The 55,451-nt window shown below is 58.2% G+C and carries 51 protein-coding genes and 2 tRNA genes; 10 read left to right on the top strand and 43 right to left on the bottom strand.

What is annotated here, in order from left to right; genetic code table 11:
* Positions 1 to 702: 702 nt before the first annotated feature.
* Positions 703 to 1,572 (top strand): DUF362 domain-containing protein, encoded by an 870-nt coding sequence (locus tag IIY41_RS07165; protein ID WP_154521361.1) that lies wholly within the window; start codon positions 703 to 705, stop codon positions 1,570 to 1,572.
* Between the two features lie 46 nt (positions 1,573 to 1,618).
* Positions 1,619 to 1,948: a carboxymuconolactone decarboxylase family protein gene (locus tag IIY41_RS07170; protein WP_154521358.1), complete on the top strand. Its 330-nt coding sequence runs from the start codon at positions 1,619 to 1,621 to the stop codon at positions 1,946 to 1,948.
* A gap of 77 nt (positions 1,949 to 2,025) precedes the next feature.
* Here the strand turns inward: IIY41_RS07170 and IIY41_RS07175 are convergent, their stop codons facing one another.
* Positions 2,026 to 2,607: a CDP-alcohol phosphatidyltransferase family protein gene (locus IIY41_RS07175; protein ID WP_009325573.1), complete on the bottom strand. Its 582-nt coding sequence runs from the start codon at positions 2,605 to 2,607 to the stop codon at positions 2,026 to 2,028.
* Between the two features lie 158 nt (positions 2,608 to 2,765).
* On the opposite strand from IIY41_RS07175, the gene IIY41_RS07180 reads away from it, so the two are divergent.
* Complete coding sequence (locus IIY41_RS07180) at positions 2,766 to 3,527, top strand: DUF975 family protein (protein ID WP_287400190.1); 762 nt, start codon at positions 2,766 to 2,768, stop codon at positions 3,525 to 3,527.
* A 105-nt stretch (positions 3,528 to 3,632) separates the two neighbouring features.
* Here the strand turns inward: IIY41_RS07180 and IIY41_RS07185 are convergent, their stop codons facing one another.
* The 5 genes from IIY41_RS07185 to IIY41_RS07205 form a co-directional block, all read right to left on the bottom strand.
* On the bottom strand, positions 3,633 to 4,439 hold the full coding sequence (locus IIY41_RS07185; protein WP_009325571.1) for an alpha/beta hydrolase: 807 nt from the start codon (positions 4,437 to 4,439) through the stop codon (positions 3,633 to 3,635).
* Positions 4,440 to 4,660: 221 nt separating this feature from the next.
* Positions 4,661 to 7,027, bottom strand: a complete 2,367-nt coding sequence (locus tag IIY41_RS07190) for a glycoside hydrolase family 9 protein (RefSeq protein WP_287400191.1) — start codon at positions 7,025 to 7,027, stop codon at positions 4,661 to 4,663.
* A gap of 260 nt (positions 7,028 to 7,287) precedes the next feature.
* Complete coding sequence (locus tag IIY41_RS07195) at positions 7,288 to 7,938, bottom strand: HAD family hydrolase (protein WP_040910263.1); 651 nt, start codon at positions 7,936 to 7,938, stop codon at positions 7,288 to 7,290.
* A gap of 13 nt (positions 7,939 to 7,951) precedes the next feature.
* Positions 7,952 to 8,953: a 3-dehydro-L-gulonate 2-dehydrogenase gene (gene yiaK / locus IIY41_RS07200; RefSeq protein WP_009325567.1), complete on the bottom strand. Its 1,002-nt coding sequence runs from the start codon at positions 8,951 to 8,953 to the stop codon at positions 7,952 to 7,954.
* Between the two features lie 165 nt (positions 8,954 to 9,118).
* A complete protein-coding gene (locus IIY41_RS07205; protein WP_058722661.1) occupies positions 9,119 to 10,006 on the bottom strand; it encodes a DegV family protein in 888 nt (295 codons plus the stop codon).
* A 200-nt stretch (positions 10,007 to 10,206) separates the two neighbouring features.
* Here IIY41_RS07205 and IIY41_RS07210 point away from each other — a divergent pair.
* Positions 10,207 to 10,280 (top strand) — tRNA-Gly (locus IIY41_RS07210).
* 168 nt (positions 10,281 to 10,448) lie between these two features.
* Positions 10,449 to 11,147 carry a nicotinamide riboside transporter PnuC gene (gene pnuC, locus IIY41_RS07215; protein ID WP_243134012.1) on the top strand — a complete coding sequence of 233 codons (699 nt, stop codon included), beginning with the start codon at positions 10,449 to 10,451 and terminating at the stop codon, positions 11,145 to 11,147.
* A 92-nt stretch (positions 11,148 to 11,239) separates the two neighbouring features.
* Here the strand turns inward: pnuC and IIY41_RS07220 are convergent, their stop codons facing one another.
* Positions 11,240 to 11,908: a metallophosphoesterase family protein gene (locus IIY41_RS07220; protein ID WP_009325564.1), complete on the bottom strand. Its 669-nt coding sequence runs from the start codon at positions 11,906 to 11,908 to the stop codon at positions 11,240 to 11,242.
* Positions 11,905 to 13,815, bottom strand: a complete 1,911-nt coding sequence (locus IIY41_RS07225; protein WP_058722663.1) for a BMP family ABC transporter substrate-binding protein — start codon at positions 13,813 to 13,815, stop codon at positions 11,905 to 11,907. The genes IIY41_RS07220 and IIY41_RS07225 overlap by 4 nt, the downstream gene beginning before the upstream one ends.
* Positions 13,816 to 13,982: 167 nt before the next feature.
* On the opposite strand from IIY41_RS07225, the gene IIY41_RS07230 reads away from it, so the two are divergent.
* Complete coding sequence (locus IIY41_RS07230; RefSeq protein WP_195839736.1) at positions 13,983 to 14,675, top strand: PHP domain-containing protein; 693 nt, start codon at positions 13,983 to 13,985, stop codon at positions 14,673 to 14,675.
* Between the two features lie 74 nt (positions 14,676 to 14,749).
* Here IIY41_RS07230 and IIY41_RS07235 read toward each other — a convergent pair whose 3' ends face one another.
* The 13 genes from IIY41_RS07235 to IIY41_RS07295 all read right to left on the bottom strand — a co-directional run bounded on the left by IIY41_RS07235 (position 14,750) and on the right by IIY41_RS07295 (position 27,839).
* On the bottom strand, positions 14,750 to 17,080 hold the full coding sequence (locus IIY41_RS07235) for an ATP-dependent Clp protease ATP-binding subunit (protein ID WP_287400192.1): 2,331 nt from the start codon (positions 17,078 to 17,080) through the stop codon (positions 14,750 to 14,752).
* 31 nt (positions 17,081 to 17,111) lie between these two features.
* Entirely contained in the window at positions 17,112 to 17,795 is a 684-nt protein-coding gene (locus IIY41_RS07240; RefSeq protein WP_050005898.1) for a CvpA family protein, read from the bottom strand.
* 61 nt (positions 17,796 to 17,856) lie between these two features.
* Entirely contained in the window at positions 17,857 to 19,173 is a 1,317-nt protein-coding gene (locus tag IIY41_RS07245; protein WP_058722666.1) for a DUF5711 family protein, read from the bottom strand.
* A 27-nt stretch (positions 19,174 to 19,200) separates the two neighbouring features.
* On the bottom strand, positions 19,201 to 19,989 hold the full coding sequence (gene truA / locus IIY41_RS07250; RefSeq protein ID WP_154521343.1) for a tRNA pseudouridine(38-40) synthase TruA: 789 nt from the start codon (positions 19,987 to 19,989) through the stop codon (positions 19,201 to 19,203).
* Between the two features lie 36 nt (positions 19,990 to 20,025).
* Complete coding sequence (locus tag IIY41_RS07255; protein ID WP_050005901.1) at positions 20,026 to 20,844, bottom strand: energy-coupling factor transporter transmembrane component T family protein; 819 nt, start codon at positions 20,842 to 20,844, stop codon at positions 20,026 to 20,028.
* Entirely contained in the window at positions 20,845 to 21,714 is an 870-nt protein-coding gene (locus IIY41_RS07260; protein ID WP_123158350.1) for an energy-coupling factor transporter ATPase, read from the bottom strand.
* Entirely contained in the window at positions 21,699 to 22,595 is an 897-nt protein-coding gene (locus IIY41_RS07265; protein ID WP_009325555.1) for an energy-coupling factor transporter ATPase, read from the bottom strand. The genes IIY41_RS07260 and IIY41_RS07265 overlap by 16 nt, the downstream gene beginning before the upstream one ends.
* A gap of 110 nt (positions 22,596 to 22,705) precedes the next feature.
* The gene (locus tag IIY41_RS07270; RefSeq protein WP_287400194.1) at positions 22,706 to 23,584 is read right to left on the bottom strand and encodes a class I SAM-dependent methyltransferase; all 879 of its coding nucleotides are present in this window, start codon (positions 23,582 to 23,584) and stop codon (positions 22,706 to 22,708) included.
* A 74-nt stretch (positions 23,585 to 23,658) separates the two neighbouring features.
* Positions 23,659 to 25,008 carry a phosphoglucosamine mutase gene (gene glmM, locus IIY41_RS07275; protein WP_009325553.1) on the bottom strand — a complete coding sequence of 450 codons (1,350 nt, stop codon included), beginning with the start codon at positions 25,006 to 25,008 and terminating at the stop codon, positions 23,659 to 23,661.
* Positions 25,009 to 25,120: 112 nt separating this feature from the next.
* Positions 25,121 to 26,185: a Holliday junction branch migration DNA helicase RuvB gene (gene ruvB, locus IIY41_RS07280; RefSeq protein ID WP_009325552.1), complete on the bottom strand. Its 1,065-nt coding sequence runs from the start codon at positions 26,183 to 26,185 to the stop codon at positions 25,121 to 25,123.
* A gap of 3 nt (positions 26,186 to 26,188) precedes the next feature.
* The gene (gene ruvA / locus IIY41_RS07285; protein WP_009325551.1) at positions 26,189 to 26,797 is read right to left on the bottom strand and encodes a Holliday junction branch migration protein RuvA; all 609 of its coding nucleotides are present in this window, start codon (positions 26,795 to 26,797) and stop codon (positions 26,189 to 26,191) included.
* A 69-nt stretch (positions 26,798 to 26,866) separates the two neighbouring features.
* Complete coding sequence (gene ruvC, locus IIY41_RS07290; protein WP_009325550.1) at positions 26,867 to 27,388, bottom strand: crossover junction endodeoxyribonuclease RuvC; 522 nt, start codon at positions 27,386 to 27,388, stop codon at positions 26,867 to 26,869.
* A gap of 375 nt (positions 27,389 to 27,763) precedes the next feature.
* Positions 27,764 to 27,839, bottom strand: a tRNA-Val gene (locus tag IIY41_RS07295).
* Positions 27,840 to 28,029: 190 nt separating this feature from the next.
* Between IIY41_RS07295 and typA the strand changes: the two genes are divergently transcribed.
* Positions 28,030 to 29,862, top strand: a complete 1,833-nt coding sequence (gene typA, locus IIY41_RS07300) for a translational GTPase TypA (RefSeq protein WP_009325549.1) — start codon at positions 28,030 to 28,032, stop codon at positions 29,860 to 29,862.
* A 97-nt stretch (positions 29,863 to 29,959) separates the two neighbouring features.
* Here the strand turns inward: typA and IIY41_RS07305 are convergent, their stop codons facing one another.
* The 4 genes from IIY41_RS07305 to IIY41_RS07320 form a co-directional block, all read right to left on the bottom strand.
* Entirely contained in the window at positions 29,960 to 30,439 is a 480-nt protein-coding gene (locus tag IIY41_RS07305; protein ID WP_256290949.1) for a hypothetical protein, read from the bottom strand.
* Positions 30,440 to 30,600: 161 nt separating this feature from the next.
* Positions 30,601 to 31,293 carry an accessory gene regulator B family protein gene (locus IIY41_RS07310; RefSeq protein ID WP_287400199.1) on the bottom strand — a complete coding sequence of 231 codons (693 nt, stop codon included), beginning with the start codon at positions 31,291 to 31,293 and terminating at the stop codon, positions 30,601 to 30,603.
* A complete protein-coding gene (locus IIY41_RS07315; RefSeq protein ID WP_082432011.1) occupies positions 31,290 to 32,648 on the bottom strand; it encodes a sensor histidine kinase in 1,359 nt (452 codons plus the stop codon). The genes IIY41_RS07310 and IIY41_RS07315 overlap by 4 nt, the downstream gene beginning before the upstream one ends.
* Positions 32,645 to 33,349, bottom strand: a complete 705-nt coding sequence (locus tag IIY41_RS07320; RefSeq protein ID WP_009325545.1) for a LytR/AlgR family response regulator transcription factor — start codon at positions 33,347 to 33,349, stop codon at positions 32,645 to 32,647. Before IIY41_RS07320 ends, IIY41_RS07315 begins: the two co-directional genes overlap by 4 nt.
* Positions 33,350 to 33,499: 150 nt before the next feature.
* On the opposite strand from IIY41_RS07320, the gene IIY41_RS07325 reads away from it, so the two are divergent.
* On the top strand, positions 33,500 to 33,631 hold the full coding sequence (locus IIY41_RS07325; protein ID WP_009325544.1) for a cyclic lactone autoinducer peptide: 132 nt from the start codon (positions 33,500 to 33,502) through the stop codon (positions 33,629 to 33,631).
* A 187-nt stretch (positions 33,632 to 33,818) separates the two neighbouring features.
* On the opposite strand, the gene IIY41_RS07330 is transcribed toward IIY41_RS07325, so the two are convergent.
* Positions 33,819 to 34,358 (bottom strand): hypothetical protein, encoded by a 540-nt coding sequence (locus tag IIY41_RS07330; RefSeq protein ID WP_009325543.1) that lies wholly within the window; start codon positions 34,356 to 34,358, stop codon positions 33,819 to 33,821.
* 246 nt (positions 34,359 to 34,604) lie between these two features.
* Between IIY41_RS07330 and IIY41_RS07335 the strand changes: the two genes are divergently transcribed.
* Complete coding sequence (locus IIY41_RS07335; RefSeq protein ID WP_009325542.1) at positions 34,605 to 35,393, top strand: putative ABC transporter permease; 789 nt, start codon at positions 34,605 to 34,607, stop codon at positions 35,391 to 35,393.
* Positions 35,394 to 35,696: 303 nt separating this feature from the next.
* On the opposite strand, the gene IIY41_RS07340 is transcribed toward IIY41_RS07335, so the two are convergent.
* From IIY41_RS07340 to IIY41_RS07420, 17 genes are all read right to left on the bottom strand, one after another.
* Positions 35,697 to 37,130 (bottom strand): sensor histidine kinase, encoded by a 1,434-nt coding sequence (locus tag IIY41_RS07340; RefSeq protein WP_287400204.1) that lies wholly within the window; start codon positions 37,128 to 37,130, stop codon positions 35,697 to 35,699.
* Positions 37,109 to 37,780, bottom strand: a complete 672-nt coding sequence (locus IIY41_RS07345; protein WP_055081162.1) for a response regulator transcription factor — start codon at positions 37,778 to 37,780, stop codon at positions 37,109 to 37,111. Before IIY41_RS07345 ends, IIY41_RS07340 begins: the two co-directional genes overlap by 22 nt.
* 23 nt (positions 37,781 to 37,803) lie before the next feature.
* The gene (locus IIY41_RS07350) at positions 37,804 to 38,667 is read right to left on the bottom strand and encodes a TraX family protein (protein WP_287400207.1); all 864 of its coding nucleotides are present in this window, start codon (positions 38,665 to 38,667) and stop codon (positions 37,804 to 37,806) included.
* 77 nt (positions 38,668 to 38,744) lie between these two features.
* Positions 38,745 to 42,257, bottom strand: a complete 3,513-nt coding sequence (locus IIY41_RS07355; protein ID WP_287400209.1) for a UvrD-helicase domain-containing protein — start codon at positions 42,255 to 42,257, stop codon at positions 38,745 to 38,747.
* Positions 42,254 to 45,553, bottom strand: coding sequence for a PD-(D/E)XK nuclease family protein (locus IIY41_RS07360; RefSeq protein ID WP_287400212.1), 3,300 nt, complete (start codon positions 45,551 to 45,553; stop codon positions 42,254 to 42,256). Before IIY41_RS07360 ends, IIY41_RS07355 begins: the two co-directional genes overlap by 4 nt.
* A gap of 264 nt (positions 45,554 to 45,817) precedes the next feature.
* Positions 45,818 to 46,357 carry a rubrerythrin gene (gene rbr / locus IIY41_RS07365; protein ID WP_009324580.1) on the bottom strand — a complete coding sequence of 180 codons (540 nt, stop codon included), beginning with the start codon at positions 46,355 to 46,357 and terminating at the stop codon, positions 45,818 to 45,820.
* A 76-nt stretch (positions 46,358 to 46,433) separates the two neighbouring features.
* Positions 46,434 to 46,826, bottom strand: a complete 393-nt coding sequence (locus tag IIY41_RS07370) for a Fur family transcriptional regulator (protein WP_009324581.1) — start codon at positions 46,824 to 46,826, stop codon at positions 46,434 to 46,436.
* Positions 46,827 to 46,944: 118 nt separating this feature from the next.
* On the bottom strand, positions 46,945 to 47,823 hold the full coding sequence (locus IIY41_RS07375) for a GNAT family N-acetyltransferase (RefSeq protein WP_009324582.1): 879 nt from the start codon (positions 47,821 to 47,823) through the stop codon (positions 46,945 to 46,947).
* Between the two features lie 93 nt (positions 47,824 to 47,916).
* Positions 47,917 to 48,411, bottom strand: coding sequence for an HrpE/YscL family type III secretion apparatus protein (locus IIY41_RS07380; RefSeq protein ID WP_009324583.1), 495 nt, complete (start codon positions 48,409 to 48,411; stop codon positions 47,917 to 47,919).
* A 5-nt stretch (positions 48,412 to 48,416) separates the two neighbouring features.
* On the bottom strand, positions 48,417 to 48,911 hold the full coding sequence (gene coaD / locus IIY41_RS07385) for a pantetheine-phosphate adenylyltransferase (protein WP_009324584.1): 495 nt from the start codon (positions 48,909 to 48,911) through the stop codon (positions 48,417 to 48,419).
* A gap of 35 nt (positions 48,912 to 48,946) precedes the next feature.
* Positions 48,947 to 49,495 (bottom strand): 16S rRNA (guanine(966)-N(2))-methyltransferase RsmD, encoded by a 549-nt coding sequence (gene rsmD / locus IIY41_RS07390; RefSeq protein WP_009324585.1) that lies wholly within the window; start codon positions 49,493 to 49,495, stop codon positions 48,947 to 48,949.
* 194 nt (positions 49,496 to 49,689) lie between these two features.
* Positions 49,690 to 51,540, bottom strand: a complete 1,851-nt coding sequence (uvrC, locus tag IIY41_RS07395) for an excinuclease ABC subunit UvrC (RefSeq protein WP_058722850.1) — start codon at positions 51,538 to 51,540, stop codon at positions 49,690 to 49,692.
* 299 nt (positions 51,541 to 51,839) lie between these two features.
* Positions 51,840 to 52,103 carry an HPr family phosphocarrier protein gene (locus tag IIY41_RS07400; RefSeq protein ID WP_009324587.1) on the bottom strand — a complete coding sequence of 88 codons (264 nt, stop codon included), beginning with the start codon at positions 52,101 to 52,103 and terminating at the stop codon, positions 51,840 to 51,842.
* A 223-nt stretch (positions 52,104 to 52,326) separates the two neighbouring features.
* Complete coding sequence (trmD, locus tag IIY41_RS07405; RefSeq protein WP_117473004.1) at positions 52,327 to 53,058, bottom strand: tRNA (guanosine(37)-N1)-methyltransferase TrmD; 732 nt, start codon at positions 53,056 to 53,058, stop codon at positions 52,327 to 52,329.
* Positions 53,042 to 53,575 (bottom strand): ribosome maturation factor RimM, encoded by a 534-nt coding sequence (rimM, locus tag IIY41_RS07410; protein ID WP_009324589.1) that lies wholly within the window; start codon positions 53,573 to 53,575, stop codon positions 53,042 to 53,044. The genes trmD and rimM overlap by 17 nt, the downstream gene beginning before the upstream one ends.
* Positions 53,576 to 53,602: 27 nt before the next feature.
* A complete protein-coding gene (locus tag IIY41_RS07415) occupies positions 53,603 to 54,253 on the bottom strand; it encodes a pentapeptide repeat-containing protein (protein ID WP_050004900.1) in 651 nt (216 codons plus the stop codon).
* A 117-nt stretch (positions 54,254 to 54,370) separates the two neighbouring features.
* Entirely contained in the window at positions 54,371 to 54,508 is a 138-nt protein-coding gene (locus IIY41_RS07420; RefSeq protein WP_009324591.1) for a hypothetical protein, read from the bottom strand.
* Between the two features lie 247 nt (positions 54,509 to 54,755).
* On the opposite strand from IIY41_RS07420, the gene IIY41_RS07425 reads away from it, so the two are divergent.
* Positions 54,756 to 55,385, top strand: a complete 630-nt coding sequence (locus tag IIY41_RS07425) for a cytidylate kinase-like family protein (RefSeq protein ID WP_009324592.1) — start codon at positions 54,756 to 54,758, stop codon at positions 55,383 to 55,385.
* Positions 55,386 to 55,451 lie beyond the last annotated feature (66 nt).

Consider the following 55,451-nt stretch of genomic DNA (forward strand, 5'->3'; position numbering starts at 1 on the left):
CGTTTTCTTCTTGCGGTAGCTGTATTCGATGTCCGTAAATGTTTCCTGCTTCATTTCCTTGTTCCTCCATCGTTTTGATGGTGTTATTTTACCATCTCTCGCGCATGCGCGGTAGCCCGGATTAAATCAGAGATTCCTTAACAACAATATCCCAAAAATATTTCAAAACAACTATTGACTTCGAGTCTGCTCCAAGGTGTATGCTCTTTTCAGCGGTTCAAATGGAGGTCTGCGATTGAAAGGAGAAATCTTCATGGATGCAAACCGAATGAAGCGGGAACTCGGCGGCGGCGCGGTTTTTCCCATCGGAGCTGAAAACACTGCCTACGCGCAATATTTTACGGGTGAATGCTATCTGAATATGCTTACAACCTCCGGCGTCGGCATCGGCGTTGTGACTTTTGCCCCCGGTACGATCAACGCCTGGCACATCCACCACAAGGGCGGACAGATCCTGCTTGTAACGGGGGACGCGGCTGGTATCAGGAGGACGGAAAACCGGCACGGGCACTGGCCGCCGGAGACGTTGTCAATATTCCCCCGGAGGTCAAGCATTGGCATGGCGCCGCCGTGGACTGCTGGTTCCAGCATCTGGCCGTGGAGGTCCCCGCAGAAGGCGCATCCAATGAGTGGCGGAATTCCTGCCTACAGAAGATTATGCCTCATTATAACGCATTTTTCATGGAAAGGAGCGGAAGCTATATGGCGAAAGCAAGGGTATATTTTACACGGGAGATCACACCACAGGCGATGGACCGTCTCTATGACGCGCTCGGCATCCGGCTGAGCGGAAAGACCGCAGTGAAAATCTCTACCGGAGAGCCGGGCGGACATAACTTTTTGCAGCCCGCGTTGATCGGTCCGCTGACAGAACGTCTGCACGGCACCATCGTTGAGTGCAATACCGCTTACGAAGGCCGGAGGAACACCACACAGGAGCATTGGAAGGCCATTCAGGAGAACGGTTTTTTGGATATCGCACCCTGTGACATCATGGATGAAACCGGCGAGCTGGCACTGCCTGTCACAAACGGTATGCATCTGCAGGAAAATTTTGTCGGAGCGCACCTGCGGAATTACGACTCTATGCTGGTTCTTTCTCACTTTAAGGGCCACATGATGGGAGGCTTCGGCGGCGCATTGAAAAATATTTCCATCGGCATCGCCTCTGCTCACGGCAAAGCACATATTCACGGTGTGGGTGTTCCAGAGGAGCTATGGACGGCCGATCACAACTCTTTTCTGGAGTGCATGGCCGACGCGGCCAAATCCGTTGTAGAATATCTGGGGCGGCGGAACATGGCTTTTATCAATGTTGCCAACCGCCTTTCCGTGGACTGTGACTGCGACGCGCACCCACACGAACCGGAAATGGCCGACATAGGCGTCTTTGCCTCTCTGGACCCCGTAGCGTTGGACCAGGCCTGTGTGGACGCGGTATATGCCTCCCCTGACCCCGGAAAAGCCGCGCTCATCGAACGCATGGAATCCCGCAACGGTATCCACACGGTTGAAACAGCTTGTGCGCTGGGCATAGGCGTCCGGGAATACGAATTGATTTATCTGGATTGAGCTCATGGACCATTTTCGGATTTCGAAAAAACAAAAGGAGAAAAGTATGATTGAAAAAATAACGGCAGGACGGGACGCCATGGGCGTTTTTGCACCAAAATTCGCAGAACTGAACGACGATGTGCTGTTCGGGCAGGTCTGGGCGCGAGAGGAACAGCTTTCCGCCCGCGACCGCAGCATCGTCACAGTGACGGCTCTGATGGCCAGCGGAATTCTCGACAGTTCTCTGCAGCATCATATTCAGAACGCAAAAAAACACGGCGTAACGGCTGTGGAAATGGCCGAGCTTCTCACCCACGCTGCTTTTTACGCAGGCTGGCCCAAGGCCTGGGCCGCACTGCGCATGGCGAAGGAAATCTACGGCACGGCAGACTGAACAGCACGTCCGTGTGCAAAAGCCAGGCATTCCTTATAAGGAATGCCTGGCTTTTTGAATATCCGCCGTCGGAATATTTACTTTTCTCCCGCGTCCGCCTTCGCCTCCCGGTTCATCTTCACGAAAACCGGAATATACATCGCAAGCGTAAAAGCCATGACCGCGCCGCAGACGGCAATGAGTATATCCGCCACTGTCGGTGGGATGCTCACCCATAGAATGAGCGTGACCGTCACCAGATAGAATACAAAGGTACACACCTTGCCGAACCATTTTGCGCCGTCCAATTTTTTGCCGCGCCGCAGCATCACCAGCCCCGCCACAGCCATAAAGCCTTCCTTAAGTACATACAGCACTACAAGCGCAGCGACCCAGCGATACCGTGTCATCAGGCAGAGCACCACAGCGCCCTCCGTCAGCTTGTCCGCCACAGGGTCCAGCAAAATGCCCAACTCCGTAATCTGGTTGAAACGCCGCGCGATTTTACCATCGAACAAGTCTGTGAAGCCGGATATCCCCAGTACCACAGCCGCCCGAAAAAACTCGGGGGGCGTTTCCGCTTTAAAGTACAGATACACAAACAAAGGGATCAGCAGAATGCGGAAATAGCTGAGGATGTTCGGGATAGTGAACATCTCCCGCAAGGTCGGTTTTTTCATGTCGGATGCTCCTTCACAAGAGATTGCTTTCAGCGCACGGGCCGCGGCTGCATATATAAATTACGAGCCTGTGCAATATTTTTCTTCATGGTTTGACGCAGCGCCGGTAAAGCCCTATAATGGGGTGTATCCCAAAAGATTTGAGGAGGTTTTGTTTCATGTGGACGCGTGATCTTTTAAAAATGAACGCCAAGCAGGTGCTGCGCAACAACTACTGGATGGCGCTGCTCGTCGCCTTCGTGGCTTCCCTGCTCGCGGGGGGCTCTTCCAACATAGGCCCCACACTGACATTTAATTATACCACAGGTTCCGATCATTACAACTATCAATACGGATATGGCCCTGCCGTACTGCCCTATTTCGGCGCTGTGGCCGCCGCCGCATTCGGCTTCGCGCTCATTGCAATGGTGGTTGGCGTTCTCTTTTCCGTGTTTGTCAGCAATCCTGTGACAGTCGGCAAGTGCCGCTATTTTATGGAGAGCCGGGTGGGCAACGCTCCGTTCTCGTCGCTGTTCTCCGCGTTCGGCGGCCCAGCTTACCGCAACGTGGTGAAAGTGATGTTTATGAAAAATCTGTTTATTTTCCTGTGGAGCCTGCTGTTTGTGATCCCCGGCATCTATAAAGCATACCAATACCGCATGGTGGATTACCTGATGGCGGAAAATCCTTACATGACCTACCAGCGTGCGCTGGAGCTCAGCCGCCAGATGACAGATGGCGAGAAGTTCAATATTTTCATTCTGGAGCTCTCGTTCTTCGGTTGGCTTTTTCTGGGAGCGCTTGCCTGTGGTATTGGGGTGTTCTTCGTGAATCCTTACATTGAAGCCACGTTTGCCGAACTGTATGCGGCGCTGCGCGCAAAAGCGTTTGCAACCGGTATGACGGACGCTTCCGAGCTGAGTGATTTTATGCGATACTGACAGCACTTCTTCATCTTTCATATGCTCCGCAAGACAAGAAGGGACGGCCCGCAGGCCGTCCCTTCTTTGCATTTCTGTTCCGTACCGCCGTTTTGCCTTCACCCGTTACAGGCGGCGGCGCATCCAGCGCAATGTATCTGAAATGACCTCGTCGCGGCAATATTCGTTGAATATCTCATGATACAGTCCGCCGTATATCTTCATCTGCCTGTCCGTCGAAGACGCGGCCGCAAAAAAATCATAGGTGTCCTGCACGCTCACCAATCCATCCTTCTCGCCATGCAGCATCAGAACCGGATAGGTGAAATCCTTCACTGCGGTTTTGAACCACGCCACACCGTCACAGATGGCATAGCATAGGCCTGTGGTAAATGTTTGAGTATTGTACGGATCCTTGCCGTACCAATCCACGACCTCCGGAACAGAGCATACTCCCGCCCCCAGCTCATTCGGCAGCTTCTGGTGCGGCTCCAGTCCTTTGGGCACGCCGGAAATCAGCCCCGCATTGTCCTGGGTGAGCGCGCCGCTGGTGATGATACCGCGCAGATTTTTGTTCGGGTATTTTGCGCCGTACAGCGCCACGGCAAACCCGCCCATACTGTGCCCCAACAGAAATACCGGCAACGCCGAATTTTCGCTGACAGCCATATCGACCACAACGTTTACGTCGTCCAAAAGCTGATTGAAATCGTCGTAATAAGTGCGTTCACCCTCTGAGCGGCCATGGCCGCGATGGTCGAAGCGGTAGGTGCCGAATCCCATTTCATGCATCTTTTCCGCCAGGTAATCGTAACGTCCCTGATGCTCGCACAGGCCGTGCACGATCACGCACACAGCGCGGCAGTCCATATCCACTTCCTTGTTTACAAACAGCTTCGTCCCATCAAACGACAAAACCATATTTTCCGCCATTTTTCTCTCCTCCGTTTCGTTGGGAACCTTGCTGCTTTCAGCATACGGGATTATGAAAAAATTATCAATGTGGAGAATGAACAAAAAAGAGGTCGTTTTCTTGGCACGGACACTTTTATCATGCTGCACCGGAAGAAAAGCTTCAGGAGGCATAGCAGCCACGCAACATCCCATGGCAACACGGTCCAGCGCCCTTTTCCGCCCCAAATGGCATCCCGCAGTTACAGCATGGCGATCAACCACATCATGCGGCAGGTTGTGTGTACCCAAACCTCCTTATATGTCGCATTGTTTTGCATCGGATAGAACGGTTGATCTTCGTTTTCAAAGGTCTCGAACCCTACTGGTACCGCGCCTACAAGCTGCGGGGACATCGGCGCATAAAGAGGATGATAATCGTGTCCCTCCCCATACATACTGCTGACAGCAAAGGGATTGCAGCCGAGAATCCATTCCATCTGACGAACCGCGACCTGCTTGATTTCTCTGTCGTTTAACGCACGCGCCAGCTCCATAGCTGCAAGGGCTCTGCCCATCAGCGTAGCATGGAACCCGCGGAACTGATAAGCAACGGGAAAAACACGCAGATAAAAGCGGTCGTTCAGCCGGATGCCGTTTCTCACCTGAGCATTGTATTCTTCAAGACTCGGCGCTCCGGCGGCACGGGTGCCTTCATGCGTTATCGTCGAAAAATCCGTATTGTCCAGTTCATATATACCGTTGGGCAGCAACCCGTAAGGGACCATGCGTGAAGTGAGCGCTACATATTCCCGATAAAGTTCCAAAGAGTTTTTCCAGCGGGCTGCGTCCTCATGCTCTGGAGCCAAGCGATACAGCATAGCGAATGCTTTGATCGGCGCATGCTCGTAAGAACGATGATAATAGGTCTGGATTCGCTCATGCGTTTCATTCTCATAGAAATAGCCTCTTAATGGGATAGAAAAACTGGGGTCTACCGCGGATGCCTGACATGCCATCAGAATTCTTGCAAAGGAAACGCCACGGGAAAGGTATTCAGTTTCTCCAAACGCTTCATATAACTCCATAGCTGAGATTGCAGCTTGAGCGTTCATCTGAAGCTGCGTATAGCGCGCCCCTGCCGACTCGTTGTCCCGAGACTGATGCATTGCGGCCAGAGCAAATGAAAAATCCTCTTTGGCACAGCGGGCGCACCAATCTGCGAATCTCGGATCTTCATCCCGGAAAAGGGCGATTGCTTTGGCGCACACGCCCGCAATCATAAAGTTATCGAAAGGGCGGTTGCCGGAATCGGCATTGATATCATCCAAGGTCCCCTGAATGTTGTCGCTCCAAAAGCCGATGACTGTTCCGTTGTGTCGGTATCCATCGCCCCAGCGGGTGCGCATCAGCCAGTTCAATCCCCAGCGGGCTTCTTCTTTGGCACGCTGCGACAGTTCCGGTTGGGCCTCCCTCTCGGCGATTGCCAATTCCAGCATGGCGAAAACCGATTCGGCCGTATTGATGGCCGCCTGCGTCAAATCGCCCGCGTCATGCCACCCCCCACAGACCGGGAGCCGCCTCCCGTCCGGATGGACGCTCATAACATCCATGTGGCACTCTGTATGGATTCCGGGTACGTCAAAGCCACAACGTTCTGAAAAGAAAAAGTTCAGTGTTTTCCATGCGGCCGGGATATAGGCGTCCCTTCCGATACGGAAAGGACGGCTCTTCTTTCCATCCACTTCAAGAGTATACCACCCTTCCGCTTTCACCGGGGAAAAATCCATTTGCCGGAGTCCATTCGCCTGAGGGACACAATTGCCTTGGAACGTCACTTCGCCGCTGCTGTTTCGCAGATAAAACATCCCTGAACCGGATTGCGCGTAAGCCTGTTTGACCGCTTCCGGACGGTAGCCGCTGTGGCAATAAGCAATTGCATTCGCACGCAGGTCAAACCCTTTATAATGATCTGCTTCCACCTGCTCCAGACACATATTATCCACATAGACCGTTATGCCCTGCGGCGCAGGCACCGGAGTGCGGTGTGCATGGATTGCCAGAGAAATACCTGTGACAAAATCGCGATAGACATAAGGGAATTCCCAAACGACATGCTGCCACTCTCCGTGTGGGATTCCCAATGTATGCGTGCCTTCAAACCGACCCGGGAGCGGCATGATATGCTTTCCCTGATTATGTATAGAAAGCTCCATGAAGTTATTCGCAATCGCCGGTGAATCGACATAGATCCAAAGTGAAATACGGTTAAACCTCTCCAAATTTTCGCCAGGAAGCAGGCGCATCATGGTCGTGACCGAAAATGCGCGGTTGCTGGGATGTCTGCGGCAACCATCCGTAGGCACATCCAGCCTTATGCTGCCTTTGCCGGAAATGGTATGCTTTTTTTCAAAGCTCATAACTCCGGGGCCTTGCAGCCTCACATTATCCGAATCCAGCGGCAGAGCGCGGGAGTCTAATACAGGCTTTGCCAGCCATCGTGCCTCCGCACACTCTTCCAGATCTTTCTCCATTCCCTGCCTGAAGCAGCGGCTGTTCTCCAATTGTCTTTTCATCTGTCCAAGCATTTTTGCTCCTCCTATCACATTCAATAAGGCTTTGCCGTCCACACGGAGCTACACGCCTTATACATTCCTATACGCTTGTTTCCAGGCAAGATCTATGCAAATACCACGAATTCTTACACGAATTCATTTTTCACTGTGCATTATATCATTCATCGGTTTTTAATATAGTATGATTTTTCTTCAGCCGTAAGCGGACACGATCCATATTGCAGAACAAAAAGACGGTGCTGCAACCGCCGCACCGTCTTTAAATATTTAAAAATCAAAATTCTGTTGTTTTCAGGCTATCGCTGCCGCATGCCTTACAGGCATTCCAAAAGAGGGATCACATCCGCAAGCGTCGCCGCGCGGGCCGCCCACAGCCCTTCGCTTTCCGGCGGGATGGGAGTGATATCAGGCACAACGACAGCCTTACAGCCCGCAGCCCTTGCCGCCCGCAGTCCGTTGGGGCTGTCCTCCAGCACCAGACACTCCTCTGCGGGTACGCCCAGTGCCTTTGCTGCCGCCAAAAAGATATCCGGTGCCGGTTTTGCATGTGCCACCTCGTCGCCGCACACCGCAGCTTCAAAAAAGCCGTCTACGCCTGCCATTTTTAAATAGAGCAGCGCCTTTTCCCGCACAGTGGCCGTTGCCAAAGCCGCAGGGATGCCCACAGCCCGCAAATGCTCCAGAAGCTGCCGCAGGCCGGGCTTCACCGGCAGCCCATCCCGCGCGATGGCCTCATCTGCGTACGCCACACGCAGTGCACGCAATGCATCATAGTCCACCTCCGGGCCCAAGCGTTCCAGATACATCGCACGGCTGTCAGCCACACTCATGCCGCGGCCCGCCGCGATCACCTCGTCGGGCAGTTCTAGCCCCAGCACCTGAGCTCCATACTTCCAACCCCGATGGCCGATGCGCTCCGTGTCGAACATCAATCCGTCCATATCAAATAAAACTCCGCGTATCACAGCTTCCCGCCTTTCACATCTTTTGTACCGCTTCCCATATCTCCCGGATCACAGGGATTCCCTTGCATCTGTTTTCCCGGATGTTCCGCAGCGAAAGCTCGCCGGGATAAACTGTCTGTCCGCCTTCCTCAACCGGCTCAGAGGCCTTCACATCTGCCAGAATCGCGTCCACGATGGCGTCCGTCTGCTGTGCCGTATTGAATTTTTGGGGATCGATGGCGATCATGACCTGTGTCAGACCCACTTCATCACCGAATGTTCCGATCTTCTGCACCGAATTGCCTGCCGAGAGCACCGTGGCGATGAGGTCCAGCACGATGGAAAGTCCGCTGCCCTTCCAATACCCCATGGGCAGTACGCGCCCCGTCTTTTCAATCTCAGCCGGGTCGCGCGTCAGTTCCCCTTTTGTATCGTAACCGCCCGGCACGGGCAGCTGCACGCCCCGCAGCCGACAGTCCTCGATCTTTCCGTAAGAAAACTGGGATACCGCGCAGTCCAGCACAACATGCTCGCCGTTGGAGCGAGGCACCGCCAAAACGAACGGGTTGTTTCCAATCCTGCGGTCTTTCCCTCCCCATGCGGGCATATTGGGCATTGTGTTGGACCAGCAGATGCCGATGAAGCCTCTGTCTGCTGCCAGCCAGCCATAAGTACCGCCGCGCAGCCAGTGGTTGTTGTTTCCCAGCGCCACCAGACCGACGCCGTTCTCTTTTGCCAACACACAGGCGCGTTCCATCGCACGCCGGGCGTTCAGCGGGCCAAAGCCTCTATGGCCGTCCCAGCGTTCCAGCACGCCGGCACGCAGTTCACAGGTCGCGCGGGCGCGGGGATCTATCTCCCCTTTGTCCAAATAACGGACGATGCGAGGGAAACGGTTTAACCCATGTGAATATACGCCCGCAAGGCTGTTTTGAGCAAAAATATCCGCCGCATCCGCCGCGTCCTGCGCCGCAAAGCCCTTTTTTTCAAGCACACGGGCAAATTCCCGCGCCATTTCCTCATAAGCGACTCTCATACGTATCCCCCTTTACCAGCCGGCTCACAATGGGCTGGTACTACTTTGCACATGACGTTTCTGCAGCGGTGCCAAACCGGCCAATCACAAAACAGAGCCCGCGCCCGCCTCGAAAGAGACGCAGTGCGGGCTCTCTTTTACGATTTGGCCGGCAGCCGCCCCGTTTTATTCCTTGCGCTCGGAGCCCCAAAAGAACAGGGCCACCGTGCCGGGACCGGTATGGCTGCCGATGGTAGTACCCACGTGATTGATTTCCACTTTACCGTTCAGCTTGGGGAACTTCTGTTCCACCAGGTCGGCCACTGCGCGGGCGTCCTCATAACAGGCGGAATTAGAAATATAGCACTTTCCATTGTAATTCGTCCCGCCGTCGGCAAACTGTTCCATCCGGGAAACGATCTCTTTGATAACGGCTTTCTTTCCACGTATCTTGGAACGCGGAATCAAACGGCCCTGGTCATCCATATTCAGCAGCGGACAGATATTGAGCACCGTACCGAACCATCCGGACGCCTTCGAAATACGCCCGCCTTTCACATAGAACGTGAGATCTGTCGAAAAAAACCAGTGGTGCAGACGCAGACGGTTGGCCAGCGCCCATTCATATACAGAATCTACATCTTCACCTTTATCTCTTAAGTCTGCCAGACGGTCCATCAGCAGGCCGTAACCTGACGAAGCGCCCAGAGAATCTACAATATAGATTTTCCGATCCGGGTATTTTTGCAGAAGTTCTTCCCGCGCCACACAGGCGGAATTGTATACGCCCGAGATACCCGAGGAAAGCGTGACATGCAGAATATCTTTTCCCTGTTCCAAAAACGGCGTGAAATAAGCAGTAAATTCCTCTACGTTTACCTGGGACGTCTGCGTCTCGGCTCCGTCTGCCATCGCTTGGTAAAACTGATCGAACGGCATGGACTTGCCCAAGTCGTCGGCGTACTGTTTCCCATTTAGGGAATAGTGAAAACAGATATAATGGATATCTCGTGCCGCAAAGTGCTCTGCCGTAAGATCTGCGGTGGAACAGCAGCTCAAAACAAAATCGTTCATAAAACCCCTCCCTTTCCAGCGCCTCCGCCATGCACCCTCACCGGGTGTGCCTGCGGATACTTTTCTTTATTACTATACCATTATTTCCCACAAAATGCAATTCAAACAAAAAGATGCGATTTTACGAACAAATCCCCTCTTGACAAAACATCTGAAAACCGCTTATAATATATAAGCTGATTTAAATAAACAATTATCCTGCAGATGTAGTTTAGTGGTAGAACTCCAGCCTTCCAAGCTGGTCGTGTGGGTTCGATTCCCATCATCTGCTCCAAAAGGCAGCATCTGCGGATGCTGCTTTTTTCCGAAATTGCGCGGCACAAGCAGCCGCTTTCATATGTGAATATCACTGCCACCGGGTAGGAATGCAATTCGCATTCGTTTGTACATCGTTAGGTCTGAGAAGATGTGCATGCGAATGCTTATTTTTTTTGGAGGTTGTATGAAAAAAATTGAAGAACTGCGCCGCTATTTCACCAAGGGCGAGCGAGCGCTGTGGTTTGGTTCCGTATTTGTGATCATTGCGGCTTTTTATTTTTTCGACCGCAGCAATTATTTCACGCTTTTTGCTTCGCTGCTCGGCGTCACATCCCTCATTTTTAACGCAAAGGGAAATCCGTTCGGTCAACTTCTTATGATTCTTTTCAGCCTGCTTTACGGAATCATTTCTTTCACCTTTTCCTATTATGGAGAAATGCTTACTTATGTAGGTATGACTATGCCGATGGCGGTGTTCGCTCTTATTTCCTGGTTGAAAAACCCGTTTAACGGGAACCGGATGGAAGTCAGCGTCAATCACCTGGCCCGAACAGAATGGCGTTTTATGTATCTGGCGGCAATTCTTGTCACTGCGCTTTTTTACTTCATACTGGGGTATTTTCAAACGGCCAACTTAGTCCCGAGCACCCTTTCTGTAACGACAAGCTTCATCGCGGTGTATCTTACCTATAAAAGAAGTCCTTATTATGCGCTCGGGTACGCGGCCAACGACATCGTTCTCATTGTTTTATGGATTTTGGCTGCCCGTCAAAATACATCCTATCTGTCCGTCGTGGTATGCTTTACGGCCTTTCTCGTCAATGATATCTACGGCTTTATCAACTGGTGCAGAATGGGAGAACGGCAGTCTGAAAGCGTGTAAAGGCATCGATAGCACACAAGCCCCCTATAAAAGAGCCCGGCCCCAAGCGGCGCATTACTGCGCCTGTGCATTTGGGAGCCGGGCTCTTGCTTTCATTTGCTTTTCCAGAACAGCTTGGGCACCAAAAGAGAACCGAACGGCCGCTGCGGAGGCGCCGGCGGAGCCTCCGGCGTTTCCAGCTCGAACGTATACCGCTCGTAGGCATTGATCACCTGTGTTTCCCCACACTGCGCACAGCGTGGGATGCGGCCGTAGTTGAGGTGAACGTGTCCATGCACAAAGTACTTCGGCTGAAACTGTCCCAGCATGGCGTTGAAACAGTCAAAACCCATATGTGCGGGGTCTTCTCCGTCGTTGCAGCCGCGGACAGGCGCATGGGCAACGATGATATCTACCCCGCCCATACGGCGTATTTTGGAGGACAGCCGTGCAACACGGCGTTCCATTTCCCTCTGTGTATATTGAAACGGCCCCGGCTTGTACCGCACTGAGCCGCCCAGCCCGGCGATGCGCACGCCGTTCACCTCGTAAACCGTGTCTTCGATGCAGGTGCAGCCTTCCGGCGGCCTGCGCTGGTAGTCCGTATCATGGTTGCCGTGTACATACAGCAGCGGCGCGTGGGTAAACGTTGCCAAAAGTGTGAGATAACTCGCCTTCAGGTCGCCGCAGGAAAGGATCAGATCCACTCCCTCCAGCTTTTCCGGCTGAAAATAATCCCAGAGATATTTTGATTCCACATCGGAAATTGCCAGAATCTTCACACCTGTGCCTCCTTGTAAATTCCCTGGAGGCGCACCAGCGGCTTCGCCTCCTCAATGAGGTCGTCAAAGGCCGGGATATGGCCTTCCACATTTTCCGCCAGCCAGTCCATGCGCAGAATCTCCTCCGGCTCCATCTGTTTGTCTTCGGCCTGTATCATCACGCCGCCCTGGGCGTACAGTTCTCCTTCGAACGGGACGATCGTGCCCGAGCACAGGCCTTTGTGAAGGATCGCGGCAAGGCGCTTCGTCCCGCGGGGCAGGCTGCGGCTTTGCAGCACGTCTATCATTCCCGAGGCCATGCCCCACCAGTAATTGACCGCACGGCCCGCTTCGTTGCCCTCCAGCTTCCAGCGGCCATCCATGATGCCCCGCAGGATACGCTCGTAAAATTCTCCCCAATGCCAGAATGGCATTGCCAGAGGCACCGGCTCCTCCCCGTCCAAACGGTACAGGCCATAGTGCTTATCGCCCCGCGGCAGCCCTGCGTCCTGGCTGGAGATCAGCTCGACGCCGCGTTTTTCCAGCTCGCTCAGCGCGTCCACACCCTTTTCCCCGGTCCACATCAAATGAACCTTGGCACGCGGATTGGCCATCCTTGCGCCCAGCGCGAATGCATTGATGCCCGCGACCATCCCGTAAATGGGATAATTCGCAATGTATCCCACACGGTTATTGTCGGCCAGCGCACCCGCGATTGCCCCAACCAGAAATTTAGCCTCATAAATGCGGCCGTAATAGGTGCGCACACTGGGATGGTCCATATTCAGAGAGCAGTTGAGTATCTTTACCTCCGGATGACGGATGGCCGCACGCAGGCTGCATTCCATCAGCTTCGGCGTCGTGGTAAACAGCACGTCGTTTCCATCGGCAATGGCGCGCTCAATGACCTCGTCGTCGTTTTCACCCACCCGGATGTTGTCGTAGCCCTTGGTGAACACCCGCCCGGCAAGGACCTCATCCACATGACCGCGCCCGAATTCATGGGCATAGGTCCACGCGCTGGTATCCGCGCTTTTTTCATATAGGAAGGCCACATTCAAGCGGGACTGTTCCAGCGGCAAGATGCGGCTGATGAGCGGCGGCGCCTGCGTCGTAGGCTCCAGAGACAGCTCCACCGCTTCGTCCTGTGTGAGGGCCTCGATCTCGGACCACATCTTTTCCAGCTCTGCCGCCATCTCCCGGCCCGTTTTGTCCCTGATCGTCTCATAAGGATACACACCCACGAATTTCAAAAGCGCGTCCCCCACGGTAATAGGCAGCCGCGCGCCGCCGCAGCGGTGGAACGCATCCTCGAAATTGTAATATGCCGTCTGGAAGTCCCGCCGGTCTTCTTTGCTCCACGGCTGCCCCGGGCGGCTGTTGACCGCCTGGTCCATTGCCCGGAAGCGTCCCAGCTGGGAAAACCATAGATAATTGACCCCCGTCAGATCATAAAAATCCAGGAATTCATAATAGATCTTGTTTTCCTTGTCCTCTGAGCGGCGCGGCACGATACGCGTGACAGAGCCGGGAATGCTCATCGCCTCGTAGTATTTCATTACGCTGACACGCTTGTTGCCCTCTTCCACATAGAACTTGTTCATGTATTCGTAGGCCTTGATGGGGTCCCGGATGCCCACGGACAAGTGCGCGTCGCACAGCGCGTTCCATTTCTGGGCAAATTCAGTGTCCTCATCCAGAAGCGGCATGAAATTACCTGCAAATGCCGTTTTGCGCCCGGCCGTTTTCGTACCGACGATGGATGCCAAAGGGATATTTACAACGCCGAGCGGTTCTGTATATTCCACCGCGGTGTGCTCCAGGATCTCGTCCAGTGCCTGCAAATACGGGTAAGTCCCTTTCAGCACGCTCGACCGGAACTCTTTCTGTCCAAGGCGGAGCGCCTTGCGGTAATCTTCCTGTGCCATATCCATTGCCTCCTCTTGTGCTGGTCTCTTTTCTTTATATTATCCTTTTTGATGTGGGAATGCAATTATTTCCTCTTACACCTGGCCGCAAGACTGGCACAAGCGCTGAAAAAGTAGTATACTGGTTGCCGGGCACAGGCCCACTCTGCGAAAAGGAGCTTTCTGCAATGTTCAAACTGGAAACACACTGCCACACCTCTGAAGTGAGCGGCTGCAGCCGCCTGCCCGCCGTGCAGCTCGTCACACAGCTCAAACGCTCCGGTTACGGCGGCGCCGTTATTACAGACCACTTCCACCATGGCTATTTCGACAGCCTTACAGGAAGCTGGACACAAAAGATCGACTGCTTTCTGTCCGGCTACCGCGCCGCGTGTGAAGCAGGGGCACAGGCCGGCCTGCACATTTACTGCGGGCTTGAGTTTCGCACCACCACAAGCGACAACGACTATCTCCTGTTCGGCGCTACGCCCGAACTGCTTTACAGTACGCCGGAGCTGCACCGGTATACCATCCCGCAGCTGCGCGCCCTGGCGGACCGCGAAGGCCTGCTGCTGGTGCAGGCACACCCGTTTCGCACCGGGCTGACGCGGGAGGACCCCGCCCTGTTGGACGGCGTGGAGGTGTTCAACGGCAACGCCCGTCATGACTCTCACAACGATGACGCGCTCCGCTTCGCCCGCGAAAACGGCCTGTTGTTTTTTTCCGGCTCCGATCATCACGAGACCGAGGACCGTGGACGCGGCGGCATGGTGCTGCCGCGCGAGCCGAAAGATGAAGCAGACCTCGTCCGCCTGCTGCCGTCAGCAGGCCTGCTGCCCGATATCCTTCTGGAATTTTTCCCGGTCAAGCCCGAAAAATAACATCTGAAAAACGGCCCCGCCGCTGGCATTCCAGCAGCAGGGCCGCTTTTTTGCATCATTCTCCGGCGCGGCGCTCAGCAATGCAGTACGATATCCCCGTCCTGCGTATCCACCTCAATGGCCGTCAGCGGCTCGCCGCTGATGATCTTCCCGGCGATGGCATCCTCCACCTCTTTGCGGATGACACGCCGCAGATCGCGGGCGCCGAACTTGCCGCCCTTCGCCTTTTCACACAGCAGGGCAAGCGCGGCTTCTGTCCAGCTCAGACCGATGCCTTTTGCCGCGAGAGGTTCCTTGTACTCGCCAAGCATCAGAGCGGCGATCCGCTTCAGGCTCTCCGGAGAGAGCGGCGCAAAAGTGACGATCTCGTCCACACGGCTCATAAACTCCGGCCGCAGAAATTCGCCCAGCGCCTTGATGGACTTATCCCTGCTCATTTGAGCGATGGTACGGTTGAAGCCTGTTTCTCCGGTCTTGTCGCCGGAGCCTGCATTGCTCGTCATGCAGATGACCGTATTTTCAAAATTGACCGTGCGGCCCTGGGCGTCGTTGATTTTTCCTTCGTCCAGGATCTGAAGCAGCAGGTTCATCACATCCGGATGCGCTTTCTCGATCTCGTCAAACAGCACCACGCTGTATGGCTTGCGGCGCACTTTCTCCGTCAGCTGCCCGGCCTCGTCATAGCCCACATAGCCCGGCGGCGAACCGATCAGGCGGCTGACCGTGTGCTTTTCCATGAATTCCGACATATCCAGACGGATAAGCGGGTCGACCGTATCGAACAGCTGCAGCGCGAGCTGCTTGACAAGCTCTGTTTTGCCCACACCCGTGGGGCCGACGAAGATAAAGCTGGCCGGACGGCGGCGCGCTGAGATGTCTGCGCGGCTGCGTTTGACAGCGTTTGCCACCAGATGCACGGCCTCGGGCTGGCCGATGATGACCCTGTTCAGGTTTTCTTCCAGATGCGCAAGCTTTGTATACTCGGTTTCCTTTACTTTTGCGGCCGGAATCCCCGTCCAAAGCTCAATGACTTTTGCCACATCCTCCATCGTCACCTGGATGCCGTCCACGGCCTCCCGCTGCGCGGGCAGCTCTGCCTCCAGGCGGATGATCTCGGATTTGATCTGCGCCAGCTTCTCGTAGTCCGGCCCCTCCTTGGCCTGTTCCTGCTCAGCCTCCTGCTCTTTCAGGCCCGCAAGGTGCTTTTCGTTTTCCACCCATTCGGTGATTTCCGGGTGGCGCAGGCTGCAGCAGGCACAGGCCTCATCCAACAGGTCGATGGCCTTATCCGGCAGGAAACGGTCGGTGATATAGCGCTCGGACAGCGTGACCGTGCTGCGCACGATGGCTTCACTCACCTTTACATGGTGGTACGCCTCATAATACTGGCGGATGCCCGCGATAACAGCCGTAGCATCGTCGATGGACGGCTCCTCGATCTTCACCGGCTGGAAACGGCGCTCCAGCGCCTGGTCTTTCTCAATGTATTTGCGGTATTCTGCAAACGTCGTCGCGCCGATGACCTGAATCTCCCCCCGGGAGAGCGCAGGCTTAAGGATGTTGGCTGCGTTCATCGCGCCCTCGGAATCCCCCGCCCCGGTGATGTTGTGGATCTCATCAATAAATAAAATAACATTGCCCGCCGCTTTCACTTCGCCAATGAGCCCTTTCACACGGCTTTCAAACTGGCCGCGGAACTGGGTTCCCGCCACCAGGCTTGTCAGGTCCAGCAGATAAATTTCCTTGTCCCGCAGGCGCGCCGGAACGTTCCCCTCTGCGATATGTAGCGCTATGCCCTCGGCGATGGCCGTCCTGCCCACGCCCGCCTCACCGATGAGGCAGGGATTGTTCTTCTGGCGGCGGGAAAGGATCTGGACGGTGCGGTAAATTTCCCTGTCGCGGCCCACGATGCGGTCCAGCTTTCCGTCCCGCGCCTTGCGGGTGAGGTTCTCGCAGTAATTGTCCAGAAACTTGCGTTTCTTGCCGCGGTCGTTCTTGCTCTTTACTTCCTTCTCCGGCGCTTCTTCCGTTTTCCTGCGGCCGCCGAAAATACCGAAGGGGAACGTTGCGTTGCCGCCGGGCGTAAAATCGCCGTCGCCGCCTTCGTCCGTATCGTCGTCCGGCGCTTCATCCCCGTCCGCATCGTCCTGCGGCGCCATCATCCCAAGCTGCTGCATCATGGCGGCGGGGTCCATATCTCCGTTTTCCATCATGCCGGCGAAGCGTTCTTCCATAGCCTCCAGATCCTGATCGGAGATGCCGAACTGTTTCATAATATCGTCCACGGGCTTGATGCCAAGCTCCCGCGCACACGAAAGGCAGTAGCCCTCGCTTTTCGCCTCGCCCGCCTCCAGCTTCTGTACAAAAACAATGGCGGGGCGTTTTTTGCATCTAACACAAAGCATTCAGATTATTTCCTTTCCTGTTCTCCGCATCTTACAGAAACGGATTATACGCGGAGAAAAATGAGTAAAAATAGCTGCCCGAAAGCGACGAATCGTTGACGAACGGCAGATTTCCGTTTGTGATGACCACCACGGCCCACAGCAGGCACAGGATGAGCAGCACGTTGATGAACCCGGCCACCACGCCGATACACACGCCCAGAATGCGGTTCACGCCGCCCAGAAGCGGAATCTTATTGATATTGGTGAGCACAGTGACAAGGAATGCAATGACGACACGGCACAGAACAAATGTGGCAAAAAACACCACTACGGTGATGAGCGGCACCACCAGCGGCGCAATGATCTTTTCCACCACCTGCTGAGCAATATCCGGAGCACCGGAATCCAGCATGCCGGCCGCAGAAGCCGTGATATCGTCGATGAACTTCTGCGGCAGGATGCCCGAAAGGCCGTCCAGAATGACGGACAGGTTCACCCCGCCCTGCTGCTGGATGGTACGGGCCGTCTGTTCGATGAGGCCCGATTTGAAAAAGTTTTCAAACACCGTGGGCGAAAGCTTGCCGGATACCACCCAGGCCAGCGCCAAAGACGCGAGGTTGCCCACAAGGTCCATCAAGCCCGCCACAAAGCCTTTGCGGGCGTAATGGAACACAGACACGACGATCACCGCGATGAGCGCGACGTCGATGATGATTGCCGGTGAGATATTCATAAGTATGTCCTTTCCTGCGGGATGCATTCCCCCGCATATGCTTCGGTTGCGGTAGCCGGCGTCATCCCGCGGACGCCGACGGCGGCGCGGGCGGCTCGAACACGCTCACTTCCCCCTGCTCCAGCAAAAGCAGCTTTCGGCCGTTCACCATCGCCAGCGGCTTTGCCTCCGTCACGGTTGCGCCGTAAAACACGCCGTCCAGGCCATAGCTCAGCACACCGTCATTTGTCAGAACAAACGCACCGGTACGGCTGGCTGCCACGCCGCTTGCGCGCTCGTTCACGTCGGCACTGCCCGCCTCGGACAGGGTCGCGTCCAGAATCGTAAGCTGCGTCAATGCGCCGTGTACGCCGTCGCCAAACAGCAGCACCGCATTCTTGCCCGCGCTGATGGCCGCGCTCTGCAGCGTGCGCCCACCGTAGGAATAGCGGTACAACTCTGTTCCGTCGGCCGTATCGTACACCGCGGCATAAGTATCGTACAGCACCAGCACCTCGGCATTGGTGAGGTACTGGATCTTCACGGGCATGCCCTCGGTATTGCGAATGGTGACATATTCGTCTTTACGTGTATCCATCAGGTACACGGTACCGCCCAGCGCGCCGCCTTCGGCGTAAGGGCACCCCGCTGCGAACTGCCGGTTGTCGCCGGCAAACGCGAGAGCTGTAGGCAGGTCCTGCGTCTGGAAGGTATAGATGTTCTCAAACATCGGGTCATAAACATACAGCTTTGACTTTGTAAAAACCGCCAGCGTGCCGTTGGGGCTCATAGCGCAGAGCTGGATGGCGTCATCAAATTTGTTTTCGAACAGCGTGCGGCTGCGGCTCTCCACCCGCAGCTCCTTGCCAGCGCGGTTGTATACACACACACGTGTGTTGCCCGCCGTAATGGCCGGCCTGCCGTAACCGTGCTGGATGCGCCGCACCTCGTTGCCGCCCGCGGAATAGATGGCCAGGTCCTTATCGCCTACCGCCACGAAGCCGCCTGCCAGCGGCAGCGCATTCTGATACCCGGACAGCGTAAATGAAACGGGATAGCCGGGGCTGGGCGTCAGCGCGATGCCGATGGAGTCCACCGCATCGCCCAGCAGCGCCAGCGACGCGCCGTAAATGCCGGTGAAATAGGCCAGTACCGCAGCCAAAAGCACCGCGCACACCGCAGCCGCGCGGATACGGCGCATGCGCTTGCGCCGCCGGATACGTTCAATACGTGCCGCGCTGCTCCGAGGCGGCAGGGGCTCCGCGCCGGGCACCTGCTCTTGGATGGCGCGCGGCTCGCCCGCATCGGGACGCACCGCACTCCGCGCAGGGGCGCCGGGCCTCTGCGGCGTTGTATTCTCCTGTTCGCGCCCGTCTGGTTCGCGTGGCATCAGTTCCATAAATCGTATACTCTCTTTTGCGTTTCGTTATTCCTGTTTCGCCGTTATTTCCTGCGCGGCCTGTGTATTGCCGGCTTCTTCTTCGGAGTAATTCACCTTGTAAAGGAAAAGCCCCTGCGCCGGAGCGGTATCCCCCGCCAGCGAACGTTTTTTTTCTTCCAGAATATCCCGCACGCGCTCCGGCGGCATGCGCCCCGCGCCCGCTTCCACCAGCGTGCCCACAAAAATGCGCACCATATTGTACAGGTAGCCGTCCGCGCACACATGGAACGTGATATCGTCCCCCTCACGCCGCACATGGGCGAAATACACCGTGCGCACCGTATCGGCGATATCGCTGCCGGAGGACATGAACGACACAAAATCGTGTTTTCCCACAAGGTACTGCGCCGCGCGTTCCATCCTGCCGGCATCCAAAGGCCCTGGGAAACGCCAGCACAACCCGTTCTGAAACGGGTCCGCCACGGCGCTGTTATGAATGCGGTAGATATATTCTTTGCTTTTCGCACTGTAACGGGCGTGGAAATCCTCCGGCACCCGGTGCGCCTCCGTCACTCGTACATCGTCCGGCAAAAAGCGGTTGACGGCAAGCGGAAGCTTGCGCGGCGGAATCGGCTTGGGCTGCGTGTAACTGACACAGTACCCAAGCGCGTGCACACCGGAATCCGTGCGCGAACACCCTTTCACCGGCGGCCGCACGCCGTACAGGCTTTCCAGCGCGTTCTGCAGCACCTCGCACACCGAAAGCGCATTTTTCTGCACCTGGAACCCGTGGTAGCGCGTGCCGGCAAAGCGCAGCGTAATGCAGACGTGCATAAAATTCCTCCCGGACGATTTTAACACAAACCCCTTTTACCCAATGCGTGCAAAAAACAGGTTGCTCATACCAATGGCGACAAACACCAGCACCGCCACAACAGCAATGAGGATGTCGGAACGGTGCATGTGCAGCTGCTTCAGGCGGGTGCGCCCCTCGCCGCCATGATAGCAGCGGCACTCCATGGCCATGGCCAGCTCGTCTGCCCGGCGGAACGCCGAAATAAACAGAGGAATCAACACCGGAATCAACGCCTTTACACGCTGGCGCAGATTGCCGGAATCCAGCTGCGCGCCGCGCGCCTTCTGGGCGTTCATAATCTTGTCCGTCTCTTCGATCAGCGTGGGAATGAACCGCAGAGCAATGGTCATCATCATGGCAAGCTCATGCACCGGCAAGTGCAGCTTTGCCAGCGGATGCAGAAGCTGCTCGATGGCGTCGGTCAGCACAATAGGGCTGGTTGTGTATGTCAGCAGGCTCGTGCCCGCGATCAGACAGATGATGCGCACAGCCATAATGACGGCGTAATAGATACCCTCTTTGTATATTTTCAATATCCACCAGGACACCAGCGGCTCGGATGTTCCCGTCATAAAAAACAGATTCAGCACGGCCGTAAACAGAATGATGGGCAGGATCGGCTTGATGCTTTTTCCCACGATTTTGAGCGGTATCTTCGCCACAAGGTACAAAACAGTGAGGAACACGATGGAAATAACGAGTCCCGCCGGATTCGAACCAACAAACAGCATCACGATATAGGCGATGGTGAGCAGCAGCTTCACGCGGGGGTCCATTGTATGCAGGATGGAATTGCCCGGGAAATGCTGGCCAATGGTGATGTCACGCAGCATTTACATACCCTCCTTTGCTGCCGCACGGGCGGCAAGGATGGTCTTAACAGCGTATTTTACCGTATATACGTCGGTGTCGATGTCCAGCCCCATCTCACGCAGGCGCAAAAATATCTTCGTCACCTCGGGCACCGAAAGGCCCAGCTCCAGCAGCTCCGGCGCGCGGGCAAACACCTTATCTGTGGCGTCGTACAGCGCAATGCGTCCCGCGTTCATCACCAGCACGCGGTCTGCATATTTGGCGATATCCTCCATGGAGTGGCTGACAAGGACGATGGTGGACCCGGTCTGCTTATGGTATTCCCGTATCTGTCCGAGGATCATATCCCGGCCCTCCGGGTCCAGCCCGGCGGCGGGTTCGTCCAACACCAGAAGCCGCGGTTCCATGGCAAGCACACCTGCAATGGCCACACGGCGCTTCTGCCCGCCGGAAAGCTCAAAGGGGCTGCGCTGCAAAAAGCAGCTGTCAATGCCGCAGAACGCGGCCGCACGCTGCACGCGCCGGTCGATCTCCTCCGCAGAAAGCCCCATATTCGCGGGGCCGAAAGCGATGTCCTTATATACCGTTTCTTCAAAAAGCTGATACTCCGGGTACTGGAACACCAGACCTGCCATAAAACGAAAACGGCGGATATCTTTGGGGTCCGCCCACATATCCTCACCGGCAATGTACACCTTGCCGGAGGTAGGCTTGTTGATACCGTTGAAGTGCGTGATGAGCGTGGATTTGCCGCAGCCGGTGGAACCGATGACACCCACGAACTCGCCTTCTTCGATTTCGAAGCTGACGTGATCCAGAGCCACAGTCTCGTCCGGCATGCCCTGGTTATAGATATAGGTGAGGTCTTCCACCTTCACGATTGCGGACATGCGGACACCTCCTCTGCTTTTTCCTGTGCGGCTCCGGGCGCTTTTTTTCCTGTAAGCAGTTCATACAGCGCCGCGGCGCACTCTTCCACATCAATGATGTCATCCGCCATCGGGCAGCCCGCAGCCGTGAGGGCATGGCACAACTCGGCGGCCTGCGGTACATCCAGGTGCAGCGCACGCAGCTCCTCCACATTACGGAACACCTCTTTCGGCGTGCCCTCCATAACCACTCTGCCCGCGCTCATTACCACCACACGGTCGGCTGTGGCGGCCTCTTCCATATAATGCGTAATCTGGACGACGGTGATGCCGTAGTCGTCGTTGAGTCTGTGTACCGTACGCATGACCTTTTCGCGGCCGATGGGGTCCAGCATCGCGGTGGCTTCATCCAGCACAAGGCAATCCGGCCGCATTGCGATCACGCCCGCGATGGCCACGCGCTGCTTCTGCCCGCCGGACAGCTTGTGCGGGCCCTTTTCCCTGTATTTATAGATCCCGGCCATCTGCATGGCCTCGTCCACACGCGCCCGCATTTCCGCAGGGGGGACACCCAGATTTTCCAACGCAAAAGCGACGTCCTCCTCCACTACGGTGGCGACGATCTGGTTATCCGGGTTCTGGAACACCATGCCCACCTTCTGGCGGATGTCGAACAGCTTGTCCTCGTCCGCAGTGGACATATCCTCCACGTATACTGTGCCCGCCTGCGGCAGCAGGATGGCGTTAAAATGCTTGGCCAGCGTGGATTTGCCGCACCCGTTCGCCCCCAACACGGCCACATATTCGCCGCGCTTTACGCGCAGCGAAAGGCCGTCCACAGCGCGGTGCTGATCGTCCGTATAGCTGAATGTGATATTGTCTGCTCTGAGCATTTCTTCCATGCTTTCCCGTCCGTTTCTGATCCTTTGTCCCGCGGCCCTTTGCCGCGCGGCCCCTCTTCTCAAACAACAGCTTTCCCCTGTTTTTCGATACATGTTTTATGCCCGCGGCATTACAGCCCTGCGTTTCGTGCCAGCCACCACGCCGTGGCCCCACAGGGCACCACGCCGCCCGTAGCCGTTACCGGCAGGCCGATCTCGTCGCAGGCTGTGTGCCCTCCCCACCTGGGACATACCCGCGCCCGGAGCATATACTCCATCACACTGGGCGAAAGGCCCGTAGTATAACTGTTTACCGCGACGAACAGCGGCTCGTCGCTCAAAACGCCCGCGCACAGGTCAATGAAATCGTAGATGCTGTCCTCCAGCTTCCACACCTCGCCGCCCGGGCCGCGGCCGTAACTGGGCGGGTCCATAATGATGCCGTCGTACCGCACCCCGCGGCGGATCTCCCGCGCAACAAATTTCGCGCAGTCATCCACAATCCAGCGTACCGGCTTGTCCGCAAGGCCGCTGGCTGCGGCATTCTCCCGCCCCCAGGCCACCATCCCCTTGCTGGCGTCCACATGGCATACACTGGCGCCTGCCGCCGCGCACGCAAGCGTGGCGCCGCCTGTATAGCCGAACAGGTTCAGGACCCGGATGGGCCGCTCCGCCGCCGCGATGAGCCGCGCATAGGCGTCCCAGTTCACAGCCTGCTCCGGAAATACACCCGTATGCTTGAAGCCTGTAGGAGACACCACCATGCAGATATCTCCATAGGTGATCTGCCATTTTTCCGGCATCCTGCGCCGGTATTCCCACTGTCCGCCGCCCGAAGCGGAACGGTGATACACCGCATTCGCGCTTTTCCACAGCGGGCTGCTTTCTCCGGTTTTCCAGATGACCTGAGGGTCAGGCCGCACCAGGATGGTTTCGCCCCAGCGCTCCAGACGATTGCCGTCCGTTGCGTCGATGAGCTCATAATCTTTCCAGTTGTCCGCTGCCCGCATAAAAACCTCCGGTCCAATTCTGCGGCAAGGCCCGGCGCTGCATGCGCCGGGCACGCCCGCCGTTCGTTTTACTGTTAATGAATGCGCTCGTTGATCTTCACTGCAATGCGTTCGGCGCTGGCGGCGATGGCCGCCTCGTCTCTTCCCTCCACCATGATGCGGATGAGCGGCTCTGTTCCCGAGACCCGGACCAACACGCGTCCCAGGCCCATCAGGCTCTGCTGCTGGCTCTCAATGAAGCCCGCAATGTATTCATCCTCTTTATAGCGCGCCTTTTCCTCCGGTGTAGCCTTGATATTGACCATCACCTGCGGGAAACGGGCATATACGTCGTTCAACTCGCTCATCCTGCATTTTTTCTCAGCCATCGTGCGCAGCAGCATGCCCGCCGTCAGTTCGCCGTCTCCGGTGGTGGAATGCGCCAGCAGGATGATGTGTCCGCTTTGCTCACCGCCGATGACATAGCCTTTGTCGCGCATCTCCTCCAGCACATAGCGGTCGCCCACGGCGGTGACAGCTGTTTTCATGCCGTTCTGCTTCATATACTCGATAAAGCCCAGGTTGCTCATTACGGTAACGACCGCCGTATCCTCGGGCAGCTTACCGGTGTCCTTCAGGTCTTTCGCAAGAATGGCGATGATCTTATCGCCGTCGATCTCACGCCCCTTTTCGTCTACAGCCAGGCAGCGGTCTGCGTCGCCGTCAAAGGCCACGCCGCAGTCCAGCCCGTTGTCCACCACGTATTTTGCCAGCTTATCAAGGTGGGTGGAGCCGCAGCCCTCGTTGATATTGCCGCCGTCCGGATCCGTGCCGATGAAGCGGCACGCCGCGCCCAGACGCGGAAACAGCAGCCCGGCTGCTTCACTGGCCGCTCCGTTGGCACAGTCGATGGCGATATTCAGCCCCGTCAGGTCTGCGCCGATCGCCTTTGCCAGATAATCGACATAATCCGACAAAGCCGTGTCCACGCGCCGGACGGTCCCGATGGCTGTACCGGTGCACAGCGTCAGCTCTGCGCCGTTGTTGAACACATGGTGCTCGATCTCTTCTTCCACTTCGTCCGGCAGCTTATAGCCTTCGCCGCCGAACAGCTTGATCCCGTTGAACTCCACCGGATTGTGCGAGGCTGAGATAACAACACCCGCATCCGCGCCGTATTTGCGCACCAGATGCGCCACAGCAGGCGTGGGGATGACGCCCAGCAGCTCCACGTCCGCGCCGACGCTGCAAAGGCCGGCGGCCAGTGCGCTTTCCAGCATATCTCCGGAAATACGGGTGTCCTTGCCGATGATAAAGCGGGGGCGGTGCTGCGTCTTGCCCGCCAGCACAGCCGCCGCCGCGCGGCCGATCTGCATCGCGAGCTCCGGAGTCAGGTCTTTTCCGGCAACGCCGCGCGCGCCGTCGGTTCCGAACAACTTTCCCATTGTGTCATCCTCCTCGTAAATGTTCCCTCTTAGGATAGCGAAAAAATGTGAACAAATCTAGTGTGCTTTTCCCGGCATTGTGCCCAAATCCATTTTCCGCGCAACGCCTGTTTTACAGGTCGTCCAGCGTCTGCTGGCCGCTGGCCTCAGCGGTGCCGGGCGCTTTCATGCCCAGATGCTCATAAGCATACCGCGTCACACATCTGCCGCGGGGGGTTCGCGTCAGATAGCCGAGCTGCATCAGGTACGGTTCGCATACATCCTCCAGCGTCACGGCTTCCTCTCCCAGCGCGGCGGCAATGGTCTCCAAACCAACCGGGCCGCCGCCATACATTTCAATGATGGCCCGCAGCAGGCCCCGGTCCATCTCGTCCAGGCCCGTGTCGTCGATGCCCATACGCTGCAGCGCCTCCCGGGCGATGGATTCGTCGATCACGCCGTCGCCCAGCACAGCGGCAAAATCCCGCGCGCGCTTGAGCAGACGGTTCGCCACGCGCGGCGTGCCGCGGCTGCACTTCGCCATTTCCAGAGCGCCGCCCTCCTCGCAGGGAACATTCAAAATAGAAGCGGAACGGCGGATGATCTTCGCCAGTTCCTGCGGAGAGTAAAGCTCCAGCTTGAGCAGCACGCCGAAGCGGTCGCGCAGCGGGCTGGTAATCTGGCCCGCACGGGTCGTCGCTCCCACCAGCGTAAAGCGCGGCAGGTTGATGCGGATGGATTGTGCGGACGGCCCCTTGCCGATCATAATGTCCAGCGCATAATCCTCCAGCGCGGGATACAGCACCTCCTCCACCTGCCGGGACAGGCGGTGGATCTCGTCGATGAACAGCACATCGCCCTCCTGCAGATTCGTCAAAAGAGCGGCAAGGTCGCCGGGTTTTTCAATGGCCGGGCCGCTTGTGATGCGGATCTGCACACCCATCTCGTGGGCCACGATACACGCAAGGGTCGTTTTGCCGAGGCCTGGTGGGCCGTACAAAAGCAGATGATCCAGCGGTTCGCCGCGCATTTTGGCCGCCTGCAGGTATATCTTCAGGTTTTCCTTTGCTTTGTCCTGGCCGATGTACTCCTCCAACGTTTTCGGGCGCAGGGACGCCTCGCTGTCAAAGTCCTCCGGCTCCGGCTCCGGGCTCACAAGGCGCGGACCGTTGTCGATCTCTACGGTTTCCAGAGCCATGGATTACCTTCCTTTCCCGATGCCCTGCAAAGCAAGGCGGATAAGTTCCTGTACAGGCAAAGACGGGTCCAGCCTGGCAATGGCCTGCGCGGCCTCGCTGCCCGTATAGCCCAGGCCTGTGAGGGCGGCAATGGCCTGCGCCACGCCGCCCGTGGCTGCAGGCGCTGCCGTACCGGAAGCATCGGCCAGGCCAAGCCCCGTGGCCAGCCCCTTACCTACCTTGTCTTTCAGCTCCAGTACGATGCGCTGGCCCAGCTTGGGCCCCACGCCGCTGGCCGCAGTAAACGCCTTGTGGTCTCCCGCGGAGATAGCCAAAACAACTCTGTCCGGGCTGAGTACGCTGAGGATGGCAAGCCCCACCTTCGGCCCCACGCCGGAAACGCCCGTCAAAAGGCGGAACATCGTCTGGCTCTCTTTGTCGGCAAAGCCAAACAGCGACACATCATTCTCGGTGACATTCATACAGGTATACAGTGTACAGGTATCGCCAACAGCGGGCAGCGCGCCCGCCGTAGTGGACGGGATGGCCGCCAGATACCCCACGCCGCCGCAGCTTACCACGGCGTAATCAGGCGCTTTTTCCAGCAGCTTCCCTGTCAGGCAGTAGATCATAATTTCCTCCGGTCTTTTCCACGCGCTCCAAAGCGCATCTTTTATTTGTATGCTTGTATCCAGCTCAAATCAAAAATATCCCATTTGCTGGCGCTTTGTCAGCGCCACGCCATACTGTTTGGAACGGTAGCTGTACGCATGGCAGATGGCCATAGCCAGCGCGTCGGCCGTGTCGTCCGGTTTGGGCACGGCGGGCAGCTTCAAAAGCGTCCTGGTCATTTCCTGCACCTGCTTTTTTGTGGCCTTTCCGTAGCCTGAAACGCTTTGCTTTACCTGCAGCGGCGTATATTCGAACACCGGCACGCCTGCCTGCCGGGCACACAGCAGCAGCACGCCTCTCGCTTCGGCCACGGCGATGACCGTTTTCTGGTTGGTGGTATAAAATAGCGTTTCAATGGCCATTGCGTCAGGCTTGACGGCCGCCAGCAGCTGCGTCATATCATCATAAATTTCAGATAATCGGTCCTCAAAGGTCGTATGCGCCTTTGTGGTGATGGCCCCATACTGAAGCGTGGTAAAAGTGTTTCGGGTATAATCCAGCGCGCCGAAGCCGACGATGGCATATCCCGGGTCGATGCCCAATATCCGCATGGCGCGCCCTCCCATTTCTTGTGCCGCGCCCAACCTGCCGAACGCGGCAAAAACCGCATCCATGCACATTGCCGCGCAAGCAGCAGACTTGGAGTTATTATACCATAAACCCCACACGGATACAACAAAACCCGTACACACCGCACATAGAAAATGAATGCGCTTTGTGCAAAACAACCGTGCCGTCATTTTGTATCCTTGTGCCAAACCGTTTCGGGACGCCCGGCGGAAAGCCGGTAAAGCAACCGCCTTCCGGCCGCAGCTGAGGTCAAAGACATTTCCTTGTGCGGAAACACCTTTATGAAACGCTGTTCTGTTTTCTGCAAAAAGCAAACCCGACGCCGCAATGGCGTCGGGTTTGCTTTGCATTCGATATGGTGGACAGTAAGGGACTCGAACCCCTGACCCCCTGCACGTCAAGCAGGTGCTCTACCAGCTGAGCTAACTGTCCGTAATTTCTGCGGCTTTGTTATTATAGCAAATCGTTTCCTGGATTGCAACCTCTTTTTTCGATTTTTACAAAAAATATTTGCCTGCAGCCGCCTGAAACCGCCAAATTTCTTGACATCCCCTTGTACATATTATAAAATGTTATGTCTGACAAAATCAATACACATATAAAAAAGAGGAACGGAACGTTTATGGAACAGAAAAATATTCGCAACATCGCGATCATTGCCCACGTCGACCACGGCAAAACGACGCTCGTGGACCAGATGCTCAAGCAGAGCGGAGCGTTCCGCGAAAACCAGCAGGTTGCCGAGCGCGTAATGGACTCCGGCGACATCGAGCGCGAGCGCGGCATCACCATCCTTGCCAAAAACGCCTGTACCTATTATGACGGCGTGAAAATCAATATCGTGGACACCCCGGGCCACGCCGATTTCGGCGGCGAAGTGGAACGCGTTTTGAAGATGGTCAACGGCGTGCTCCTTTTGGTGGACGCCGCCGAGGGCTGCATGCCCCAGACACGCTTTGTGCTGCAGAAAGCCCTGCAGCAAAATCTTTCCCTTGTCATCGCCGTGAACAAGATCGACCGTCCCGATGCGCGCATCAAGGAAGTCATCGACGAGATCCTTCTGCTCCTGATGGACCTTGGCGCCACGGACGAGCAGCTGGACAGCCCGATGGTATTCTGCTCCGGCCGTGCGGGCACGGCAAGCTACAGCCCCGATGTTGAGGGCCAGAATCTGGAGCCGCTGTTTAAGACGATCCTCGATTATGTCAAGCCGCCCGAGGGCAACCCCTCCGCGCCTCTTGCGATGCTGTGCTCCTCGGTCGACTACAACGATTTTGTAGGCCGTATCGGCATCGGGCGTGTGGAGAACGGCTCCATCCGTGTGGGCCAGGAGGTGTCCGTATGCGACTGGCATGACAAAGATCTCTCCAAAAAAGGGCGCATCACCGCGCTGTACAGCTTTGAGGCCAATGGCCGCACTCCCATTGAATCCGCCGACGCAGGCGATATCGTCGCGTTCAGCGGCCTGACGGACATCAACATCGGCAATACCCTGTGCGACACGCAGATGGTCGAACCCCTGCCCTTCGTCAAGATCAACGACCCGACGGTCGAAATGACCTTTGCCGTCAACGACAGCCCATTTGCGGGTAAAGAGGGCAAATTTGTCACCAGCCGCCAGATTCGTGACCGCCTGCATAAGGAACTGCTCAAGGATGTGGCGCTGCAGGTGGAGGATTCTCCCACCAGCGAGTCTTTCCGCGTGATGGGCCGCGGCGAGATGCATCTTTCCATCCTGATCGAGACGATGCGGCGCGAGGGCTACGAGCTGCAGGTGTCCCCGCCCAAAGTGCTGCTGCACGAGGTGGACGGCAAAACGATGGAACCCATGGAGCATGTCGTTATCGACGTCCCCACTGAATACCAGGGCAGTGTGATGCAAAAGCTGGGCAGCCGTAAGGGCGAGCTTGTCCAGATGGCGCCTCTGGGCTCCACGCGCATGCGCGTGGAATTCCGCATCCCCTCCCGCGGCCTGTTCGGATACCGCAGTGAGTTTCTCACCGACACACACGGCGAAGGCATCCTGAACACCATTTTCGATGGATATGACGAATGGCGCGGAGACCTTCCTGCCCGCAGCACCGGCAGCCTGATCAGCTATGAAACCGGTGTGGCCGTGGCCTACGGTCTGTTCAATGCGCAGCAGCGCGGTACGCTGATCGTGGACCCGGGCGACAAGGTCTACGAGGGCATGGTCGTTGGGTACAGCCCTGCCGGCGAGGACATCACCGTCAATGTATGTAAAACCAAGCATCTCTCTAATACCCGCGCCTCCGGCAGCGACGACGCGCTGCGCCTGGTGCCTGTGTCCAAATTCAGTTTGGAAGAAAGTCTGGAATTTCTGAAGCCGGACGAACTTCTTGAGGTCACACCAAGCAGCATCCGTATCCGCAAACGTATTTTGAACCACGACCTGCGCATGAAAGCCACCAAGGGCGGCAAAAATATCGGCTGAGCAAAAAACGCATAGATTCTGACCAAAACAGCGCCGGAACAGTTCCGGCGCTGTTTTTTTGGAGCACAGTACGCGCCTATTTGCTCAGGGTTCCCGCCTATTGGAGCGCGGAGAGCGAACGCCTCCATTGCTGATCCGCCAGGCCTGCGTCTTTCAGTTCGATGCGCTCGTCGATAAAATCCCACCGGTCCTGCGGGGAAACGAACTGAAGAAGCAGCCAGCGGGTAACGCACCAGCGCGGCAGATCCGTATCGCACCTGTAATACGGCCCGGTCTGCTCGGGATGACGCACCGCCCATTCTGTGGACGGGTTGTCCGTTTCTCTTTTGTCCAAAGCCACGGTATTGGCATTGACATCCACCTCGAACACCACCAGCTTCTGCGTGCCGTTGTGCAGGCGTTCGTTCAGATAGGCCCGGGCGGCAAATTCCGCCGCCTCGATGGGACGTGCAGCCAGCGACACAAAGCCCGGCTCCGTATTGCGGTAAACCGCCCGGTTTCCGTTGGTCCGATAGATCCATCCCTCCGCAACAATCGATTTCGCCCGGGAATATGTCGTTCCATGGTACAATATCACGCTGTTTCCATCTCCGTTCTTTCACGCAGCCTTTCATTGCCCGGCCGAAACGCCCAAGCGCTTTGCAGCAAAAGCTGCTTCGAGCCGTTTTCGCGGCTGGCGGGCGGCCTGAATTCTTTTCCGGCTGTTTTGTCTATCCAAAGATACCCCACTCTCCCATTTCATTTCAATCGTTTCTGCGTGAAAATGCTCTGAAGCGGCGTGAAATCGCTGTCGAAACCGGAAGAAAAAACGGCCGTGAGCAACGCTCCCGGCCGTTCTCTTATTTTATTCTTTTCATTTCGGCCGGCATGTATCCCAGCCAGCATCGTAAGGGCCACAACGGGCACGCTCGCCACAGCAGCAGCCGCACCGCGGCGCAAAGCCGGGCTATACAGCCACATGCTCAGCAGAGCGGCACCCAGAACCACCGCACACACCACGGCCGTACGCAGCCGCAGCTTTCGCCGCAGTTCCCGTGTGTCCTCTTCATCCGGCATGACGCAAGGGGCCTTGCACCAAAGCGCCAGGCATCCCGCCGCCCACGCTGCAAACAGCAGTGCAGCGCTCTTTGCGGCAACGGCCGCAAGCAACAGCCCCGCGCCCCATACGGCAATACTGGACAGCGCACAGGAAAAAGGCGTTTTCGCATGCCATCCGCCTACTGTTTTCCGCAGCACCGTATAGACGGCAAGAAACACTGCGGACAATGGCAGTACGCCGAAAGCCCAAGAGACCGCCAGCACCACACCGTAGCTCAAAAGATTGGAAAGTATGGTCTGGATGCCGTATACCTGTACCTCCAACTCATCTTCGGTGATCACGCCCTTCTCCAGCAGGACCCCCGCAAACCAGTCAGCAAATCTGTCAATCATACCAGCGCCTCTTTCGCGCTCTCCCATACAAACACCTGCTCCACCGGAGCGGCCGCGTCTATGGGCAGCAGCAAATCGACCACGAACCGCCCGGGCTGTGCCAAACGCAGGGAGTATACACCATCGTACTTCTGCACGGTTTTCTTAATCTGCCCCACGCCAAGGCCGTGGCCCGGCAGGTGTTTGGTGCTTTCATGGCTTTCCGCCTGCTCCTCGCGGCCCGGTGCAACGGGATTTTCCATATGGATACTGCAAAAGAAATCGGATGGGCGCACCGTCAGCCGAATAAACCGTTCCGAATGGTTCTCCAGATACATATTCGCCTCAAAAGCATTGTCCCAAAGGTTGCCCAGCAGTGTGCACAGGTCCACTGGATCGGTCTTCATTTTCGGCACCTCAAGGCGTAGGGATACACGAATGCCGTTTTCTCTTGCGGCAGGAAGTTTCGCGTTCAGAATGGAGTCCACAGCCAGATTCCCGGAGTTCACCATCGTCGAGCTCTCATTTGTTTTATTACGCAGCGCTTCAATATAGCCCAGTGCTTCATCGCCTCTGCCTGTCTGAATCATCTGTCCGATGACGGAAAGGTGATTGAAGAAATCATGCCGCCAACCCATCAGGGTCTTGTGCGTATCCAGCAGATTTTGATACTGCGTATCCTCCAGGCCCTTGAGCTTCAGCTCGGCTTCCTGCCGCGCCGCCATTGCCGTGTAGCGGGAAATCGAGACCGTCTGCCACAGGCACAGGATATTCACCAGAAACAACAGAACCGCCACCAGCAGGAACAGGCCGTCGTTCACTCCCGGCACCATAAAATTCGGTTCCAAAAGCAGCATAATAACGCCGCTCACCGCTGGGATGAACACAGACAGCATCCAATTCCGCCAGGAAAGCGTGAGACGGAACGCCTTGCGTGTGACAAGCACCACGGCTGTGGCAATGAGCAGCCTCGTGGCAAGCGTATTGACCATGAAGAATGCCGACTGTTCCGAAAAATAAGTATACGGGTCGATCGTCGGAAAAAACATCAAAAGCGCGCTGCTGTATATGAAGTCGATTGAAAAAAAGAGTACCGAGCAAAATGCGGGCCAGAACAGGCGCATCATCACCGTTCCCCGAAAGAGCAAAAGCGAAAACGCGGCGTAGACGCACGTCATCACACCAAGGCCTATCATCCCGGAGAGCCAGCAATTACAGGCGAACAGCACCGCCGCCAGCACGGGAAGGAACAGATAATAATACTTGGGCTGCCGGAGACGTGTCCGCATCATTTTCCGGAAAAGATACAGGATCAAAAAGCAGTCGAACACATCCACTAAATACTGCCATGTATTCCACAGGATATTCTCCATCATTGCCCTCCTCTCAGAGCAATCAGAGCGTCCTTGACGCTTTGAAAATAGGTCGTGCTTACCAGAATCTCCCTGCCGTCAACAAGTGTGATGCTATTCCGCCGCAGGCCCTTCACCGCATGAAGGTTGACGATATAGCCGCGGTGACACTTTTTAAAATCCTCTGCCGGCAGGAGTTTTTCCATCTGCGCAAATGTGAGCGCATAGCTTTGCGTTTTATCGTATGTATAAACGATGCTGCTGTGGTTGCTTGCCTCCACATACAGTATTTCTGTGAGGAAGTATCTGTCCTGCTGGGAAATACCGCGCTGCAGCACGATGCTCCTGCGCTCTTTGAGACGGCAATTCCTGGCGATATAATCCATTGCAGCGTCGATGCGTTCCTGCTCCACGGGCTTGATGATATAGTCCTGTGCGTGCACTGTATAGCCCTTGAGCGAAAGCTCCGGATGGTTCGTAACAAACACGATATCCGCCGAACAGCCCGCACCGCGCAGCTCCTGCGCAAAAGCGAATCCGTCCTTCCCGGGCAGTTCCACATCCAGAAAAACGGCATCGTATGTACGCAAATCCGCCGGCCCCACTTCCGCCACGCACTGCACAGCCGTGATGCTGACGCCTCCATGCCGGCTTCCCCAGCTTTGAACCTGCCGCCGCAGTCTTTCCAATTCATAATAATTATCTTCCGCAATGAACACCTGCATTGAGCCCTCTCCTACCAAAAATGATGATTTCGCGCGTTTCAGACCGGGGTTCGCGCAGATTCCCTTGCGCCCGCAGCAGATTTGCGGTATACATTTCCTTATGGGATTCCCCCGCAAACCATTCACCCAATCAAAAACAGGAGGTACATCATGAAAAAATGTGAAAAGGGATTCTTCAAAGCATGCTCCAAATTCATCGGCAAAGCCGCCAAGATCGGCGCCAATGACCGTTGCTATGGCCTGCATTATCAGCCCAAGAAGCCGGCCGCTCTGAAAAAATAATCCGGTCACCCAGTCCAAAGCAGTGCAGGCATCTTGTCTGCACTGCTTTTTTGCTGTCCTCCCGTTATGGAAAAACAGCAGCAACCGTTCCTATCTCCTGTCCGCGCCCTATCATTTTACCCTGATTTCCAGATTTCGGCAACATATTCCCAAAAGCCGTAGAAACAAGCACAAATAGCGTGGGACGTTAACCGATATGCAAAACGCGAAACGGCCCGTCATTTTCCAGCCCTTCACCAGCCTGGCTCAACGTAGGGTAGAAGTTTCCATTTTCCCCCAGGCTGCCGGAGCTCCAGCGCACAGTGCAGCCTGGACGGTACGCCCCACCCTGTGCATCCACAAATGTGTATGAAGAATGGGTTTCTATGACTTTGCCGGATGTTCCGTCCGAGTGTTCCGTCCTGACAACAAGCCACACTTTCGCATCTGCTGCCGGCGCTTCATCAGACGGAAAAGTCTCCCGCAAAAACGGCCCCAAATCGAATGTCCAAACAACCTCCCTACGCATCTTTGAGCCGTCGGATGCAGTTTCTTGTGTACGGGATATCCACACGGCTTCCTCGTCCCACAGGACCCAATTCCACGCCTCGCCGCTCAGCGGGTCCAAAGCAGTTACCCTCGCCACTGGCCGTGTGCACTCGTGTCCGGCTGCATGCACCGAAAACGGTGCGGGCAAAAAAGCCAGTACAATTACAAGCCCCAGCAGAGCCAAGCCTGTCCTTTTCATATCGAACCTCCCTGTTTGCACCTCGCAGCGCAAAACACGCATACCGCCGCTCTTCCTGAAAAAATCATAGTCTTGCCCGGGCCGGGACACAAGTCTCCCCGCGTGAAAGCCCCAAGCAGAAGCGTGAAAACAGGTAATTGTGTTTCTCCGCCGGATGTCTTTTCCTTTTGCGCATAAACATTTCTTCGACAAAATAAGAATACTGTGATATACTGCTTTTATTGCGTAAAAGAGGAGGAACCGACCGTGACAACACAAGAACGATTTGCTCGCCGCCGCAAAAAGCTGGAAGAAAAGCTGACCCGGCTGGATCTTCAGGAGGCGCGCACGCTCCAACGGGAACAGGCGCACGACGAACAGATCGCGCGCGACCTGGCCGGGGTTCCCGGCCATTTTGCCCACGGCCTTAATTTTTATAAGCTGTTCTGGGTGTTTTTTCTTTGCTGTTTCCTGGGAGTGGTCATCGAGACTATTTTTTGCTGGATCGCCTCCGGCAGGCTTTCACAGCGCACCGGCCTCGTGTGGGGGCCTTTCAATCTGATCTACGGCATCGGCGCGGTGCTGCTCACCGTCTGCCTGCATCCGTTCATCGGAAAAAGCGACCGCTGGATCTTCATCGGCGGTTCCATCATCGGAGGCGCCTTCGAGTATTTCTGCAGCTGGCTGCAGGAAACCGTGCTGGGCACCGTGAGTTGGGACTATACCGGGTATCCTTTCAACCTGAACGGACGCATCAATCTGCTGTATTGCCTGTTCTGGGGCGCACTGGCGCTGGTATGGGTGAAAGAGGTATTTCCACGGCTGAACGGCTTTATCGAACGGCGCGTTTCCAAAACCTACGGTGTCGTCATCAGTTGGGTGCTCATCGCATTTATGCTTGCGAACTCTCTTGTAAGCGGCGCGGCGGTGCTGCGCCAGAGCCAGCGTTATGAAGGCGTCCCCGCAACGCACGCCTGGCAGCAGGTGCTGGACGACCGTTTCCCCGACAGCCGCCTCGCTAAGATCTATCCCAGTATGGTGCGCGTGGAAGAATAAAAGACACGACTGCCGCACCCCTCAAAAAGCCAAAAGAGCGCCGTGCTTTCGCAAAAGCACGGCGCTCTTTCAGCTTGACGAAAAAGCAGCGCTTTTTCGTCAAGCTGCCTACGAACAGGGCCTGCGGCCCCGTTCGCCGCGCACGGCGCGGAGTTATTTTAAATGAAAAAGGGGTTCACCACCCCTTTTTCAAGCTTTTTCCCCGGACGTTTCTTTTACCTCTTTGCCTTTTTCGACAGTCTGAGCCTCCCGCCCTGCCATACGCAGGGCGGGAGGCTTCTTTTGCTGTACACAGGGTCTGCGTCATCCCCACACGGGAAATGAAAGCTCGGCCACCGCTCCGCCGCCGACCGCATTGCGAAGCGCCAGCGCGCCGCCGTGACGCCTGGCGACATCGGCGGCAAACGTCAGGCCCAGACCCATATGGCCGTCCTGCGGGCGGCTTTTTTCGCCTGTGTACAGCGGCTGCATGCCTTTGGCAAGCGCCTCGGGCGTAAAGCCCGGCCCCGTGTCCTGTACGGTGAACACCGCACGGCCCGCGCCGTCCGGGGCGCGCCTCACATGGCTTTCCAGCGTTACTGCCCCGCCCCGCGGCGTGTAGCGCGCGGCATTCTCCACAAGATTCACCAACGCACGCAGCAGCTCCGCCCGGCGCATGGGCAGCATGGACGTTCCATCCGTCAGCAGGCGAAATACACAGCCCCGCGCCCGGCAGAGAGCCTGGCCCTGGGCTTGTATCTCAGCCAGGAACTCCGGCAGGGAGACCCGCTCCGTCTCCTGCGGAGCGGCATGCTCCTGCGCGCCGTCCGACGCAGCGGGCTCCGGGTTTTTTACCGTATCCGCACTGTCCGCACCCGCAGCCAGCGCCCTCAGCGAGGCAATGTATTCCCCCGCGTAGCGCGTATTGCGCAAAATGGCATCCACATTCGCGCGCTGGGCGTCGCTTAGCGCGTCCTCGGCCAGCAGTTCGGCGTTGCCGCCGATGATCGTGAGCGGCGTTTTCAGGTCATGCGCCAGCGCGGCCATCTGCTCTGCCCGCTGCTGCTCCATACGCCACTGGGCCTGCAAAGAACCGGAAAGGTTCTCCTTCAGCGTGCGCATGGCGTCCATTGCACCGTCCAACTCCCGCACGCCCGCCGAGGAAAAATCTCCGCCCTCCAGCTGCCCCTCCGCAATGCGTGCGCTGGCGGCGGCCAGCTTATCCGCTGCACGGCGCAGCCTGCGCGTGTAATGCCGTGTGATAAGCGTTACCGTTGTCACCAGCACCACGGCGAGCAGCACCAGGCTGGCAAGCTCAAAATCCGGAAGAACGCCGCGCAGGGCCTCGTTGCCGTAAAGCACGCTGTAATCGAACTGAAACAGGCACAGCGACCCATCGCTGAAATCCACACGCTGGTAAAACCACGCCCCTCCCTCCAACGTCCGCCGGGCCTCCTTCGCGTCCGCCAGCCGACGGCCGGAAAGGTTCGTCTCCAGCACTGTGCCGTCCGGGGCGAAATAAACATAATTGCACAGTTCGTCTGCCAGCGATGCGTCAAAGCTGCCTTGCAGGCGCATTGCGGCCGCCGCGTCCGAGGCATGGTCACTCTGCGTGCGAGCGGGCAGCACAAAACCCGCGTTCATCAGCAGCATGAGCGTTATCCACCATGCCGCCGCCAGTGCTGCTGCCGAAACGCCTGTCAATATCAAATAGCGCCACAGCAGCGCACCCAGGCTCACATTTCTTCGTTTTTCCATTTGTACCCGATCCCCCACACCGTTTCGATCGGCGCGCCGCCCGCCGCTTTCAATTTAGCGCGGATGTTTTTCACATGCTCGGTGACGGCGGAATCGTCCGCACAGCCGTCATAGCCGAATACCGCCTCGTAGATCTGTTCCTTGCTGAACACCTGTCCCGCGTGAGTGGCCAGATATTCACAGATGGCGTATTCGCTTTTCGTCAGCGGCAGCGCCGCATCGCCGTAGTACAGCGTTTTGGAAGCCAGGTCGAAATCAAACGCACCGCGCCGCACGCGGCGGGTGGGTACGCGCGCCTCCCGCCGCAGATGCGCCGCCACACGGGCGCGCAGCTCCGCCACGCGAAATGGCTTCGTCAGGTAATCGTCGCCGCCAAGGCCCAGTCCGCGCAGAACGTCCGTTTCCTCCGCTCTTGCGGTAAGGAACAGGATAGGGCACCCTGCCAGGGCGCGAATGCGCGCGCAGGTGGCAAAGCCGTCCTCGCCGGGCATCATCACATCCAGCAGGATGCAGTGCGCCCAGGCGCAGTGCTCCGGCGTCACCTGCGCTCCGCATGCCAACGCCGTTACGGCATGCCCGTCCCGCTCCAATGCGCCGCGCACAAGCGCGCGCATGTCCGCATCGTCGTCTACCACCAGAATGTGTGCCACAGTCTCGCCACCATTTCAATCAGTCATTGCATCCATAAATACAAAAGCCACGAAAGCCCGTACAAAACATAGACGTGCGCGGGATAGAACACATAAAAGAAATACTTGCCGCCGCGCCCGGAGGCGCCGCGCTGCCCATTGTACAGCAGCATGAACACAGCTGAAAACGCGCCCATCCACTCGAACGCCTGATTAAAGATAAAATCCCACGTCGCACCGGGGTAAAGCACCGCCGTGCTTCCGTACACCAGAAGGTAAAATGCGGCGAAAGCCAGCGCCTCCAGCTTCGTGCTTTTCAGCCGGCACAAATACATCAGAAGGCCGCACAGGATAAACAGCGTGCCGCCGTCCATGATCATGGTGTGCATGGGCAGCGCCGTAAAGCCCAGCAGCGTCAGCCAACCTTCCGCCTGCGGGAACATCGGATATATCACCATCAGCATGAAAAACGGCCAGGCGAAAGGCAGCACCAATGCGGCCAGCCCGCGCAGCCACCGCTTTTGCCGCAGCCAGTCCACACCCTGCAGCATGGGCAGCAGAACGGCAAAGGTCGCCAGCATCTGGTTCATCGGATAAAAGCCGTCGGGACGCCTGCAGAAATCGAACAGAATGCAGCAGAACTGCACTGCTCCCATGCCCACGGAAACAAGGTAAATGCGCAGAAAGTAGCGCCGTCTGTCATGGGTGTGGATGAAGCCCTCGATCAGGCAGAACAGAAACAGCCCGGCAGAAAGCCGCCCCAGCTGCGAAAACAAAAGCGGTACCGCGCCTGTGAACTCGAAAAAATAATGGATATGGTCCAGCACCATGAGCACCAGCGCGATCCATTTCAGCTGCGCAGTGGTAAGGCCACGGCGCAGCCCCGTTTTTTGCATTGTGTTTTCCAAACAGATACACTCCTCTTTTTTGTTGCTGGAACGAGTATATCCGCCGTTTCTAAGGAATTTATAAGGGCGCGCAAAAATCATTCGCCGCGAGCCGCCTCCAGCGGGACCGGTATTTCCCTCCCCAGACTGAAGGAATAGATGGTGCACCGCTCCACGCGCACGCCCAAACGTTTTTCCACAGCTGCCCGGTACAGCAGAAGCTGCTTTGCATACGCCTGCAAAAGCTGCTCCGGCGTTTTGCCACGGTCCGTTTTATAATCCGCGATCTCCGCCGTATCCCCATTCACCAGCACCGCGTCCGCAATGCCCTGCACCAGCACAGGCTGGTGCGCGAACGGTTCGGGCAGCGTATCGTCCACGAACTTCGCGGGCACCGCCGTAATAAAATCGTACTCGCGCAGCAGCTTCTTAGCCTCGCGCATGCGTGCCGCCAACGGGCTTTGCAGGAATGCGGCCATGCGCGGCAGCTCCAGCTGCCCTGCCAGCGCTGCGTCCAGCCAGCCGCCCTCCACAAGGCGCGCCACCTCGCCGGACAGGTCGTTTGCCGCAGCGGCAAGGTCCGCGAACTGCAGCGCCGCATGCAGCGCCGTGCCGCGTTCCGCCGCTGTCAGCCCCTCTTTGTAAAGGAACGCCGGGCGCGCCAGAACCGGGGCCGCGCCCTCATGGACAAGGCCTGAAACACTCAGCTTTGCGGGCAGCGTGCACAACGGCGCATTTTCATACCGTGCGCCGAAATTCTGCAAAAGCTGTTCCAGCAGCGCTGCGTCCGGCCGGGCTGTGCGCACAAAGGCAGACGGCTCATCCGCCGCCTGCCCGGCGGGCTGCGCGGGCACTACGCGCGCGCGCATATGCCCCCGCGCCGCATAGACAGGCAGCAATGCGCCGCCCGCGTATTTGCGCAGCTCTTCGCAGTCCGGGTGCAGCAGCGCGGCCGTACACAGCCATTCGCTGAACGAAAGCGCCTGTGACAGCGTGTACGGCTCCGCTCCGCCCGTGCCCGCCAGCGTGGTTGCCAGCGCTGAAAGTGTTTTTTCCGGGTTTTGCAGCGGCGCCGTAACAATGAGCTTGTCCCGGGCGCGGGTGAGCGCTACATACAGGATGCGCATTTCTTCGCTGACGGCCTCGCTGCGCTGCGCCATACGCACCGCGCGGTGGGGCACAGTGGAATACAGCCCGCCGTCGCCGTCCGCACGCAGGTTCATGCCCAGCCCCAGCGACGGGTGGAACAGCACCGGGTTGGAGGTATCGCGCAGATTGAACCGCCGGGCTGTGTCCGCCAGGATGACCACCGGAAATTCCAGCCCCTTGGAGCGGTGGATGGTCATAATGGAAACCGCCCCCTCCGGCAGCACCGGCGTGCCGCCGCTTTGCACAGCGCCGCTTTCCACCGCGCTGTCCACCACCCGCAGGAACGCGGCCAGCCCTCCCGCGCCGCCCCGGTCCACACCGGCGGCCCAGGCCGTAAACGCCCGCAGCGTCTCCCGCCGGGCGGGGCCGTTTTCCATCGCGCCCACAGCCGCGAAGTAATGCGTGCGGGCGAATATCTCGCCGCACAGCTCCTCCACGGACGCGGTGGCGGCCAGCCGCCGCAGCGCCCGCAGCGTTTCCAGAAAAGCCTGTGCCTTTGGCTCTTCGCTTTTCAGCAGCGCCGCGTACAGGCTGCCGCGCGGGGCCAGCAGGCGCAGACGCGTCAAATCGTCCGGCGTGAATGAAAACATCACCGATACCAGCGCCGCGGCCAGATGTACGTCCTGTCCGGGGTTGTCGATGACCCGCAGCAGAGAAAGCACGGGAGAGACCTCCGTGGACGTAAGAGGGCTCTCGCCCGTGTCTGCAAAGGACGGAATGCCCCTCCGCGCGAACTCCGCCGCATAAAGGCCGAACCGCGCACGGCTGCGCAGCAGCACGCAGATATCACCGTAGCCGCACCGCCGCGTGCCGCCGCCCTTTTCGCGCACGGCAAAGCCTTCCTTCACCAGGCGCTCCACCGCATCCGCCACCGCGCCCGCGTCTCCCAGGGCGGTGTCGCCGCCGCTCATGTCCACAATATCCAGCTCCATGGGGCCGCCGTCGTATCCGTCGTCCGCGCCGCGCACCAGCATTTCGTCCCCGTTGTAGTCCACGTCGCCCACTGTGCGGCTCATCACACAGGCAAACACATCATTGATCTGGTCGATGATATTGCCCGCGCTGCGGAAGTTGTGGCCCAGGGTGACGGTGGCCGGGTGAGGGCCGCCGGGCGTATAAGGCGCAAAACCGCCGCGCTTGCCGATGAATATCTCCGGGCTGGCCAGACGGAAGCGGTAAATGCTCTGCTTCACGTCGCCCACAAAAAACAGGTTGGAGCCGTCGTCGTTGGCGAGGCACTGATACAAAAGCGCCTGCAGGGCATTGGTATCCTGATATTCGTCCACAAGCACCGCGTCGAACCCGCGGGACACCGTGCGGGCCACAGCCGTTTTTTCGCCGTTTTCACCGCACAGCAGCTCCAGTGCCAAATGCTCAAAATCGCTGTACTCCAATGCCTTTTCCGCCAGCTTATCTTCGTACAGCCGCGCTCCGAAGGCCTTTGCTCCACGGGCCAGAGCCGCAGCCATAGGCGCAATGCGGGCACGGTCTTCTTCAAATTCGGCCTCCGTGCACAGGAATACATCTTTTTTCAAACGCTCCGCAGCGTCCTTGGCGGCGGCGCGCAGCGCCTTCACCGCATTCATTCCCGGGCTTTGATATCCGCGCACAGCCTTGAACGCGGGCGGCTTGTATTCGGCCGTATAAACAGCCGCACTGTCCCACCGGCCCGCGCCGATGTATTCCAGCAGCGCCGCGAAAAACGCCGCGTCGCTGTCCAGCGCCGGTGCATAATTGGCAAGCTCCGGCTCCTGCGCGACGATGCCCTTCGCCGCATCCAGCAGGCGCAGTGCGCTGCGCGCGGCCCGCCCGGCGTTTTCCAGCAATGTACGGCCCCATGCCGTTTGGCCCAACGGCTGTCCGCTTTCGTAGGCTGCGCAGATGCTTTGCAGCGCCGCTGCGGGATGGGGCAGCGTGCGGGAAAAATCATACAGCCCCAACACCGCGGCAGCGGCGCTGGCGTCGCTGCGGGCGCGGCCGTACAGTGAGGCAAACGCGCAGAAATCCGCGTCCTCATAAAGCTCCTCCAGCACGGCGGAAAGCGCGTTCTGGCGCAGCGTATAGGCCTTTGCGTCATCCGCCAGCTCAAAATCCGGCGGCAGGCCCAGCTCCGCGAAATAGCGCTTGAGCAGCTGCATGCAGAATGCGTCGATGGTACAAATGTTGGCGCGCCCCAGCAGCAGCCGCTGACGGCGCAGGTACGCACTCTCGGGGTGCGCGGCCGCCTCGGCCGCAAGCCGTACCGCGATGCGCCCGCGCAGCTCTTCGGCCGCAGCGCGGGTGAAGGTGACGATCAGCAGCCTGTCGGCCGCGACCGGATGTGCCGCATCGGTGATCAGCCGCACCGCGCGCTCCACCAGCACCGCTGTTTTGCCGCTGCCTGCCGCCGCCGAGACCAGAAGCGTACCGCCCCGGTCCTCGATGGCGGCGCGCTGGGCCGGCGTCCATTTCGGCGCGCTCATATATTTCCCTCCCCCTGTGCTTTGCACGCGTCCGCACGCGTTTCAAACACATCCTTCGGCGCCTGCACGCTTGTTTCGCCCCGCCCGTCCTCGTGCAGGCAGACGGGACGGTAATCGCATACGTCGCAGGGACAGTAGGCCGCCGTGCGAAGGGGCACCGCGTCTATTTCACCCGCGTACAGGCCCCGGGCCATCTCCACCACCAGCGCGTCCAGATGCTTTTCAATATTGCCCAGCTTTTCCAGGCTTGCCAGCTTGGCGCTGGCGCGGGGCGCGCCGTCCTTTCCAAAGGCGAACGGTACGAACATGCCCGTGGCGTCCCGGTCCATGCCGCGCACCACCAGTTCGTCGTTGAGCACCAGCCCGTCCACCTTGTACACCGGGGCCGCCGCTGCCTCGGCACGGGAGCCGGTTTTCAGCACAGGGTCCCCGGCCAGATACAGCACGCCCGCGGCCACGGGGTTTTTGTATACCTGCGCCGCGTTGCTGCGCAGCGTGAACAGATACAGCAGCATCTGCGTGTTCAGGCCGCAATACACCTCGTCCAGATTAAATGCTTTGTTTCCCGTTTTGTAATCCACCACGCGCAGATAGGTCCTGCCCTCCCGCTCCATTACGTCCACACGGTCTATCTTGCCCTGCACCTGCACGGTACGGCCGTCCGGCGTGCGCAGCGTCAGCGGAGGAACCGCGCCCTCCCCTGTTCCGATCTCCTGCTCAAAGGCGGCCGGGTGGAACAGGCTTTGGGCCTGCTCCGCCTGAAGATATGCCAACAAACGCGTTACGCCGCGCTTCAGCCGTTCCACCAGATAGGCAAAGCGCCGCCCTGCGGCGGGCATGTTTTCGGCCACGTATTGGTCGGCCACCTCGCCGGCCAGCCGGGCCAGCTCCTCCGGCGCAAGACGCGGGAACTCCGCGCCCGCGCGGCGCATCACGTGCTCCAGGATATAATGCACCAGGCTGCCGCTCTCCAGCGGAGAAAGCTCCGCGCGTCTGCGCGGACGAATGCGCAGGACATACTGCAGAAAGTAAGAAAACCGGCAGCGGTAATATTGTTCCACACGCGTGGGTGAAAGCGTGAGCCTGTCGCCCAAAAGCGCCCCCAGAGGGCGCGTCTCCCGCGCGAAAAAGTGCGCGGGCCGTGCGGCGCGCTCCATGGCGGCCAGGCTCTCCGCCATCGTGTCCTGGCGGCGCAGAGCGGCCTCCAGCGCCGCGGTCTGAGGCGTATCCTCCCGGTAGGCAGCTCCCAACAAGTCCAGGGCGGCGGCCGGTGTGGGTGCGCGCTGGGCTTCGTCCAGTACGTCTGCCGGAGGAGCCAGTGCCTCCACCAGCGGCTCCATCGCCGCGCTCAACGGCGCGCCGCCCGCCTCGGGAGGGACAAAGCTGACATACAGCGCCTGCGCCGGCGCCGTCAAAGCGCGGTAAAAGAACATCTGTTCCAGCAGCGTGCGGTTTTCATAGCTGCCGGGCATCTCCACGCCGCCCTGCACCAGCAGATCCCTGTCCGCGTGGGAGAGCAGGCCGCTCGCGCCCAGCAGCTTTGGAAACTTGCCCTCGCTCACACCCAGCACAAAGCATACGTCCGGGCTGTCCAGACGCATGCGGTCCGCAGTGGTCACGATGACCGCGTCCTGCGTTTCGGGAACATGGCCCAGGTCCGCTTCGTGCAGCAGCAGCGCGAACAGCTCGGCGTATTCCGCTGCCGTCACCTCGTCCCCGCCCAAAAGCTGCTCCATCTGGCCCAGCAGATCCATCATGTTTTCCCAAGTGGCGTACAGTGCGCGGGCGCGCAGCGGGTCGCCCGCCTGCTCAAACGCGGCGGCCGCCTGTGCGGTGTGCTCCGCGCCGCTGAAAGCATCCAGCAGCAGATACAGCTGCTTGGAGATGCCCGCTGCCGTCTGTCCCCGCGCCGCGTCCAGAAAGCGTTCCACACGGGGCACAACTTCCGCGCGCAGAGCCTCCGCCCGGGCCAGAGCCGCCCTGTCCTCATCCGTCATCTGCGCGCCGAAGCCCGCCGGATTCTTTTCAAAAGGGGCGCGCCAGTCGGCCGCTTTCAGCTGCCAGGTGTAAGCGTAATTTTCCAAAACCGCGATTTCCTCAGGCGCAAACCCGCACAAGTCGGTTTTGAGCAGGCGCAGGAGCGCCTCGGTGGAAAGCCCTTTCGACAGCAGCGACAGCGCCGCCGTAAAAAAAGCGGCCGGCGCAGTGTGCTCGGGGCTGGTGGTCTCGTCTGTGAAATAGGGGATGCCTGCCAGAGCAAATTCATATTGCAGGGGCGCGGCGTATGCGTCCATCTCGCGGCAGATGACCGCAACGCCGCCGTAGCGCAGCCCCCGTTCGCGCACAAGCGCGGCGATGCGGCAGGCTACGGCCTTGCACTCGGCGTAAACACCTGCGGCAGGCGTGACAAAAAAGCCCGCGTGCTCCGGCGCTTCCGGCGCGCCGAAAGCCAGGCATTGGTTGACCGCCGCAAGGCCCGGGGCGTTCTTGTGGCGAAAATCCTCCTGCATCACATGCGGCGCGGCGATCTCCACGCTCTGCTTGCCTGCAATGCGCCGTAGATTCTGCGCCGTTTTTTTCACCGGACTGAACAAGCCAAGGCCCGCTTCGTTGTCCGAAAGGCCGTCGCAGCACAGCGTGACAGTGCATTCCTCAGCCTCCACCAGCTTTTCCAGCATGCGGTATTCCGGTGCAGTAAAGCCGTCGAAATTGTCGATAAAAACGGCTTTGTCCGCCAAAAACGCCGGGTCCAGCCGGAGCGCGGCGGCGGAAATACGGTCCGCCGGGTCCATGGCGGAGCCGGCGATCAACGCCTCATAGGCGGCGAAAATCAATCCCAGCTCGTGCAGCTTGCCGCCGTCCTCGCCCGCGGTGCGGGCCACGTCCAGCAGCGTCTCGGGGCTTGCGCCCGCCGTTTTCAGCTCTTTGATGGCGTCCGCGCACATGCTGCAAAAGCCCGTGCTGCGCCGGTGACGGCGGTAGGCCTGCAGCTCGTCGCCCAGCGTATCCATAGCACGGCGCACCGCAACGGCCCGGGCCGCGTCCGTCAGCGTTTTCACCGCCGCGCCGCCAAAGGTCTTGAGCACCAGCTCAGCAAAGCTGGTAAAGCTGTATACCTCCGCACAGGCGCTGAACGCATCGCCCAAAGAGCGGTACACCATCGTCTCGGCAGAGGAAGAAAACTGTTCCGGCACCAGCAGGATGCTGCGCCGCCGCGCGGCGGCGCGCACCTTCATCTCGGCCAGCACACGGCCTGTTTTGCCCGTGCCTGAAATACCCAATATCAGCCGCAGCACAAAGCTCCGCCCCCTTCTGCAGCAAGCGCTGCCATTGTTTGCTAATCCACAATAAAAAATAGTTACAGGCTATTTTGGGGGCCGTCTCCCGCCCCCGGAGCCATCCACACAAAACAGCCTTCGGCAGTCTTTTATAGTATACCGCATTTGGCCGGCCAAAAAAAGGGCATGCAGGCATTTGGCGGAATGGTACAGAAAAGCGGCGGCAGGAAAAATCCTGCCGCCGCCTGCGGGATATGTGGGCTTTTGAAGCCGCTGTAAGGCTTAGTAGTTCTCGGCCTTGAGCTGGAAATATGCCTTCGGATGCGCGCAGACGGGGCACACCTCGGGAGCATTCTTGCCGATGACGATATGGCCGCAGTTGGAGCACTGCCAGACCATGTCGCCGTCGCGGGAGAACACAAGGCCGCCCTCAACATTCGCCAGCAGCTTGCGGTAGCGGTTTTCGTGCTCACGCTCGATCTTTCCCACTTCTTCAAACAGGAAAGCCAGGTGGTCAAAGCCCTCTTCCTTGGCGTCCTTCGCCATCTGGGCATACATATCGGTCCACTCGTAATTCTCGCCCTCGGCGGCGTCCAGCAGGTTGTCGGCCGTGCCGGGAATGGCGTCACCGTGCAGCGCCTTGAACCACAGCTCGGCGTGCTCCTTCTCATTGGCAGCGGTCTCTTCAAAGATCTTTGCAATCTGAACATAACCGTCTTTGCGCGCCTTGGATGCATAGAACGTGTACTTGTTGCGGGCCTGGCTCTCACCGGCAAACGCGGTCCACAGATTTTTTTCGGTTTTTGTTCCTTTCAGTTCCATCTTATTACGCTCCTTCTTCTATCATGTGATTTTTATGTACAGCCGCAGCGCGGCTTCCGGCAAAATCAGCGCGGACTTACACCTTGCCCGCTTTGGCACACTCCGGGCACAAGCCGCGGAACACAATGTCGTGAGAAACACCGGAGTACCCGGTCTGGCGTGCCACGGCCTCGTCCAGCGCAGCGCTCCCGGACGCGGGTGCGTCTGCGAAACAGCCGCACTGGGTGCATATGATGTGATGGTGTTCCAAAAGCATATGGTCGAACCGGTCTGCGCCGCCGGGCATCTTGATATGCCGCAGCAGGCCATCCTCAGACAGGCTGCCGAGGTTGCGGTATACCGTCGCCTTGCTTACCGTGGGATGGCTGCGCGCCACTTCGGCATAGACCTCCTCCGCTGTGGGATGGTTGGCAAGACGAAACACGGCGTCCAGCACAAGCTGCTTCTGGATGGTGTTGCGTTTTTCCATAATGGGCTCCTTACTTACTCCCTCGTTCAAGGGAAGGATATGGTTCTTTATTGATATTTTATACTATTTAGCACAAAATGTCAAGCAAAACTGCAAATTTATTTTCCGCGCCCGCTTCTCATCCGGCACGCACAGGCGCACGGAAGTAATCCACCTGGAACGTCACGCAGAAGCCCAGCTTTTGGTAGATATGATAAGCGGGTGCGTTGCCGGAATCCACGTCCAGCACTACGCCGTCCCGCATGGCCCGGGCCTCCGCCAGCGCAAGGAGCATCAGCTCCTGCCCCAGCCCCTGGCCGCGCCGTCCGGGCGAAATGCCTACACCATACAAAAACGCCCGGCCGGGATGCTCCCCCAGGTTGATGTGAAACATGCCCACGGGCGCGCCGTCCAGCATGGCCAGATAAGCCGCGCGCTCCGGGTTTTCCACCGATGCCGCCACATAGTTGTCCACATCCGCTTCACCCATATCATTTTCCAGAAACAGGCGGTAGGGTTCCGCGCCGTCCGCGTCCACACGTTGCAGTGCCAACCGTCCTGCAGGCACCGGCGCAGGACCTGTATATTCCATCCGGTATTCCGAATGGCTCCATACACAGCCGGGCGTTGTCTCCAGCACGGCGCGCCCCCCTGCGGAGCGCGGCTCCACCGCAAACAAAAATTCCGGAATGCCCGCTGCCCGGCACCGTGCGGCGGCACGGGCGCACAGCGCCTTGAAGTATCCCCTGCGCCGGTGGGCCGGATGGGTAAAAGCCACCACCTCCGCCTGTTCCCGCGTGGGCAGAAACAATGTCAAAAACGCGGCGGGTGCATCCTCCGGGCCGGGCGCGTCCTGCGGCCACGCCAGATAAAAGCATGGCAGCGCGCGGTCAAAGTTCAGCTCGTTGGACAGCCATGCCCCGTTCTCCAACGCTTCGGGTGCGCAGGCGGCCTGCTCCAGCGCGCGCACCTGTTCCGTCTGACGCGGCGTCAGCACGGCAGTTTCGAATATGTACAAACGCATCCTCCTTTTCCGCCGTCCCCCAAGGGGCGTCAAATAAAAAAGCGCCCGCCCCGGAAGGTCTCCAGCAGGCGGGCGCTGCACAGCGCATTATTCGGGCTTCTGAGGCTGGGCGGCGGGACGTACCGTAGCTTTTTTACCGCTTTGGCGCAGCGTGGAGCGCACGGTCTTTACCTCCGTCATACTCTTGGCAAGCTGCTCCTCGGTATGGCGCAGCATGTTTTCGCAGTAATTGGTAACCGTGGTGCGCATCTCGCGGCTCTGGCTCTGGGCGCTGGTCAGAATCTCTGTAGCCTTCTGCTGGGCGGCCTTTACGATGGCCTCCTGGGCCACCATGGCGCGGGCGCGGTCCTCCGCGCGCTTGACAATGGCTTCAGCTTCCTTCTTCGCGCTTTCCACGATATCCGCACGGTCCTGTACAATGGCCTTGGCCTGGCGGATCTCCGCAGGCATGTTCAAGCGGATATCGTCGATGATATCGCGCACCTTCTCCACATCCACCATGCGCTTGCCGCCGGTGAAGGGCAGATTGACGGCCTCCTCCAGCGTTTCATCCATTACATCCAGCAATTCGTCGATGTTCATAATGGTCACTCCTTTGCTCGCCCCTGTGTGAGGCGTTCTACGATGTCTTTACAAATGCCGTCCGGCAGGAAATCGGTGACGTCGCCGCCAAAGCTGGCCACCTGACGCACCATGCTGGACGAAAGGTACATATATTCCGGATCGGTGATGACGAACATGGTCTCCAGCTCCGGGTTGAGCTTTTTGTTGGTGAGCGCCTGCTGGAATTCAAACTCAAAATCCGTTACGGCGCGCAGGCCCTTGATGATGGTGCAAGCGCCGACATTGTGGGCATATTCGGCCAGCAGGCCGGTGTAGACGTCCACTTTCACATTCGGGATATGCCCTGTGACGCGCCGCAGAAAATCCGCGCGCTCCTGCGCCGTGAAGGACGGCGTTTTATTGGGGTTCACCATCACCAGCACCGTCACCGCGTCAAACAGTTTTGCGCTGCGCTCGATGATATTTAAATGGCCTTTGGTAACGGGGTCGAAGCTGCCGGGGCAGATGGCGATGCGCATGCGCACGCCCTCCTTTTCTGTGAATTGCAGAGCGCTCAGAACTCCGCGTCGGCCTCGTAGCGCGCCAGCGCCACTGTGCCGTATTTGTATTGTTTTCTCAGCGTCAGCGTGCCGCAGCGCTCGGGCAGGGGCGCGCCGTGCTCCGTTTCCGCCAGCACCGTCCCGCCCGGAGCCGTCACGGCCGCCACAGCAGGCAGCAGCGCGGCTACGGTACCCTGACGGTACGGCGGGTCCAGCAGCACAAGATCGAACCGTTCCCGGCATGCGGCCAGATACATCTCTGCGGCCGTTTCCGCCACGCTGGCTTTTTCAAACAGGCCGGCGGCCTTCAGGTTTTGCCGCACCACCGCACAGGCCTCCCGGCTGCTGTCGATAAACACACAGCGCGCAGCACCGCGGCTGAGCGCCTCGATGCCAAGCTGGCCCGAACCCGCAAACAGGTCCAGCACACGGGCGCCCGCCAAAAGGAACTGGACGGCGCTGAACATGCCCTCCTTGACACGGTCCACCGTGGGCCGTGTGATCTCTTCACCGGGCAGCGCGGCCAGCCTTGTGCCGCGCGCGGTACCGGAAATAACGCGCATCTCATTCTCCTTATACGCACGGGCGGCCTTGCCGCCGCACCGCACATCCTTTCTTTCCGCCTTTTGCGGCCGCTGCGCGGGCAAGTGCGGGACAAGCCTTGATTTCTTTACTCATTATCGCCGTTTGCAGGCATTTTGTCAACTTCCTGCCGGTTACAGAATTGCTCTTTTCCAACGTGCCGCTCCGTGCTTCTTTACGTCTCGGCGGAAGGCTGCTCCGGCTGCGGGTGAAAATGGGCATACACGGCCCGCGCCGCCGCCCTGCTTACGCCTTTGGCCCCGGCAAGCTGTTCCTCGCTGGCCTCCTTAACGGCAGACACCGTTTTGAAATGGGCCATCAGCGCGCGGCTGGTGGCCGGGCCGACGCCCGGCACGCTTTGCAGCGTGGAAGAATAGGCGCGGCTTTTCTGCATGCGCCTGCGGTAATCGTTGGCCCAGCGGTGCGTCTCGTCCTGAATGGACGTCACAAACGTGAATACGCCCCTGTGCATGGCCAGCATGATCTCTCCGCCTGCGGCGCTCACAAGGCCCCGCGTGCGGTGCTTGTCGTCCTTCACCATACCGAACATGGGAACATCTGCAAGCTGTGTGCCCGCCAGCGCGGCCTGCACGGCGCTTACCTGCCCTCGCCCGCCGTCGATGAGCAGCAGGTCCGGCTTTATGCCGAACTGCCCTTTTGCGCCCTTTTCGTATTCGGCGGCGCGGCGCGCCAGCGTTTCGGCCATGGAAGCATAATCGTCCGTACCCGCCACGGTGTTCATCTTGAAGCGGCGGTAGCCCGCTTTTTTGGGTTTTCCGTCCTCAAACACCACCATACCCGCCACGCTTGTGCCGTCGCCCCAGTTGGAGATGTCGTAGCTCTCGATGATCCTGGGCGGCTCTTTCAGGCCCAGCAGCACGGCCAATTCGTCCAGATGTTTCTGTTCGCGGGCATAGCGTCCGCTCTCCCGTGCCAAACGTTCCACGGCATTGGTGCGCGCCATCTCCACCAGACGGGCGGTATCGCCCCGCTGAGGCACATACAGCCGCACCTTGCTGCCCCGCGTCTCGCCCAGCAGGCGCGCAAGCTCGCCCGAACCCGCGGGCAGCTCATCCACGGCAATGCTCTTCGGGATGAACTCGTTGTCCTCCAGATAATAGCGGGGCAGAAACTCTTCCCGCAGGGCGGGGATGTCTTGGGTGTCGTGAAACAAAAACTCCCTTTTGTCCACCAGACGTCCCTCTCGGAAACGCAGAATGGCCGCGCATACAGCCGACGCGGTGCCCGCGAAGGCCACCACATCCTGCTCGTCCACCTCGCTGCGCACCACCTTCTGGCCCCGGCTCACCTTTTCAATGGCTGCGATCTGATCCCGGATGAGCGCTGCACGTTCGAAATCCAGCCGTTCGGCTGCATCGGCCATGCGCTCGCGCAGCAGCTTGAGGATCTCCCCCTGGCCGCGCCGTATCATATGCACGGCACTCTGCACAGCTTCATTGTAGTCCTCCCGGGAGATTTTTCCGCTGCACACGGCCATGCATCGGCCGATGTGCGCGTTCAGGCAGGGACGGCCTTTGCCGATATCCTGGGGGAATTTTTTGCTGCAGCGCGGCAGGCGGAACACATTGCATGCGGTCTCCACCATTTCGCGCACGGCAAAGCTGGAGGTATACGGGCCGATGTAATCGGCATTGTCGTCGTCCTTTTGCAGCGCGGCCGAAATGCGCGGGTATGCTTCCCTTGTCACCTTCACATAGCTGTATCCCTTGTCGTCCTTCAATAAAATATTGTACTTGGGCTTATGCTGCTTGATCTGGCTGCATTCCAACACCAGTGCCTCGAACTCGCTCTGCGTGACGATCACATCGAACTCAAAAGCGTTCTGGATCATTTTCGTCACCTTGGCGTCATGCGGCACGCCCTCGCGGAAATACTGCGAGACACGCGTGCGCAGACGCTTGGCCTTGCCGATATAGATGATCTCGCCGGTCTTGTCGCGGATGATATACACTCCCGGCAAAAGCGGCAGCATTTTTGCTTTTTCCCAAAGCTCACGCTTCGTCATGCGCGGCCTCCTTTTTTACATTGCTGACAAATACTCTGCGGATAGCTTGCCCCGTGCGCCGCAAAAAAATATGCGCCGCCCAACGGGCGGCGCACCTCACGCAAGGAAATTTATTCGCTGAAACCAGACTTCACCGGCTTGATCCGTCGGCCTTGCGCCGCGCGCGAAACCGCTTACGCGCACGGCGCGCAACGATTCCGAATGAAAAGGGAATCCGCCCTTTTAGAGGCGTTCGTCGTGCGGCCTGCGCTTTGCTGCACAAAACTGCATGACTTCGCCGTCGGCTTTCCCCGTTTCACTTATTCACTGAACCCGGAATTCACCAGTTTGATCAGGCCTTCGACAGCGGCCTGCTCGTCCGCGCCGTCAGCGATGATGCGAATCGTCGTACCGCCCACGATCCCCAGGGACAAAACGCCCAGCAGGCTTTTCGCGTTCACACGGCGCTCTTCCTTCTCCACCCAGATGGAGGATTTGAACTCATTGGCTTTCTGGATAAAAAACGTTGCGGGACGTGCGTGCAGACCAACCTGATTCTCCACGGTAACTTCTTTCACAAACATAACGAAACGCTCCTATTGTTTAATATTACTTAAAAAATACCAAACCCAACTTACCTTTGCACCTATTTTATACCAAATACCCGAGTTGCGTCAACAACTTTGGGTGCTTTGCACAATTTTCTGCAACAATGACACAAACAGCCGACCCGCCTTCCCCTTTCTTTGGCTATAATCACCAATTAGTTTTCAACATAGTCGGCGCATTATACAAAACGCTGAAGTTTTATTTATCTATTTTCGCCATTGACTTTTCTTCGTATTTCTCGTATAGATCCGGACGGCGGGTGCGCGTGCGCTCCAGTGCCTGTTCATGCCGCCATTTTGCGATGTTTGCATGGTGGCCTGAAAGCAGGATCTCCGGCACGCGGCGGCCGTTCCATTCCTCCGGGCGGCTGTACTGGGGATACTCAAGCAAGCCGCTGTAATGGCTCTCCTCCTCGTAGCCTTCCGGGCTGGAAAGCACGCCCGGGCACAGGCGGCACACGCTGTCCGCCACCACCAGCGCCGCAAGCTCGCCGCCCGTGAGCACGTAATCTCCAATCGAGATCTCTTCGTCCGCCAGCGCCTCAATGACGCGCTCGTCGATGCCCTCGTAATGGCCGCACACCAGCAGGAGGCTGTCCTTTTGGGCAAGCTGCTTGCACTTTTCCTCTGTAAGCGGCGTGCCCGCAGCCGTCATAAAAACAACGTGGGGCCGCGCATGGCCCGCTTCCTCCATCTGGCGGATGACATCCACACAGCAGTCGTAAATGGGCTGCGCCTGCATCACCATACCCGGCCCGCCTCCGTAGGGGTAGTCGTCCACCTGCTTCTGCCGGTTCGTCGTGTAGTCCCGGATCTGATGGCAGGCAAGCTCGATGTACCCGCGCTGGCGCGCACGGCCGATGATGCTTTCACTCAAAACGCGCTCACACATCTCGGGAAACAGCGTGGCGATATCAATCCGCATCGTCATTTCCCCCATCGTTTGTGAACATGCCCGGGATGGGGCGCACCGTCACCACGCCCTGCTCCGGCGAAAGCGTATCCAGAAATTCCGGCACGGCGGGGAAGAGGAACGTCTCGCCCCCGCTGTTTTCCACCGTGTAAACGTCAATGGCTGCCGGATGCTCCACCGCAGTGATCACACCGTATTCCACGCCGGTATCCGCGTCCTTCACCGTGCAGCCCACGATGTCCTGCACAAAATAGCGTCCCTCCGGCAATTTAACGTCCGCGCGGGAAAAATATGCCACCTTGCGGATGTACGGCCGTGCCGCGTCGATGCTGTCCACACCCTTCAGCTTCACAAGGCACATCCCCTTGTGCGCACGCACAGCCTCCACCTTCGTCTCCCGGCCGCCCTCGGGCGTAAAGAACAAGCGCGGCAGCGCGGCCACGAACTCTGGTCCGTCGCACCATGGGTACAGCTTCAGCTCACCCATCACGCCGTGTGTGGTGACGAATTCGCCCGCTTCGATAAATTGTTTCATTTTGAAAACCTCCTTGACGCGCCGCGCTCATTCGATGATCACGCCCAGCAGTTTGGCCAGTTCACAGGCCTGCACCGGCGTCACCTTCGCGCCGCGCAGCTCTTCCTCGCCGGAAAAGCCCGCGCCCTCGATATCACAGGTCGTCAGATCCTGTCCGTTCAGACTGGTGTGCAAAAACTCCGCCTGTACCAGGCAGCAATCCTGAAAGCGGAACACACTGCGCCGCTTTACATCCCAAAACACGGCGCTCCGCAGATTGTCTTTGCGGAAGATCACGTTTTTGAACACAGCTTCGCTGAACACAGCGCCCTCCGCGACGCATTCCTCAAGCGTCACATCGGAAAGCACGGCTGCCGCAAAATTCACCCCCGAGAGCTTACACCCCCGCAGGCGCACCTTCTGGAGCGTAGCCTCCAGCAGCTTTGCTCCGGAAAGATCGCAGTTTTCAAACACCGCGTTCTGGAACCACGCGCCCGAAAGCGCCGCCCCGGTGAAGCGGCAGTTCGTAAATATGCACGCCTTGTATTCCGTCTTTTCCAGCTGGTGTCCCGCCGCGCTGCCGCCCGCGAAGGCGTAACCGTACACCGGCTCCTCATAAGCCGCCGCCATAGCCAGCGCTTCTTCCAGCGGGATCGCCGTCTCCATTTCCCGGGGCAGGACAGGCTCCATGATACGCATACCGCGCCCTCCTTCCCGCTTCAAAAATCAAGCCGGAAGCGGCTGCCTCCGGCTTGATGCTGCATTGTTCCGCCGCCTGCGCACGTACGGCGCAGGCAGGCTTATCGTCCTTGCTCCTCAGCGGATATGGGGCTTAACAGGCTTTTTCGCCAGCAGCAGGCCGACGACACTGAAGACGATCGCCGTGACGGAGACCACGGTGCCGACGATGCCAAGCACAAAACCTACGATACGAAATGCGCTTCCTCTTTTCATGTGCGCCAACTCCTTTCCGCAGGATGGGCGGCGCTGTGCCGCCTATCGGTGTTGTCGTTATCAGTATACTATATTTTTCACGCGCTTGCAAGAAATTCCTGTTTTTTGCGCAAACAGGCGCATTTGTGCTTTTTGTATATAATATTCGCTAACATTCATTATTATTTTATTTATTTCACCGTATTCCTGTGTTATAATAAAAACAGGGAAAGTTTTCCTTCACCGTTTTTGAAAGGAGATGTTTTGTATGTCACGGCACTATGTCATCACCATCAGCCGCCAGTTCGGAACGGGAGGGCGCGCGATCGGAAAAGCGCTGGGCGCCGCCTTGGGGGTGCCCGTATATGACCGGGAGCTGCTGGAAGAGGCCGCCCGGACATACTGCATCCCCGTGAGCGTGATGGAGCGCAATGACGAGACCGCGCCCAGCCGCGTGCTGGAATCTTTTGCGCTGAGCGCCCCGTCCCTGAGCATGCTGACCGGCGCGGTGGATTATTCCACCATCGTCACCTCAGACACCACCTTTGCCTGGCAGTCCGCCACCATCCGCCGGCTGGCCAAAGAAGGTCCGTGCGTTATCATCGGCCGGTGCGCGGACCATGTGCTGCGCGGCACGCCGGGTGTGGTCTCGCTGTTCCTTTATGCCGATTACGAGGCCCGCGTGGACCACATCACCCAGAAATACCAGCTCTCCCGCGGGGACGCCACCATTCTTATCGACGAAACAGAAAAAGAGCGTGCCCGCTACTACAAGCGCCACACAGGGCAGGAATTCGCCCGCATGGAAAATTACGACCTCTGCCTGAACACAGCCAGCGTCAACCGCGAAATGGCGATTCTGCTGCTGAAAGCCTTTGTCGAAAATCAGGAAAACTGACGTCTTTCGTCATTTTCTTTTCCCTCCTCATTCTCCCACGGTAAAAGAGGCGCGGCATGCAATGCA

This window comes from Ruthenibacterium sp., assembly GCF_017421385.1.
Taxonomy (GTDB): domain Bacteria; phylum Bacillota; class Clostridia; order Oscillospirales; family Ruminococcaceae; genus Ruthenibacterium; species Ruthenibacterium lactatiformans.

Bases quoted from the DNA above. Each gene is read 5' to 3' on its own strand.
- IIY41_RS07165 (WP_154521361.1), top strand. From the start codon at position 703: ATGGCGAAAGCAAGGGTATATTTTACACGGGAGATCACACCACAGGCG.
- IIY41_RS07170 (WP_154521358.1), top strand. From the start codon at position 1,619: ATGATTGAAAAAATAACGGCAGGACGGGACGCCATGGGCGTTTTTGCA.
- IIY41_RS07175 (WP_009325573.1), bottom strand. From the start codon at position 2,607: ATGAAAAAACCGACCTTGCGGGAGATGTTCACTATCCCGAACATCCTC.
- IIY41_RS07180 (WP_287400190.1), top strand. From the start codon at position 2,766: ATGTGGACGCGTGATCTTTTAAAAATGAACGCCAAGCAGGTGCTGCGC.
- IIY41_RS07185 (WP_009325571.1), bottom strand. From the start codon at position 4,439: ATGGCGGAAAATATGGTTTTGTCGTTTGATGGGACGAAGCTGTTTGTA.
- yiaK (WP_009325567.1), bottom strand. From the start codon at position 8,953: ATGAGAGTCGCTTATGAGGAAATGGCGCGGGAATTTGCCCGTGTGCTT.
- IIY41_RS07205 (WP_058722661.1), bottom strand. From the start codon at position 10,006: ATGAACGATTTTGTTTTGAGCTGCTGTTCCACCGCAGATCTTACGGCA.
- pnuC (WP_243134012.1), top strand. From the start codon at position 10,449: ATGAAAAAAATTGAAGAACTGCGCCGCTATTTCACCAAGGGCGAGCGA.
- IIY41_RS07225 (WP_058722663.1), bottom strand. From the start codon at position 13,815: ATGGCACAGGAAGATTACCGCAAGGCGCTCCGCCTTGGACAGAAAGAG.
- IIY41_RS07230 (WP_195839736.1), top strand. From the start codon at position 13,983: ATGTTCAAACTGGAAACACACTGCCACACCTCTGAAGTGAGCGGCTGC.
- IIY41_RS07235 (WP_287400192.1), bottom strand. From the start codon at position 17,080: ATGCTTTGTGTTAGATGCAAAAAACGCCCCGCCATTGTTTTTGTACAG.
- IIY41_RS07240 (WP_050005898.1), bottom strand. From the start codon at position 17,795: ATGAATATCTCACCGGCAATCATCATCGACGTCGCGCTCATCGCGGTG.
- IIY41_RS07245 (WP_058722666.1), bottom strand. From the start codon at position 19,173: ATGGAACTGATGCCACGCGAACCAGACGGGCGCGAACAGGAGAATACA.
- truA (WP_154521343.1), bottom strand. From the start codon at position 19,989: ATGCACGTCTGCATTACGCTGCGCTTTGCCGGCACGCGCTACCACGGG.
- IIY41_RS07255 (WP_050005901.1), bottom strand. From the start codon at position 20,844: ATGCTGCGTGACATCACCATTGGCCAGCATTTCCCGGGCAATTCCATC.
- IIY41_RS07260 (WP_123158350.1), bottom strand. From the start codon at position 21,714: ATGTCCGCAATCGTGAAGGTGGAAGACCTCACCTATATCTATAACCAG.
- IIY41_RS07265 (WP_009325555.1), bottom strand. From the start codon at position 22,595: ATGGAAGAAATGCTCAGAGCAGACAATATCACATTCAGCTATACGGAC.
- IIY41_RS07270 (WP_287400194.1), bottom strand. From the start codon at position 23,584: ATGCGGGCAGCGGACAACTGGAAAGATTATGAGCTCATCGACGCAACG.
- glmM (WP_009325553.1), bottom strand. From the start codon at position 25,008: ATGGGAAAGTTGTTCGGAACCGACGGCGCGCGCGGCGTTGCCGGAAAA.
- ruvB (WP_009325552.1), bottom strand. From the start codon at position 26,185: ATGGCTCTGGAAACCGTAGAGATCGACAACGGTCCGCGCCTTGTGAGC.
- ruvA (WP_009325551.1), bottom strand. From the start codon at position 26,797: ATGATCTACTGCCTGACAGGGAAGCTGCTGGAAAAAGCGCCTGATTAC.
- ruvC (WP_009325550.1), bottom strand. From the start codon at position 27,388: ATGCGGATATTGGGCATCGACCCGGGATATGCCATCGTCGGCTTCGGC.
- typA (WP_009325549.1), top strand. From the start codon at position 28,030: ATGGAACAGAAAAATATTCGCAACATCGCGATCATTGCCCACGTCGAC.
- IIY41_RS07310 (WP_287400199.1), bottom strand. From the start codon at position 31,293: ATGATTGACAGATTTGCTGACTGGTTTGCGGGGGTCCTGCTGGAGAAG.
- IIY41_RS07315 (WP_082432011.1), bottom strand. From the start codon at position 32,648: ATGATGGAGAATATCCTGTGGAATACATGGCAGTATTTAGTGGATGTG.
- IIY41_RS07320 (WP_009325545.1), bottom strand. From the start codon at position 33,349: ATGCAGGTGTTCATTGCGGAAGATAATTATTATGAATTGGAAAGACTG.
- IIY41_RS07325 (WP_009325544.1), top strand. From the start codon at position 33,500: ATGAAAAAATGTGAAAAGGGATTCTTCAAAGCATGCTCCAAATTCATC.
- IIY41_RS07330 (WP_009325543.1), bottom strand. From the start codon at position 34,358: ATGAAAAGGACAGGCTTGGCTCTGCTGGGGCTTGTAATTGTACTGGCT.
- IIY41_RS07340 (WP_287400204.1), bottom strand. From the start codon at position 37,130: ATGGAAAAACGAAGAAATGTGAGCCTGGGTGCGCTGCTGTGGCGCTAT.
- IIY41_RS07355 (WP_287400209.1), bottom strand. From the start codon at position 42,257: ATGAGCGCGCCGAAATGGACGCCGGCCCAGCGCGCCGCCATCGAGGAC.
- rbr (WP_009324580.1), bottom strand. From the start codon at position 46,357: ATGGAACTGAAAGGAACAAAAACCGAAAAAAATCTGTGGACCGCGTTT.
- IIY41_RS07370 (WP_009324581.1), bottom strand. From the start codon at position 46,826: ATGGAAAAACGCAACACCATCCAGAAGCAGCTTGTGCTGGACGCCGTG.
- IIY41_RS07380 (WP_009324583.1), bottom strand. From the start codon at position 48,411: ATGAACATCGACGAATTGCTGGATGTAATGGATGAAACGCTGGAGGAG.
- coaD (WP_009324584.1), bottom strand. From the start codon at position 48,911: ATGCGCATCGCCATCTGCCCCGGCAGCTTCGACCCCGTTACCAAAGGC.
- rsmD (WP_009324585.1), bottom strand. From the start codon at position 49,495: ATGCGCGTTATTTCCGGTACCGCGCGCGGCACAAGGCTGGCCGCGCTG.
- uvrC (WP_058722850.1), bottom strand. From the start codon at position 51,540: ATGACGAAGCGTGAGCTTTGGGAAAAAGCAAAAATGCTGCCGCTTTTG.
- IIY41_RS07400 (WP_009324587.1), bottom strand. From the start codon at position 52,103: ATGTTTGTGAAAGAAGTTACCGTGGAGAATCAGGTTGGTCTGCACGCA.
- trmD (WP_117473004.1), bottom strand. From the start codon at position 53,058: ATGACGATGCGGATTGATATCGCCACGCTGTTTCCCGAGATGTGTGAG.
- rimM (WP_009324589.1), bottom strand. From the start codon at position 53,575: ATGAAACAATTTATCGAAGCGGGCGAATTCGTCACCACACACGGCGTG.
- IIY41_RS07415 (WP_050004900.1), bottom strand. From the start codon at position 54,253: ATGCGTATCATGGAGCCTGTCCTGCCCCGGGAAATGGAGACGGCGATC.
- IIY41_RS07420 (WP_009324591.1), bottom strand. From the start codon at position 54,508: ATGAAAAGAGGAAGCGCATTTCGTATCGTAGGTTTTGTGCTTGGCATC.
- IIY41_RS07425 (WP_009324592.1), top strand. From the start codon at position 54,756: ATGTCACGGCACTATGTCATCACCATCAGCCGCCAGTTCGGAACGGGA.